Raw genomic sequence first — 57,671 nt, 5'->3', positions numbered from 1 at the left:
TGCGTTTATCGCCCGTAACACTGTGCTGATGCCGTCTTATGTCAACATCGGTGCATACGTTGATGAAGGTACGATGGTTGATACCTGGGCCACAGTCGGTTCCTGTGCGCAGATTGGTAAAAACGTGCACCTGTCTGGCGGTGTAGGCATCGGTGGTGTGCTGGAGCCGCTGCAGGCTAACCCGACCATCATTGAAGATAACTGCTTCATCGGCGCGCGTTCTGAAGTCGTTGAAGGCGTAATTGTCGAAGAAGGTTCCGTTATTTCCATGGGCGTATACATCGGTCAGAGCACCCGTATTTACGACCGTGAAACGGGTGAAATCCACTATGGTCGCGTTCCGGCAGGTTCTGTAGTTGTTTCTGGCAACCTGCCGTCGAAAGATGGTAAATACAGCCTTTACTGTGCTGTTATTGTTAAGAAAGTTGACGCGAAAACCCGCGGTAAAGTCGGCATCAACGAACTGCTGCGTACCATCGATTAAGAGTATGTACACGGGCAGCATGATGCTGCCCGTTTTCTTTGCAGGGAAAGATGATGATTTCACGCCGACGTTTTTTACAGGCTGCCACCGCAACGTTAGCCGCAGGCTCAGGTTTCGGCTATATACATTACCTGGAACCCGGCTGGCTTGAATTAACCCATCAGCACATCGCCTTTTTTAAAGATAAAGCCGCACCGTTCAAAATTCTTTTTCTTGCCGATCTCCATTACTCCCGCTTTGTTCCACTCACCCTGATATCAGAAGCCATTGCCCTTGGAGTGGCGCAAAATCCCGATTTGATATTGCTGGGCGGCGACTACGTACTATTTGATATGCCGCTGAATTTTTCGGCGTTTGGTGGCGTACTATCTCCCCTTGCCGAATGTGCGCCGACATTTGCCTGTTACGGCAACCACGATCGCCCCGTCGGTACGCAAAAGAATCGCTTAATTAGCGAAGCGCTGAAATCAGCGGGTATCAAGGTGTTGTTTAACGAGGCAACGGTTCTCTCCACACAGAATCGACAATTTGAACTGGTTGGCACTGGGGATTTATGGGCTGGGCAATGTAACCCTCCCGGCGTAAACGACGCTAATCTGCCACGGCTGGTGCTGGCACATAATCCCGACAGCAAAGAAATCATGCGTGATGCCCCCTGGGATCTGATGCTGTGCGGTCATACTCATGGCGGGCAGCTACGCGTGCCATTGGTTGGCGAATCTTTTGCACCAGTCGAAGATAAACGCTACGTCACCGGGTTAAATGCGTTTGGTGAACGAAAAATCTATACGACCCGCGGCGTGGGAAGTTTGTATGGGCTGCGGCTTAACTGCCGTCCGGAAGTGACGATACTGGAACTGGTGTAGAACGTAAAATCTATCGCCAGAATAAAGCAGGTAATTTTTTAATTTTTACGCCATGATAGAAGTCTGGAAAAAGGCTTTCTGCGATCACAGTCGAGCCGGGCGGGCCAGGCCAAATGCTAAGATAAGCACAATTTACTGACTCATTTTGAGGTAACGCTATGTACGACAATCTGAAAAGTCTGGGTATTACCAATCCTGAAGAAATTGATCGTTACAGCCTCCGGCAGGAAGCCAACAACGATATTCTGAAAATCTATTTCCAGAAAGATAAAGGTGAGTTTTTTGCCAAGAGCGTGAAGTTTAAATATCCACGTCAGCGCAAAACGGTGGTTGCAGATGGTGTGGGTCAGGGCTATAAAGAAGTTCAGGAGATCAGCCCGAATCTGCGTTATATCATTGATGAGCTTGATCAAATCTGCCAACGCGATCGTAGCGAAGTGGATCTTAAACGTAAAATTCTCGATGACTTGCGTCACCTGGAGTCAGTGGTGACCAATAAGATCAGCGAAATTGAGGCGGATCTGGAAAAGCTGACACGCAAATAATAGTAACTGATGTCATTCTGCGAGCCGGGTAAAGTATCACCCGGCTTTAATTTTGTTATGAACCTACCGCTCTTCATCCAGTTGCAACGCCACATACAGCAACAGCCTGTCATCAAAATTACCCAAATCCAGCCCGGTCAATTCAGAGATACGGTTGAGACGATACTCCAGCGTATTACGATGGATAAACAACGCCTTTGACGTTGCCAGCGGCTGCACATTATGGCGAAACCACGCCGCCAGCGTACGCCGTAGCAAACCGTTATTATCCATCGCTTTGAGCCGTGCCAGAGGACGAGCCAGTTCGTTGGCTTGCCAGTCACCGCGCAAACTATCAAGTAAAACAGGCAACATCAGATCCTGATAAAAATAGCAGCGATTTTCTGGCATTCGCTGCTTACCGACGACCATCGTCGTTTTCGCCGTGCGATAAGAACGGGCAATACTGCCATGACCGGTAAAATAGTTACCCAGCGAAACGCGGAAACGTAACTGACCATACTCTTTCATGCGGGTAATGAGTTGTTCAACTCGCTTACGATGATCTTCCGCATCCCAGCGCCCAAACTGATTCAACGCCGGTTTTAGCACCACCATTTCAGTCAGCGAAACAATCGCAACCAGATTATTACGTTCCGGCATAGTCAGCGCGTTTTGCAGTTGCTGTAATTCCGCCATCGCGCTATCGACGCCAAGCTGACCGCTGTCGACCTCGACAATGGCTACTACGCGGGGTTGATTGAGATCGATGCCCAACCTCTGCGCCCATTCGGTTAATGCTGGCGTACTCTCCTCAGCCTGAATCAGATGCATCACCAGCTCTTCACGCAGTCGGCTATCCTGCGCCAGCAGGTGCATCAACCGTGACTGTTCCAGCATCATTTCTGCCGTCATACAGACCAGCTCGCCATATTTACGCAAATGCTCCGGTTCACCGGTCAGTCCGATCACGCCGACAATTTCGCCCTCAAGCCGTAACGGTAGATTGATCCCCTGTCGCACACCATGCAGATGGCGCGCCACGGCATCATCAATATCGACTACTCGCCCCTGCGAAAGTACCAGCAATGCACCTTCGTGCAATTCACCAATACGCTCACGATCGCCGCTGCCGATAATTCGCCCGCGAGCATCCATTACGTTGATATTGGTATCGATAATGCGCATAGTGCGCGCCACGATATCCTGCGCCATTTTGGTATCAAGATGCCAGCCAGCCATAAGCCCTCCGTTGAGCACGGTTTAGCATAAGGAAGTACGCAACGCACAGCATTGTGCAAATGCACAAAGGACAATGCAGAAATATGGAGTTGTGGAGGGAGTCACAAATTGAAAAGAGAACCCCTTCCCGTTTGCAGGAAGGGGTTGAGGGAGATTACTGCATTAACAGGTAGATGGTGCTGTCGCCGCGCTGAATGTTCAGTGCCAGAACAGACGGTTTGCTGTCGAGAACTTTACGCAGTTCAGCAATATTTTTCACTGCCTGCTGGTTCGCGCCAATAATCACATCACCTTTTTTCAGGCCGATCTGTGCAGCCGGAGTGCCCGTTTTCACGTTGTTCACTACCACGCCCTGATCTTTGCCTTTGTTGCTCATCTCTGCGCCTTCAATACCGTTGAAGATGGAGCTGGAATCAACCTGATTCTGGCTGCTCTGCTGCAGTTCCAGGTTCACGTTAACCTGCTTACCATCGCGCAGTAAGCCCAGGGTCAGTTTGCTACCCACCGGCATGGTGCCAACCTGGGCACGCAGCGCGGCAAAGCTGCTGATCGGTTTACCGTTCAGTGAGGTGATCACATCACCCGCTTTAATGCCAGCTTTCGCAGCGGAAGAGTTCGGCAGAACCTGACTTACGAAAGCACCGCGCTGGGCGTCAACTTTCATTGCTTTCGCCAGTTCAGAGTTCAGCTCGGTTCCCATAATACCCAGCTCGCCGCGTTTCACCTGGCCGAATTCCACCATCTGCGAGGTCAGGTTTTTCACCATGTTACTCGGGATAGCAAAACCGATACCGATGTTACCGCCGTCCGGCGCGAGGATCGCGGTGTTAATGCCGATCAGTTCGCCGTTCAGGTTAACCAGCGCGCCACCGGAGTTACCGCGGTTGATTGCGGCATCGGTCTGGATGAAGTTTTCGTAGTTTTCGGCGTTCAGGCCGCTACGTCCCAGTGCAGAGACGATACCGGAAGTTACCGTCTCGCCCAGACCGAACGGGTTGCCGATTGCTACGGTGTAATCACCTACACGCAGCGCATCGGAATCCGCCATCTTAATTGCAGTCAGGTTTTTCGGATTCTGGATCTGGATCAGCGCGATATCAGAGCGCGGATCTTTGCCAACCATCTTCGCGTCGAACTTACGGCCATCGCTCAGTTGAACTTTAATGACCGTCGCGTTATCAACAACGTGGTTGTTGGTAACAACATAGCCTTTATCGGCATCAATGATGACACCGGAACCCAGCGCCATGAATTTTTGTTGCTGACCGCCGCCGTTACCGCCCTGGCCACCCTGGCAGAACGGAGAACTCTGGAACGGAGAACCATCCTGGCAGAACGGAGAATCATCACCGAAGAACTGCTGGAAATTACGCGGCATACGCGGCGTATTAACAGTTGTGCTACCTTCTACGTTAATGCTGACCACTGAAGGCATCACCTTTTCGAGCATCGGTGCAAGGCTTGGCATCTGCTGGGCTGTCGTTGCTGAAGAAGTCTCAGCCGCCGTTGCAGAGAGCGGAGATAACGCCAAACCTAAACTCAGAGCCAGTGCACTCAGTGCTAATGTGGTTTTTTTCATGTATTTCAGTCTCGATTAACAGATAACGCAAAATTGCTGTGTTCTTCAGATTCGTTTTATAGCGCGAAGTTCCGAACTAAAGTTTCTGCAAAAAGTAAAAATTTATTGTCCGTCTTTACAAAAGCCTGGTTATTGTTCTACAGCCATCAGACGCCGGTATTCATCCCACGCATAGAGGTCTGTCATACCGCTGATATAATCCTGTAGCAGGCGGCAGCGATAATAATATTCCCATAGAGGAAATTCAGGAGAATCTGATGATAATTTACTGACGGCCTCGACATAGGCCAGCCGATGGCGCGTGGAGAGCTTGTGGAATAAGCGCGATTCAATCGGAAAGCGTTTCACCCGTTCTTTTTCTACCAGTTCAGTAAAGTCTGATAACGACAGACTTAATAAAGGACGATAAATCTCTAATAACCCACTAATCACCCGGTAGCCCTGTAATTCAAGCTGCTCGACATCTGGATGGCTAAATACATGTTTTACGGCGACATTTTTATATAACTTCAGAAGATCGCTACATTCACTGGCATCTTCCAACAGCGCATGATTAAACGTTCCGGCAAAAATCGTCGGTAAATTATCAATAAATCGTTGTGCCGCATAAGGCACCAATTTATTGAGAGTATTAACCCGTAAATACATAAAAAACTGATCTTCCGTGCTGCGACTTAAGCTATTTGAGCGTGATTTTTCCCAGGCATTTTCTACTACCTGTGCAAACAGCGAACCTTTCTCATGCTGACCCCATGCCTCGTGGAGATGATGATAAAGCTGTTCAACGGTAAATATTCTTTTCTCAACCGCATCTTCAAGATCAGCCACACAATAAGAGATATCGTCGGCAGCTTCCATAATCCACGTTAATGGAAAACGACTGTAAAGAGCCAAATTAAGTTCTTTACGCAAACGGGAAATATAGACTTCTTCGGAAAGATAATAGCCCGGCTTTTTCATTAAATAGTTATGCGTCTCAGGCGTATCACCACGCCACCACGCCGGACGGGTATATTTTAAAATACCGCCAACCTGCGACCAGGTGAGATTCATCCGCATCAATGTATGCACCAGGCGAATCCCCTGCGCATTGCCTTCAAAATGACATAAATCCTGACGAATTTTGCGCCGCAATTCATTGAGCGGTTCCTCTCCTTCCCTTAATCGCAACGTTGCCACACGACAGCGATCATCGGTCAGCGGCTGACTTTCGGCATCCCCCGGGTACAAACGCTGGCGAAACCAGTCATTAATCGCCGCTTCGCCAAAATGACCAAACGGCGGGTTACCGATATCGTGCATCAGGCATGACATCTCGACAATGCTTTCAAAGGGGCCGGTCAGCTCGTCCAGACCATACTCCTCCAACAATTTAAGCTCTTTCAGACGACTTAATATCTCTTTGGCGATATAGCGCCCTACCTGCTGCACTTCCATAGAGTGGGTAAGACGCGTGCGCACGGCGGCATTACGCTCAAGTGGGAAGACCTGGGTCTTTTGTTGCAGACGACGAATTGCCGGGGAGTTGATAATACGTCCCCGATCGCTTTCAAAGATCCGCAGGATCTCATGCTCGGTTTTAATACCCTGCGGTGAACGATAACGACGATGCCAGTTTATTTTTTTTCGGAAATCAATCTGTGTCATGTCCTCTCCCGCGTGAGAAATACGCTTCCCCTTAAGCGCATGATAAACTATGCCCTCAAATCGGGCTTATCGCGAGTAAATCTATGAAAATCGGCATCATTGGTGCAATGGAAGAAGAAGTTACGCTGCTGCGTGACAAAATCGAAAACCGTCAAACTCTCCGCCTGGGTGGCTGTGAAATCTACACGGGTCAACTGAACGGAACCGAGGTTGCGCTTCTGAAATCGGGTATCGGTAAAGTCGCTGCGGCGCTGGGTGCGACTCTACTGCTGGAGCACTGCAAGCCAGATGTGATTATTAACACCGGTTCTGCGGGGGGGCTGGCATCAACGCTGAAAGTAGGCGATATCGTTGTCTCTGACGAAACACGTTATCACGACGCCGACGTGACGGCATTTGGCTACGAATACGGTCAGCTACCTGGCTGCCCGGCAGGCTTCAAAGCTGATGATAAATTGATCGCGGCTGCCGAGTCCTGCATTGCCGAACTGAATCTTAACGCCGTGCGCGGTCTGATTGTCAGTGGTGACGCTTTCATCAACGGCTCCGTTGCTCTGGCGAAAATCCGTCACAACTTCCCGCAAGCCATTGCGGTAGAGATGGAAGCGACGGCTATCGCTCATGTCTGCCACAATTTTAACGTACCGTTTGTGGTGGTACGCGCCATCTCTGACGTGGCCGATCAGCAGTCTCATCTCAGCTTCGACGAATTTCTGGCCGTTGCAGCCAAACAGTCCAGCCTGATGGTTGAGTCACTGGTGCAGAAACTGACTCATGGCTAAGTCACTGTTCAGGGCGCTGGTCGCCCTGTCTTTTCTCGCGCCGCTGTGGCTCAACGCCGCGCCGCGCGTTATCACTCTTTCTCCCGCCAACACTGAACTTGCCTTTGCCGCCGGGATCACCCCGGTAGGGGTCAGCAGTTATTCCGACTATCCACCAGAAGCCCGGAAGATTGAGCAGGTTTCCACCTGGCAGGGGATGAATCTGGAGCGCATCGTGGCGCTGAAGCCCGATCTGGTGATTGCCTGGCGCGGGGGCAATGCCGAGCGGCAGGTTGACCAACTGATTTCGCTGGGAATAAAAGTGATGTGGGTCGATGCGACAAGCATTGAACAAATTGCTGATGCGCTACGCCAACTGGCACCCTGGAGCCCGCAGCCAGACAAAGCCGGGCAAGCCGCGCAAACCTTACTGGAACAGTATGCGCAACTGAAAGCGCAATATGCTGATAAACCTAAAAAACGTGTTTTCTTACAATTCGGCATTAATCCGCCGTTCACCAGCGGAAAAGAGTCGATTCAGAACCAGGTGCTGGAAGTTTGCGGCGGAGAAAACATCTTTAAAGACAGCCGGGTTCCCTGGCCGCAGGTTAGCCGCGAACAGGTATTAGCACGCGCCCCACAGGCTATTGTCATCACGGGCGGAGCGGATAAAATTCCTAAAATAAAGCAATACTGGGGCGAACAGCTCAAAATTCCCGTTATTCCTCTCACGAGCGACTGGTTTGAACGCGCAAGCCCACGTATTATCCTCGCTGCACAACAACTCTGTAATGCGCTTTCACAGGTGGATTAGCGCCTGATATTTTCAGGTGCTCAGTGGGGATTGAGAAATGCTCGTCTATTGGCTGGATATAGTCGGCACAGCGGTATTTGCCATCTCCGGCGTTTTGCTGGCCGGAAAATTGCGTATGGACCCTTTTGGCGTCCTGGTTCTGGGCGTGGTTACCGCAGTAGGTGGCGGGACAATTCGCGACATGGCGCTGGATCACGGTCCGGTATTTTGGGTGAAAGATCCCACAGACCTGGTCGTCGCGATGGTGACCAGTATGTTGACTATCGTTCTGGTACGCCAGCCAAGACGCTTACCAAAATGGATGCTGCCTGTGCTTGACGCGGTTGGCCTGGCGGTGTTTGTTGGTATTGGTGTCAACAAAGCCTTTAATGCGGAAGCAGGCCCACTGATTGCCGTTTGTATGGGTGTGATCACCGGCGTTGGCGGCGGGATCATCCGGGATGTACTGGCGCGTGAAATCCCGATGATATTACGCACAGAAATCTACGCGACGGCCTGCATTATCGGCGGTATTGTCCACGCTACAGCCCATTACACGTTCTCCGTACCGCTGGAAACAGCCAGTATGATGGGGATGGTTGTAACGCTATTGATTAGGCTGGCAGCTATCCGTTGGCATCTTAAACTACCGACGTTTGCACTGGATGATAATGGACGTTGAAGAGAAGATATGCCGGATAGGTTATCCGGCATATTAAAAGCAGATTAGATGCTGAAGGAAGAACCGCAACCGCAGGTGCTTTTCGCGTTCGGGTTGGTCACGATGAAACGTGAACCTTCCAGACCTTCGGTATAGTCAACGGAACCGCCGACCAGGTATTGCAGACTCATCGGGTCAACCACCAGGCCTACGCCCTGTTTTTCGATAGTCATATCGCCTTCGTTCACCTGATCATCAAAGGTGAAACCATACTGGAAGCCGCTGCAACCGCCACCAGTGATATACACGCGTAACTTCAGATTCGGGTTATCTTCATCAGCGATCAGGCTTTTAACTTTGTTGGCTGCTGCGTCGGTAAATTCCAGCGGCAGTGCTACGTCATCACTCATATTTTGCTCCAAACGACATCGGCAATTGGGCAAATTCTAACCCAATAATAAGCGCCATTATCTAATACCCTGGTATTTCGTTCAAGTATTCTCGCTGGCAGCCGCGGCCTTGCTTCGCGCCAGTTGTTCCGCTTCCTGTTTTGCCAGCGTGCGGGCAAGAATCGCTGAGTATAGCGGTTTTCCGCCGGTAAATTGTGCTAATAGTGTTGCGCCAAGACCAGTAATAATCATTGGCAAAATGAGCTGATAGTTATCTGTCATCTCAAGTACCAATATTATCCCGGTTAGCGGCGCACGAACGGATGCCGCCAGTAACGCGCCCATTCCAGCAATAGCAAATGTCCCTGCTTCAAGGTGATATTGCGGAAACAGTTCCGTAGCGACCATGCCAAATGCCGTTCCCAAAACCGTACCAAGCGCCAGCATCGGGGCGAAAATACCGCCCGGTGCACCAGAAGAAAAGCAGAGCAGTGTGGTGATCACCCGCGCAACAAAAATAAAAATCAGCATTCCCATGCTGAAATTCCCTGCTGTCGCGATAGGAATCAGGTTAAAACCGCCGCCCGAAGTTTCTGGCGCAACGAAACCAAGCAAGCCACACAGGCCGCCAATCGCACCGCCCATCAGCACCCATTTCGTGATATTGCCGCCGTGCACACGGTGCAACAAATCCTGCATCCCCAGCACCCATTTATTAAAAATAGGGCCGAAGATACCAAAAATAATACCGAGGATCAGATAAAGCCAGAGCGTATTGAGCGGCGCATCAGAGAGTTTACCTACGTCAATTAACGCGACTTCGTGATTAAATATCCGGTACATAATGGTCGACATAATGACGCCAATAAATACCGCTTTAATCGAAATTAGCGTATAGCGGAATTGCGGACGCATCTCTTCGATAATAAAAAGAATGCCCGCGAGCGGCGCGTTAAAGGCCGCCGCCAGCCCCGCCGCCGCACCGGTTGCCAGCAACGTGTGACGAGCTTCATCACCTTTCATGCGGAAAATATCAAGCACCATGCGGCCAATGTTACCGCCGATCTGTACGGTTGGCCCTTCGCGTCCCAGCACCATGCCACCGCCCAGCGTTCCCAGACCACCAAAGAACTTCACCGGCAATACACGCCACCAGCGGACGGGACGTTGATCTTCCAGCGCGCCTTCAATTTCCGGAATACCCGAACCACCTGCTTCCGGCGCGTATTTGCGCACCAAAAAATAACCGAACATCGCCAGCACCGCCGAACAGAGAAAAGCGACGGTCAACAAAAGTGGGTAATTATCGGCAGTATGTACCAGCGCGCCCATACGTTGGTTCTGCAACCAGGCGACGCCTTTGTCAAAAGCTACTGCCGCCAGCCCGACAAGGGTGCCGACGACCGCAGCCATAAACAAAATGGCTAATGGCGTTTTGTCGCGCTCAAGAAGTTGACGAATCAGTTGTCTACGTCGCAGACGCGCAGCCTGCGGTATTTCAGAAGAGGGTGTATCAGTTTTCATCCAATGATCACTTATTGGTCATACAAATAAGATGACGGCATTCTACTCGCTCGTTCGATGAAAATCCTTTGCAAAGCGTAATGTTTCAAATGCGCAAAACTTTTATACTCTTAGAAATCCGGGTTGCCGCAGTACAAGCAACCTGATGCTTGACGAGTATTTAACTTGTTATGAATAACATAGAATAGCAGCCATTCACTTTTTCTACGAATCAGGAACCCTCCATGAGTAAGTCTGAAAATCTTTACAGCGCAGCGCGCGAGCTGATCCCTGGCGGTGTGAACTCCCCTGTTCGCGCTTTTACCGGCGTGGGCGGCACTCCACTGTTTATCGAAAAAGCGGACGGCGCTTATCTGTACGATGTTGATGGCAAAGCGTATATCGATTATGTCGGTTCCTGGGGGCCGATGGTGCTGGGCCATAACCACCCGGCGATCCGTAACGCAGTAATTGAAGCCGCCGGGCGCGGTCTGAGCTTTGGTGCGCCGACCGAAATGGAAGTAAAAATGGCGGAACTGGTGACCGAACTGGTGCCGACGATGGATATGGTGCGTATGGTGAACTCCGGCACCGAAGCGACGATGAGCGCTATCCGCCTCGCCCGTGGTTTTACCGGCCGCGATAAAATCATTAAATTCGAAGGTTGTTACCACGGCCACGCCGACTGTCTGTTAGTGAAAGCAGGATCTGGCGCACTGACGCTGGGTCAACCGAACTCTCCGGGCGTTCCGGCGGATTTCGCCAAACATACCTTAACCTGTACCTATAACGATCTGGCGTCTGTGCGCGCCGCGTTTGAGCAGTACCCGGAAGAAATTGCCTGTATTATCGTTGAACCGGTAGCCGGTAACATGAACTGCGTTCCGCCGTTGCCGGAGTTTCTGCCGGGTCTGCGCGCGCTGTGTGACGAGTTTGGCGCGTTGCTAATCATTGATGAAGTAATGACCGGCTTCCGCGTGGCGCTGGCGGGCGCACAGGATTATTACGGTGTCGTGCCGGATCTCACCTGTCTGGGCAAAATCATTGGCGGCGGGATGCCTGTTGGTGCCTTCGGCGGCCGTCGTGATGTGATGGATGCGCTGGCCCCGACCGGCCCGGTGTATCAGGCGGGTACACTTTCCGGTAACCCAATTGCGATGGCAGCCGGTTTCGCCTGTCTGAATGAAGTCGCGCAGCCGGGTGTTCACGAGACACTGGATGAGCTGACAACACGTCTGGCGGAAGGCTTGTTGGAAGCGGCAGAAGAAGCGGGGATTCCTCTGGTTGTGAACCACGTTGGCGGCATGTTCGGTATTTTCTTTACCGATGCCGGGTCAGTGACGTGTTATCAGGACGTAATGGCCTGTGACGTGGAACGCTTTAAGCGTTTCTTCCATATGATGCTGGACGAAGGTGTTTACCTGGCACCGTCAGCGTTTGAAGCGGGCTTTATGTCCGTGGCGCACAGCATGGAAGATATCAATAACACCATCGATGCCGCACGTCGGGTGTTTGCTAAGTTGTGATGATTTTGCCTCGCCCACCGGGCGAGGCATTTTATTAACGGCTCTGCTTTCTCAGCAAATAAATAAAATACGGCGCGCCGATAAACGTCGACAATAATCCCGCCGGGATCTGGAACGGAAACAACACCATCCGCCCGCACCAGTCCGCAAACACCAGCAGCAAACCACCCACCAGCGCCGAAATCACAATGTGCGGCATCGTCCGTCGAAAGCCCATCATCCGTGCAATATGTGGTGCCATCAGACCAACAAAACTCAATGGCCCAATGGTCATTGTCGCGGTCGCCGTCAGACAGGCCGCCAGCATCAGCAACGCAACTCGCGTCGGCGTCAGCGCCATCCCCACGGCTCGTGCGGTATCACCACCCAGCGGTAAAATGGTCAGCCAGCGACGGCACAGCGGCGTAATTGCCAGCAAAATCACCATCACAATTCCGGTGCGCCAGACCTGCGCATCGGTGGCATTGTAGGTCGAACCGGAAATCCAGGTCAGCACTTGCGCCATACGTGGATCGCCGCTCGCCTGCAACATCATCAGCAGCATAGTGAACGCGGTGCTTAATGCCATCCCCGCCAGCAGCATCCGATGTGGTGAAAATCCACCGCGCCCGGCGGCGATCATAATGATCAACAGCGTCACCGCCGCACCGAGACTTCCCGCGGGCAGCAACCAGCCAAAGGCGTTGCCCGGCACCAGAAACAGCATCAGCACTACGCCAAACGCCGCACCAGAGCTGATCCCCAGCACTTCGGGGCTTGCCATCGGGTTTCCGGTCAGCCGCTGAATAATACAGCCAGCCACTGCCAGCATCACGCCTGCAAACAGTGCCGCCATAATTCGCGGCCAGCGCCAGGGCATTAAATCCTCAAGCAGTACCCCACTCGCCCACGTCCAGCCTTGCGAATCACGACCAAACGACAGCGCCACCACTACGGCAATCAGCAGCAGCACACCACCAGCGAGGGCAAACGCCAGCACATGTTGGCGTTCAATCGCGACCCGATCGTTAACCTTCATATCCGGCGCGCTAATGCTGCGTAAACGTGGCAGCAGCCATAGCAGCAGCGGCGCACCAATCAGTGCAGTGACCGATCCGGTGGAAACTTCCATCCATACGCGGGTTAGCCAGAGAATTATCTGATCGGAAAGCCAGAGAATGAGTGCCCCAATCAGTGACGCCAGCATCAGCCGCGGCAGCAGACGACGCGCGCCCAGCATTTTCGCCAGCAGCGGCGCGAACAAACCGATAAAGCCGATAATCCCGACCGCGTTCACCAGCAAGGCGCTGATAACAATCGCCAGAGACAGCGCAGCCAGACGCGCCAGCGACAGTGCCAGCCCCAGATTGCGCGCCACGCCATCATCAAGCCCCATCAGGGTTAACGGGCGCAGTAGTAGCAATGTCAGCATCACGCCGCCCAGTAACTGCGGCCATAAACGTTCAACGCCGCCCCAGTCGGTTTGCGTCAGCGTACCGGTGCTCCACAGGAACATGCTTTGCAACTGGTCATGATGAAAAATGACCAGTAACTGGTTGATTGCCCCGCAATAAAGGCTCACGACCAGACCCGCGAGGATCAACGTCACTGGCGAAAGGCGTTTACCCCACGCGACGCCAAAGACGATTAAGCCAACCACACAAGCCCCCGCCAGCGCGGCGAACTGACTTGCCGCCACACCAGGAATCGCCCACAGCGTGGTGACGGTAATCCCCAGTTGCGCGCCCGTTGCGACGCCAAGCGTGGTCGGTTCCGCCAGCGGGTTACGTAGCACTTGCTGAAACAGCACGCCAACCAGCCCCAGACCCGCGCCAACCAGCAGCGAAATAGCCAGACGCGGCAGCAAGCTGTAGTGAAAAATCATCTGCTCAATGACGTCAATATCCGGCGACCAGATTGCCTGAGTCCACTGGCTACGCGGCAGCGCATGCGAGAAGTTCATCCAGGTGAGCACCACAGCGGCAATCACCAGCAACGCCAACAATAACGCCGGAAAAAGCGCAATTCGTTTACTCACGCCTGGCCTCCAATGGCGTTATCCAGAATGCGCACAAAGTGCATTGCCGAAAGCGTCGCGCCATAGAACCAAACTGCGGGTACGCGTTGAAAACGCCCTGCACGGACAAACGGCATGGCCTGCCACAGCGGTGTCGCCATTAACGCGTCCATGTCCTTACTGTTATCGTGATCAAAACACAGCACATCAACATCTTTATACGCCGCCAGACGATCAATACTGACCGCGGTACTGCCCCAGAAGTTGGTTTCCCCTTGCCATGCATTCACAATACCGTACTCATCGAGAATTTCCTGGAACAAGCTGTTTGGACCGAAGACCAGCATATGGCGCGGATCGAGAAGCGACGTCAGCAATAACGGGCGCGCTCCACGCTTTACAAAGCGGGGTTTCATACTGCGGATAAATTTTTCATATTGCGCTAAATGCTTTTCTGCCGCGCTTTGCAGGTTGAGCAAATTCGCCATTTCCGTCAGTGATTTACGCGCCATCATCAGTGGCTGTTTGCCGTCGCTGAAGTTAAATCCGCGCCCCGGTGCAATGCGTGCCAGCATTTCTGGCGAAGGGCCATATCCTGCCGACCAGACCATAAACGACGGTTTCATTTCGGTCAGTAGTTCGAGGTTAGGTTCTGTACGCAAACCAACGTCAATCACCGATTCCGGTAATGGCGGTTCGCTGACCCACAGTCGATAGTTAATGGTGTCCGCCACACCGTAAGGCATGATGCCGAGCGCCAGTAGCAGTTCCACCGGCAACCACTCCAGCGCCACAATACGATGCGGATCAATCGCCGCCGCGCGAGCGGTATTCATCTGCCATAACAACGGAGAAAGCGCCATCGCCGTTAACAGTCGACGACGCGAAAGAAGAGGTAAGCCGCTCATCAATAAACAAAACTCACAGGTGCGGCACCCGCCGGATGCGGCAAAATACCCATCGGGATGCCATAAATCATTTCGAGGGTTTCGCCGCGCATAATTTCCGCAGGCGTTCCCTGAGCAATCATTTCACCGCCGCGCAGGGCGACCAGATAATCACAGTAACGCGCCGCCATATTGATATCGTGCAGCACAGCAATCACCGTCAGGCCGCGTTCCTGGCTTAAACGATGCACCAGCGCCAACACGTCAACCTGATGAGCGATATCCAACGCCGAGGTCGGTTCATCCAGCAGCAGGCATCGGCTATCCTGCGCCACCAGCATGGCGATCCACGCTCGCTGACGTTCACCGCCAGAAAGGCTATCCACCAGCCGATGCGCCAGTGGTTTTAAGCCGACAAGAGCGATGGCTTCTTCGACCTTTTCGCGATCTGCCACGCCAAATCGCCCCAACGCGCCGTGCCACGGATAGCGACCAATCGCCACCAGTTCGCGCACGGTCATCCCTTCAGCCGGAGGAATCTGCTGCGGCAAATAAGCGACTTTGCGGGCAAAGGCTTTACTGCTCCAGCTTTCCAACGGCTGGGCATCAAGAAGAATTTCGCCTTCCGACGGCGGCTGATGACGTCCCAGCATTTTGAGCAGTGTGGATTTACCAGAACCGTTGTGACCAATCAGGCCGGTCACTTTCCCGGCAGGAAAGGTTAACGACAGCGGATGCAAAAGCGTGCGCCCCGGCACACGAAAGGAAATATTACGCAGTGCAAAAGTGGTATCGGAATGATTCGTGTATTCCTGCATAACAGCCAACTTGTGAAGCGGGCACGGAAATCCGTGCCCAAAGCGAAAATTAGAAACGGAAGGTTGCGGTTGCAACGACCTGACGTTCTGCGCCCCAGAAGCAGCCATAGGTGTTAAAGCAACTGGCGACGTATTCACGATCGAACAGGTTGTTAACATGCAGCGCCACGTTGGAGCCAGCCATACCAACTCGCGCCAGATCATAACGCACTAACGCATCAACTACCGTATAACTTCCCACTTTAAAGGAGTTAGCCGGATCACCGTAGCTGGAGCCAGTATAACGACCGCCAGTACCCAGCGTCAGGCCAGAAAGCGGGCCGTCAAAGAAGGTATAGTCAGCCCACAGAGAAGCCATGTGTTTTGGCACCTGCGCAGGCGTATTACCTTTGTAGGTAGTATCGGTGGTGTATTCCGCATCGGTGTAGGTATAAGAACCGACCACGTTAACACTTGCCGACAGCGCCGCTTTTGCTTCGATTTCTACGCCACGCGCGCGGATCTCACCACCTTCAACCGAGAAGAATGAACCCTCAGGATCTGCCATCAGGTTGTTAGTTTTGGTGAGATTATACAGTGCACCCGTCACCACGATTGGGCGATCTTCCGGTACGTATTTCACGCCGACTTCGTACTGCTTACCTTTAGACGGTGCGAAAATATTACCATCCTTCCCGACCTGAGAAGAAGGTTCAAACGATTCGCTATAGCTGAAGTACGGTGTTACGCCGTTATCAAACAGATAGTTAACACCACCACGCCAGGTGAACTGTTTGTCATCACGTTTGTCAGTCGTTCCCGCTACACGGTTAAGCGATTCTTGATCTGCCCAGTCATAACGACCGCCCAGAGTGACCAGTACTTTATCCCACTGCGCCTGATCCTGAACGTAAATGCCTGTTTGCTTCTGCTTATTCAGGATGCGGTACGGGCCGGAGTTATCCGGGTCTTTGGCATTGAAATCGAAATCGGTATTCACCGGATTATACAGATTCAACAGCGGCACAGAGTCGTCGTAACCAAACCAGGCGTTGATGTCATTACGCATACGCATAAAGTCGACGCCAGTCAGCAGAGTATGGTCGATATCGCCAGTGGCGAATTTGCTTTGTAACTGGGTATCAACAGAGAAGTTTTGCAGTTTCTCATCATCAACAACGTATTTCCGCGCCAGGTAGTGACCTTTATCCGCAGGTGCTATAGCTGCACACTGCTGGCTGTAAGCATTCGCCGGATCGGAGCAGACACCGTAGCCATAAACGCTGTTTTGCGAGGTTTTGTTTTCAGCAAAACGCAGGTTCTGACGCACCGTAAAGGTGTCGTTAAATTCGTGGTCGAAGCTGTAGCCCACCATCTTCTCGTTACGAGAATAGGTATTGTTCTTCGCACCTTCGTTAAAGTCGGTCGGCAGACGCTTACCGTTCGGCAGCGGCTCAACGGTTCCCTCTTTCGGCAACCAGCCGTAATAGCCCGTTTCCGGCTCGTTCTGGAAGTAAGAAAGGAAGGTGAAATTGGTTTTATCGTCCGGACGCCAGGTGAACGCAGGAGCAATAGCATAACGCTGCTCTTCTGCGCCCTTCTGCTGGGCATTAGCAGAACGCGCAAGACCGGTCAGACGATAAGAATAAACGCCGTCATCATCCAGCGCATCGCTGAAATCAAAACCAGTCTGGAACAGGCTGTCAGTACCGGCTTTAAACTGAACTTCTTTCAGCGGTTCGGTAGTCGGGCGCTTGCTGACCATATTCAACAAGCCACCTGGGCTGCTTTTCCCGTAAAGCACGGAAACCGGACCACGCATGATTTCAGCGCGCTCAAGCATATACGGATCGATAACCGCATCGTTATAGAAGTTACCCTGCATCTTCAGGCCGTTCAGATAGTTATTCTGACTTTGGCCTTCTGCAGCAAAACCACGGATGATCAGGTGGTCATAAGTGTTGGACGCACCACGCGTACCGACCGAAACTCCTGGCGTATAGCTAAGCGCTTCTTTTACGGACTTTGGCTGGTGTAGCGCCATCTCTTCGGCTGTGACCACAGAAATAGACTGCGGTACTTTTTGAATCGGCGTATCTGTTTTAGTACCGGTGGCTGACTGTCGCGCCGCAATAGTGGCTGCCGGCCCCCATGCGCTTTCTTGCGGCGCAGGTGCAGCGGTAACGGTGATAGTCTCTTCTTTCGGTTCAACCGCTGCCTGTGCATAAACAGACATGCCGCTAACCGCTGTGGCTACTACGACTGCGATTTTACGCAGCGAGTGTTTTGGCTGAGCAGTTTTGTAACGCGCCATTGGTATATCTCTGATGTAAAGTGAAAGTGAATGATAACGTAAACGAGAATGATTATTATAAAGATGAAATAATATTCGAAACGGCGAGACGATGGCAAGCAGTACCCATCAGAGAAGCAACCAAAGGGTCAATAAACAATCAGATGAAAAGAAAGGGTTAATGCTTTTGGAAGGATGTTATTTTACCGGATGGCGGCACGCCATCCGGTAGGTCACAGTTAAATGTTAATTACTACCAAACATTTCCTTAATCCAGCCCGCCACGCCGTCGCTGTCTTTCTGCTCTTGTTGAGCAGGTTGCTGCTGCTGCGGCTGAGAAGACTGATCAAACGGATTGCCTGACGGCTGCTGCATCTCACTCTGTTGGCACAGCGATTGCGGATCGCTGGTCCAGACCGGCAAGATACGCATTCCACCGCTGCAAACAAAGTTGCCGTCGTAGTCGACGCCCATATCCACGATATCTTCCGGCGGTACAAGATTCAGCGGCGTTGGCGTCTGGTTAGCCAGATAACGCTGGTAAATCGACATCGCCCCGCTGGCACCGTACAACTTAGTCGGCTGGTTGTTATCGCGGCCAACCCAGGTGATGGTCACCGTGCTGCCGTCAATGCCCGCAAACCAGGTATCAACGTTGTTGTTGGTAGTCCCGGTTTTGCCCGCCAGGTGCAGATTCGGGTATTTCGCTCCCAATTGGCGACCAGTACCACGTTGCACCACTTGCTGCATGGTCCATAGCGTCAGATACGCCGCTTGTGCCGGAACTGCGCGTTCCGCCTGCGGGAAGCTCTGATAGAGCACTTTACCGTCTTCGGCAATGACTGAACGCAATGCAGAAAGCGGCGCACGGTTACCACCGCTGGCGATAGTCTGGAATGCCTGCGCCACTTCGATTGGCGTTAAGTTCAGCGCCCCAAGCAACATTGCCGGAACCGGATTCAACTGATCTTTCGGCACGCCCAGTTTAATCCAGGTGTCCGTTACCGCAGGTAACCCTAACGCCATCCCCAGATTCACCGTTGGCACGTTCATCGAACGGGTCAGCGCATCTACCAACATTACTCTGCCGCTCTCGCTATAACGGCGGTCATCGTTCTGTGGTGACCAGACCTGACCGTTAGGCTGACGCAGCGCGATTGGCGCATCGGCAATCCACGTATTCAGGCGATAGATTTTCGGCTGGCTTAAGGCCGTCAGATAGGTCGCTGGTTTTGCCAGTGATCCAATCGAACGACGCGCCTGCATCGCACGGTTGTAACCCGCAAACTGCGGTTCGGAGCCACCGACCATCGCGCGAACTTCACCGCTAAAGCGGTCAACAACCACAATCGCCGTTTCCAGATCGCTCAACTTACGCTGTTTCTTCAGTGCCGGAATGCCTTCCACGGCGGCTTTTTCTGCCGCGTCCTGAGCCACCGAGTCAAAAGTAGTGAAGATCTTCACGCCAGAGAGATCTTTCACTTTATCGCCCAGTTTCGCCTGCAACTCCTGGCGCACCAGTTGCATAAAGGCAGGCTGCGGAGAGATCACCCCACCGCGCGGCTGTACGCCCAGCGGACGTGCGCTCAACATGTCGTAGAGTTCTTGATCAATAATCTGCTGCTGTTGCAGCAGACGCAGTACCAGGTTACGTCGCTCAAGCGCCAGTTTCGGGTTGCGCCACGGGTTATAGATAGACGCACCTTTCACCATACCGACTAACAGCGCCTGCTGATCAAGGCTCAACTCTTCTACCGGACGACCAAAGTAGTACAGGCTTGCCAGCGGGAAACCACGGATTTCGTTGTCACCGCTCTGACCGAGATATACCTCGTTCATATACAGCTCAAGAATGCGGTCTTTGCTGTAACGCGCATCCATGATTAACGCCATATAGGCTTCGTTCGCTTTACGCCAGTAAGAACGTTCGCTAGAGAGGAACAGGTTCTTCACTAACTGTTGAGTCAGCGTACTCGCCCCCTGCACCGTGCGCCCGGCGGTCAGGTTCGCCAGCACCGCACGTCCAATGGAGTAGAGACTGATACCATCATGCTCGTAGAAATGACGGTCTTCTGTCGCCAGCAAAGTATCTACCAGCAAATCCGGGAAGCCACTACGCGGCACAAACAGACGCTGTTCGCCGTTTGGTGAGGAGATCATGGTGATCAGACGCGGATCAAGACGGAAGAAACCGAACTGACGGTTGTTCTCCATATTGACAATAGTCGCCAGATGATCGCCCTCAAAAGTCAGACGCGCACGCACCTGTCCTTCTTTACTATCCGGGAAATCAAACGGACGGCGGATCATCTCAATGCTGTTGGCCTGCACGGTAAATTCGCCAGGACGGGTCATCTTCGACACCTGACGATATTGCGTGGCCTCCAGCAATTTCACCATCTCGTTCTTGCTGATGGTCATGTCTGGCTCAAGGTTTACCATCCGACCATAAACTGCCGCTGGCAATTGCCACACCTTGCCATCGATACGGCTGCGAATTTTTTGATCGAGATAAACACCGTAAACGGCGATTAACACCGCAAATACGATCCCCAGTTTCAGTAGCAGCCATAGCCAGCCGCGTTTACCACGAGGCTTACGCCCTTTGCCCTTACCTTTGCGTGGCATCGGTTCTTCATCCTCATAGTCATCATAATCGTCGTCATCTTCGTAGCGACGACGGCTTACCTTTTGTTTGACAGGACGCGTCGGTTTCCCTTTGCGTCCAATTGGCTCGCGGTCATTCCCGGCCATACATTTTCTCCGCAATATTCAGGCGCAAAAGCCCGATTTTGTATTCTTCTGTGACAAGACAGAAGAAGATATCTCTCAAAGTACTTTTCGCCCTCCCCCTATGGGAGAGAACCGGGGCGAAGGGACTGCCCGTGCCCGTTTACCAACCTCACGAATACTTTTTCGTCCGTCGCGTCGGTGCGGTATTCGCCGGGTCGTCCGGCCAGACGTGTTTGGGATAACGCCCTTTCATCTCTTTTTGCACCTCGCGATACGCTCCCTGCCAGAAGGCACTTAAATCACGCGTGATTTGCAGCGGCCTCTGGGCGGGTGAAAGCAATTCCAGCACCAGCGGCACGCGCCCCTGAGCGATAGTCGGATTAGTGGCTTCGCCAAACATCTCTTGCATTCTCACCGCCAGCGCGGGTGGGTTATCTTCATGATAACGAATGGCGATCCGGCTTCCCGTCGGCACAGTGTAATGCGCAGGCAATTCACTATCCAGACGTTGCTGCATTCCCCAATCAAGTAATCCGCGCAGCGCCTGATAAACATCAAGAGATTTCAGGCCACGCAGCGAATGTACGCCGGCCATATGTGGCAGCAGCCACGTTTCCAGCGACGCCAGCAAGCTCGCCTCATCCATTGCTGGCCAGTCATATTCCGGTAACCACTTTGCAGCACACAGCAAACGCAAGCGTAGCTGCTCCGCTTCCGGCGTCCAGTTAAGAACGTTTAGACCTTTATCGCGAATACCGTTGAGCATTGCATGATGTAATTCATCTTCCGACGGTTTCGCCAGCGGCTGTACTTTTACTGTGAGCTGACCAATCTGCAACCGACGCCAGGCCTTCAGCGTGCCTTGTGCATCGTCCCATTCAACGGTGTCAGATTGCTGTAATAGCTGTGAGCAGCGTTGCACTAACTCATCAATATCGACCGGTAGCGCCAGTAGAATTCGCGCATCCGGCGAGGCGCTGCCCTGCAATAATAAAGGAGCGATCAACCACTCGTGGCGGCTTAAGGCATCATCCGCGTCCAGCATTGCTCCCATACCGTTCGCCAGTTGATAACGACCATCCTGGCCACGGCGACGAGCAATACGATCGGCAAAGGCCTGGGCAAGCAGCGGCGCAATAAACGCACTGTCGGCCTCGCCACCACGGACGTTTAAGCGCTTTAACAGTTGCTGACTACGCTGTTGCCAGGCCGGTTGATTGCGGGAAAACGCCACTTCCAGGTCGCTATTCCCCATGCGGGGCGGCTCTTCGAGAATGGCGGCAATTTTTGCGGCGGTAGCGGCTTCATCATCACTCTTCGCGCTCACCAGCATAGCGGCTAACCGTGGATCATTACCCAGCGTCGCCATTTTTTGCCCTTTCGCGCTAAGTCGTTCGCCATCCAGCGCGCCAAGCATCTGTAACAGGCGTTTCGCAGCCTGTAGATTCACCGTTGGTGGTTGATCCAACCAGTTCATCTGCGCCGGATCGCTGCATCCCCATTGCAGTAATTCCATCAGCAAACCGGAGAGATCGCTTTGTAAGATTTCCGGTTCACTTTGTGCAGCGGCGCGTTCCGCCTGCTCTTTGGCGATCAAATGCAGGCAAATGCCCGGCTCCAGTCGCCCGGCGCGCCCGGCACGCTGCGTCATCGACGCCTGACTAACTCGCTGGGTAATCAACCGTGTAAGACCCGTTCGCGGATCAAAGCGCGCCATCCTTTCCTGGGCGCAATCCACCACCAGGCGAATACCTTCGATAGTTAAACTGGTTTCAGCAATATTGGTTGCCAGCACCACTTTGCGCATCCCTTGTGGTGCCGGGAGGATCGCTTTTCGCTGATCGTTCAACGACAATGCGCCATACAGTGGACAAAGCAACACATCACTGCCTACACGCGAAGCCAGTTGTTCCTGCACACGCTGAATTTCCCCGACGCCAGGTAAAAACAGCAGCAGAGATCCTGCTTCCTGGCGTAGCAATTCGGCGGTGGCGACAGCAACGGCTTCGTCAAAACGTTGATGTGTAGGCAGCGGCAAATAGCGGCGCTCCACCGGATACGAACGCCCTGCGGAAACAACAACGGGGGCTTCCGGCAACATTTGCTGTAAGCGCTCGTTATCCAGCGTGGCTGACATAATCAGCAGCTTCAGGTCATCGCGCAGCCCTTGTTGCACATCGAGTAACAACGCCAGCGCCAGATCCGCCTGCAGACTGCGTTCATGAAACTCATCAAGGATCACCAGACCGACGCCGCTTAGTTCCGGGTCGCGTTGGATCATGCGCGTCAACACCCCTTCAGTAACGACTTCCAAACGGGTATTCGGCCCGACGCAATTTTGCGCACGCATCCGGTAGCCAACGGTATCGCCGGGCTTTTCGTTAAGCAGCTCCGCCAGCCGTTGCGCGACGTTACGCGCCGCCAGACGCCGCGGCTCCAGCAGGATGATTTTCCCGCGAATACCAGGATGCGCCAGCAGTTGCAGCGGCAGCCAGGTCGATTTCCCGGCTCCGGTCGGCGCGCTTAATAACACCTGCGGTGCACAATCGAGGGCGGCAAGTAATTCAGGTAAGACGGCAGCAACGGGCAACGACGACACAAAACGCTCCTGAGGGTTAACATTCTTCGCGGCGCATTGTAGCATCGCGGTAATTCATAACCGAGTGCCTGACATGTCTGAACCGCAACGGCTGTTCTTTGCCATCGACTTACCTGCAGAAATCCGCGGACAGATTATCCACTGGCGCGCCGCACAGTTTCCACCAGAAGCGGGGCGTCCGGTTGCCGCTGAGAACTTGCATCTGACGCTGGCGTTTTTAGGCGAAGTGAGCGCAGAGAAAGAGAAGGCGCTCTCACTTTTGGCCGGACGGATTCGTCAACCCGGTTTCACACTAACGCTTGATGACGCCGGTCAGTGGCTACGTTCTCGCGTGGTGTGGCTTGGTATGCGCCAGCCGCCGCGCGGATTAATCCAACTGGCGAATATGCTTCGTTCACAAGCAGCGCGCAGTGGTTGTTTTCAAAGCAATCGACCGTTTCATCCGCATATCACCTTATTGCGCGATGCCAGCGAGGCGGTGACAATCCCGCCGCCTGGCTTTAACTGGTCGTATGCGGTGACGGAGTTCACCCTTTACGCTTCCTCGTTTGCCCGAGGACGCACACGCTACACGCCGCTAAAACGCTGGACACTGACGCAATAACAAGGGTTTTATCGCAATGGAATTTTCACCCCCTCTACAACGCGCCACGCTGGTTCAACGTTATAAACGTTTTTTAGCCGATGTGATCACACCAGATGGCCAGGAATTAACGCTACACTGCCCGAATACTGGCGCGATGACCGGTTGTGCAACACCTGGAGATACCGTCTGGTATTCAACTTCCGACAACACAAAACGGAAATATCCGCACACCTGGGAACTGACCCAAAGCCAAAACGGTGCATTTATTTGCGTCAATACACTTTGGGCAAACAGATTGACGAAAGAGGCTATCCTTAATGGGAATATTTCGGAGCTGTCAGGCTATAGCTCGCTGAAAAGCGAAGTAAAATACGGTGCCGAACGCAGCCGTGTTGACTTCATGTTACAGGCGAGGTTTCGACCTGACTGCTATATTGAAGTGAAATCGGTTACGTTAGCGGAAAACGAACAGGGATACTTTCCCGATGCAGTGACTGAACGAGGTCAGAAACATCTTCGGGAGTTGATGAGCGTAGCGGCTGAAGGCCAGCGTGCAGTGATTTTTTTCGCCGTGCTACATTCAGCCATTACACGGTTTTCACCCGCGCGCCACATCGATGAGAAATACGCGCAACTATTGTCAGAGGCTCAACAGAGGGGGGTAGAAATTCTGGCTTATAAGGCGGAACTTTCTGCTGAAGGTATGGCTCTTAAAAAATCACTGCCCGTTACTCTGTAGTTGAATAAGTAACTGGTTAATTTACATTCTGGTCGCGTGCGCAAATACGCTTTTCCTCACACAGTTGTCAAGTGTTACGTTTAGATAATTGCTATCCGGAAAAGCATCTGCTATTTATAGCGGCCTCATTTTTCCCCCGAACATGGGGATCGATAGTGCGTGTTAAGGAGAAGCAACATGCAAGAAGGGCAAAACCGTAAAACATCGTCCCTGAGTATTCTCGCCATCGCTGGGGTGGAGCCATATCAGGAGAAGCCGGGCGAAGAGTATATGAACGAAGCCCAGCTGGCGCACTTCCGTCGTATTCTGGAAGCATGGCGTAATCAACTCAGGGATGAAGTCGATCGCACCGTTACACATATGCAGGATGAAGCCGCCAACTTCCCGGATCCGGTAGACCGTGCCGCCCAGGAAGAAGAGTTCAGCCTCGAACTGCGTAACCGCGATCGCGAGCGTAAGCTGATCAAAAAGATCGAGAAGACGCTGAAAAAAGTGGAAGACGAAGATTTCGGCTACTGCGAATCCTGCGGTGTTGAAATTGGTATTCGTCGTCTGGAAGCGCGCCCAACAGCCGATCTGTGCATCGACTGCAAAACGCTGGCTGAAATTCGCGAAAAACAGATGGCTGGCTAATTAAAGCTGTTCCATCACGTTTACCACAGGCGGGAAATGCTCCCGCCTTATTTTTTGTTCAAAGAGATGACAGACACACACTATATTGGACGCTTTGCCCCCTCACCTTCCGGCGAGCTTCATTTTGGTTCTCTGATCGCTGCGCTTGGCAGCTATCTGCAAGCACACGCCCGGCAAGGTCGCTGGCTGGTACGCATTGAAGATATCGACCCACCCCGTGAAGTTCCCGGTGCCGCAGAGACTATCCTGCGCCAACTGGAACATTACGGCCTGCACTGGGACGGCGATGTTCTCTGGCAATCCCAACGTCACGACGCCTATCGTGAAGCCCTCGCCTGGTTACGTGAGCAAGGACTAAGTTATTACTGCACCTGTACGCGCGCACGTATTCACAGTATTGGCGGTATCTACGACGGTCATTGCCGTGAATTGCATCATGGCCCGGACAACGCGGCTGTACGTATTCGGCAGGTGCATCCGGTTATGCAGTTCACTGACCAACTGCGCGGCATTATCCACGCCGACGAAAAACTGGCGCAGGAAGATTTTATTATTCATCGCCGTGATGGTTTGTTTGCCTATAACCTGGCTGTGGTGGTTGATGATCACTTCCAGGGCGTGACTGAAATTGTCCGTGGCGCAGATTTGATTGAACCCACAGTGCGGCAAATCTCGCTGTACCAGCTTTTTGACTGGCAAGCGCCAGATTACATTCATTTGCCGCTGGCGCTTAACGCACAAGGCGCTAAACTTTCCAAGCAGAATCATGCGCCTGCGTTACCAAAAGGCGACCCGCGCCCGGTACTAATCGCGGCACTTCAATTTCTTGGTCAGCAGGCAGAAACACATTGGCAGGATTTCAGCGTCGAGCAAATCCTTCAGTCAGCCGTCAAAAACTGGACGCTGACCGCCGTACCTGAGTCGGCAATTGTAAATTCAACATTCTCAAATGCGTCATGCTGAGCTATGATTAGCCGCTATTTTTTTGTCCTGAATGATGTTTGACACTACCGAGGTGTATTATTTTTACCCGAGTCGCTAATTTTTGCCGCAAGGTGCTAAGCCGCGAGGAGAGCGAGGCTGAACAGGCAGTCGCCCGTCCACAGGTGACGGTGATCCCGCGTGAACAGCATGCTATTTCCCGCAAAGATATCAGTGAAAATGCCCTGAAGGTAATGTACAGGCTCAATAAAGCGGGATACGAAGCCTGGCTGGTTGGCGGCGGCGTGCGCGACCTGTTACTTGGCAAAAAGCCGAAAGATTTCGACGTGACCACTAACGCCACGCCTGAGCAGGTGCGCAAACTATTCCGTAACTGCCGTCTGGTGGGTCGCCGTTTCCGTCTTGCTCACGTGATGTTTGGTCCGGAAATTATCGAAGTCGCAACCTTCCGTGGGCACCACGAAGGCAACGTCAGCGACCGCACGACCTCCCAGCGTGGGCAAAACGGCATGTTGCTGCGCGACAACATATTCGGTTCCATCGAAGAAGACGCCCAGCGCCGCGATTTCACCATCAACAGCCTGTATTACAGCGTCGCGGATTTTACCGTCCGTGATTACGTTGGCGGCATGAAAGATCTGAAAGACGGCGTGATTCGCCTGATTGGTAACCCGGAAACGCGCTACCGTGAAGATCCGGTACGTATGCTGCGCGCGGTACGTTTTGCCGCCAAGTTGGGTATGCGTATCAGCCCGGAAACCGCAGAACCGATCCCACGCCTGGCTACCCTGCTGAACGATATCCCACCGGCACGCCTGTTTGAAGAATCACTCAAACTTCTACAAGCAGGCTACGGTTACGAAACCTATAAATTGCTGTGTGAATATCATCTGTTCCAGCCGCTGTTCCCGACCATTACCCGTTACTTCACGGAAAATGGCGACAGCCCAATGGAGCGGATGATTGAGCAGGTACTGAAAAATACTGATACGCGTATCCATAATGATATGCGCGTTAACCCGGCGTTCCTGTTTGCCGCCATGTTCTGGTATCCACTGCTGGAGACGGCACAAAAAATCGCGCAAGAGAGCGGCCTTACCTATCACGATGCTTTCGCGCTGGCGATGAACGATGTGCTGGACGAAGCCTGCCGTTCACTGGCGATCCCGAAACGTCTGACTACGCTAACTCGCGATATCTGGCAGTTGCAGTTGCGCATGTCCCGTCGTCAGGGCAAACGTGCATGGAAACTGCTGGAGCATCCGAAGTTCCGCGCCGCTTACGACCTGCTGGCACTGCGTGCAGAAGTGGAACGCAACGCTGAGCTGCAACGTCTGGCGAAATGGTGGGGTGAATTCCAGGTTTCTGCGCCACCAGATCAAAAAGGGATGCTCACCGAGCTGGATGAAGAACCAGCACAGCGCCGTCGTACTCGTCGTCCGCGCAAACGCGCACCGCGTCGCGAGGGCACCACATGACAGTGGCATATATTGCCATAGGCAGCAATCTGGCCTCTCCGCTGGAGCAGGTCAATGCTGCCGTGAAAGCACTCGGTGAAATTCCTGAAAGCCGCATTCTTGCCGTTTCTTCGTTTTACCGTACCCCTCCGCTGGGGCCACAAGATCAGCCGGATTACTTAAACGCCGCCGTGGCGCTGGAAACAACTCTCGCACCTGAAGAGTTACTCAATCACACACAGCGTATTGAATTGCAGCAAGGCCGCGTTCGTAAGGCCGAACGCTGGGGGCCGCGCACGTTAGATCTCGACATCATGCTGTTTGGTAATGAATCCATTAATACCGAACGACTAACCGTTCCGCATTACGATATGAAGAATCGCGGTTTTATGTTGTGGCCGCTGTTTGAAATTGCGCCGGAGCTGGTGTTTCCTGATGGGGAGACATTACAAGTTATACTTACAAAATTAAATACAGTACAACCTGAAATCTGGTAATTACCCTTGTAATGCATTTCTTAATGAAGATAACCGCAAGGTATGCTAATTGGTATACTTACGGTCATAAGAAATTATATTTATCTTACACATCCCTATCCCTTTCAAACATTATTTATTCTTAATTTACAAATTAGAAATAATTAATTAATATCTTTTTATATATTATTTCTTAGAACAAACCACGCCACTTCCTTTTATTTAGCACACAAAAACGACAAAACAATACACAACGCAAATATATTCAATTCATTTATAATTACATGCTATTACATTTTTCCCTTTCGTTCAGTATTATCCCCCCGCAATATTTTAACTTTTTTGTAAGGATACATGTAATGAAAAAAACTCTTCTCGCAGCAGCTATGATTTTTGCTTCTGGATCTGCAATGGCTGCTGATGGTGGTCAAATCGACTTTAACGGCCTTGTGCAGTCTGGCACTTGTAAAGTCGGTGTTGCTGATGGTGGCAAACAGAGCATCACAAGTGATGGCGTAGTAACACTCAAAACCGCAAATGTTACTGATGCATTTCCTGAAGTTAGCGACACTTCAGTGGGTTTCCTGCCAAAAGAATTTAAGATTTCTGTGGACTGTGCTCCAGCCAGTGGTGGCGAAGCTTCTTTAACCATGAGTTCCATTAGCTTTGCAAATACCAGCGGTACTCTGAACAACAATATGAACGTCACTGTTAACGGTCTTGCGCCGGCAGAAAACGTGAATATTGCTGTCCATAACATGACAAACAAAGATGGTGCTCCTGAGACTAAACAGGTCCATATGAATGACGCCTCTAATGTACAGTTATTAACATTAGATGCACAAGGTGATGGTCAATACCTGTTTAACGCGTCTTATGTTAAAGCACCGAACAGCTCAGCTGTTACTGCTGGTCACGTTACCACTAACGCAATGTACACCATCATTTATAAATAATTGTGTAATAAGCATAAGGTTTGCCAGCAGGCAAACCTTATTTTCCTGTTTCCATATAATTACACTATAGCAAGGAGTGCTTATGTTTCCCTTTGTTAAAAAAACAGTGAGTGCATTATTTATCAGTGCACTTTTAACCAGCGCTCCGGTGTTCGCTGATATTGTCATTTCCGGTACACGTATTATTTATGATGCCAATAAAAAAGATGTCAGCGTGCGTCTGGAAAATAAAGGTAATCGCCCGCTATTAGTACAGAACTGGCTTGATACCGGTGACGATAGTGCCGATCCCAGTCAGATAAAAGTACCTTTTGCTTCTACGCCCCCCGTTTCGCGTATCGAGCCAAAACGCGGGCAAACAATAAAAATTGCTTATACCAGCGCAACGCCATTGCCCAGCGATCGCGAAAGTGTGTTCTGGTTTAACGTGCTGGAAGTCCCGCCAAAAATCAGCAACAACGCCAGTGACAACAACAACATGCTGCAACTGGCATTTCGCACACGCATCAAACTTTTTTATCGCCCGAGTGGCTTGCAAGGTCAACCCTTTGAAGCACCAACCAAAATCAAATGGCAGGTGACCTCACAGCAAGGGAAAGCCTTTCTCCAGGCAAATAACCCTACTGCTTATTACGTCTCATTTAACCAGATTTCCCTGGATGCCAACGGCAAAAAATACAGCGTCGAAGCATCCATGGTCGCACCGTTTAACCAGGCGGAATTTGCGGTTAAAGGTCTGAGCAACAGTGTCAGTACCGGAAAAATAACTTATCAGGCGATCAGCGACTTCGGCGGCATGATCGACGGCTCCGCATCTTTATAACTTTCATGACATCAGCGGGAATAAGGCCTTGATTATGGCGAACAGTGTCACCAACATCCCTAAAAAAACGCTACTTGCGGTCTGCTGTGCGCTTATATATAGCAACTATGTGTTGGCGGAAGAAGCCGTAGAGTATGACAGCTCTTTTCTGATGGGAAGCGGCGCGGCAACCATTGATGTCTCCCGCTATACTGAAGGCAACCCGACACCGCCGGGAATTTATAACGTCAGCGTTTTTGTTAACGACAAAGCGGTCAGCAACCTTACCGTGCCATTTATTGATGTCGGCACCCAAAGCGCCGCAGCCTGTTTAACGGCGAAAAACCTGGTGCAATTACATATCCGTCAGCCGGATAACAGCGTGGTGCTGATCAAGCGCGATAGCGAAGATGGCGACTGCCTGGATATAGCCAAATCGTTCGATCAGGCTCAGGTCAGGTTTGATGGCGGCGAACAGCGGCTGGATGTCACTGTACCCCAGGCTTTTGTGTTAAAAGGTTATCAAGGTTATGTCGATCCCTCGCTGTGGGAATCCGGAATTAACGCCGGAATGCTTTCTTACTCGATCAACGCCTATCACAACGAATATTCAGGCGACAGTAATGACAGCGTCTACGCTTCATTTAATTCTGGTATTAACCTCGGGGCATGGCATTTACGCGCCCGTGGCAACTATTCGTGGGATAAAAACGGCGTAAACAATTTTGATTTTCAGAACCGCTATCTGCAGCGCGATCTTCCCACGCTACGCTCCCAGTTGATTGTCGGTGAAGCATATACTACTGGCGAAACATTCGACTCAGTTAACGTTCGTGGCGCACGACTCTATAGCGACAGTCGTATGCTGCCCTCTTCGCTGTCCAGCTACGCCCCCGTCATCCGTGGCGTTGCCAATACTAACGCCAAAGTCACCATTACCCAGGGCGGGTACAAGATTTACGAAGCGACGGTACCACCAGGCGCCTTCACGATTGATGACATTAACCCCTCCGGCTTCGGTTCTGAACTGTTAGTGACTATTGAAGAAGCTGATGGTAGCAAACGCACCTTTACCCAGCCATTCTCCTCTGTCGTTCAGATGCAACGTCCAGGCGTTGGTCGTTGGGATGTTTCGGCCGGACAGGTGATTGACGATGACCTGCATCATGAGCCTAACCTCGCCCAGTTTTCGTACTACTACGGCTTCAACAACTTTTTTACCGGGTATACCGGTATTCAGGTAACCGATAACAATTATGCCGCCGGATTATTAGGGGTGGGCATCAACACGTCGGTCGGCGCGTTCGCCGTTGATGTGACGCACTCACGTACAGAAATTCCGTCTGATAAGACGTATCAGGGGCAGAGCTATCGGGTAACCTGGAACAAACTTATCGAATCGACAGATACATCAATCAACCTGGCAGCCTATCGCTATTCAACTCAGGATTATCTCGGACTGCATGATGCACTGACACTGATCGACGACGCAAACCACGCCCGCGATGGTGAAAAGTACAATACGATGAGCAGCTACGAGCGCATGAAAAATCAATTTACTGTCAGCCTGAACCAGCCGCTCAAAATGGCCGATTCCGACTGGGGCTCGCTGTATATGTCTACCACCTGGACCGATTATTGGGCCGGAAGCAATAGCCGTACTGATTATAACTTCGGCTACAGTAAGGGCGTATCGTGGGGCAGCTTCAGTATGAACTTCCAGAGAACCTGGAATGAAGACGGTGAAAAAGATGACTCCGTTTACCTGAGCGTCAGTATTCCCCTGGAAAATCTGCTCGGCGGATATCGCCCCAAATCAGGGTTCCGCACACTGACATCTCAGGTCAATAGTGACCTGAACGGCAACCATCAGTTCAACACAAACCTCTCCGGAGGCAGTGAAGATAACGCTCTCTCTTATAGTGTAAACACTTCCTACTCAATGGCGAAAGAGTCAAAAGATATCACCTCGCTCGGCGGGTACATGAGCTATGACTCCCAGTATGGCGGCTTCTCCGCTTCTGCCTCAGCAGACACCGATAATAGCCGACAATATTCACTCAGCGCTGAAGGCGGTTTTGTATTACACAGCGGTGGCCTGACGTTCACGAATGACAGCTTCAGTGATGCCGACACCATGGTGCTGGTAAATGCGCCGGGTGCGAAAGGCGCTCGCCTGAATAATAGCAATAGCACTGTTGACCGCTGGGGTTATGGCATCGCCAGTTCGTTAAGCCCTTACCGTGAAAACCGGGTAGATCTGGATATCGATTCCATAGAGAACAACGTTGAGCTGAAGAGCACCAGCGCCATGACGGTACCGCGCAGCGGCTCTATCGTGATGGCGAAATTTGATACCGATCAGCGCCGCGCGGCAGTGCTCACCATTGCCAGCGACGCTGGCAAGCCGATTCCTTTTGCTGCTGAGGTTTTCGAAAACGACGCCATGATTGGCAACATGGGTCAGGGAGGCCAGGCCTATGTGCGCGGCATTCAGGATCAGGGTGTGCTCACCATTCGCTGGTATGAAAACAGCCAGCCCGTTGAGTGCCATGCCAGTTACCGTTTCCCGGACGCCCCCGAGACGTCACAACCAGGATCGACGCTGTTTTTAAATAACCTCACTTGCCGGATGGCAAAAAACTAAGATGGAGCATCCATGAAAAGGATACTGATAACAATTCCTCTGCTCAGCTTCTGCCTGCCCCAGGCCGTGCAAGCGGAAAATATTGATGTTGATTTTATTGCGACGGTCACAGAAACCACCTGCACAATGAAAATTGCGAAAGATTCTGTCGATATTACAAACAACGGTAACGATCAATACAGCCTGACTATTCCTGACGTTGGGCTGGATAAACTGGTTAATTTTAACGCCGCCGCAGAAACCACTTTTAAGCTCGTCGCATCAGGATGCAGTGCGGGTATGGGGACAATTACGACGAGAATTAGCGGAACATCTACTTCCGGTAACCTGATTAAAAACGAAGCAACTGGCGCGCAAGTGGCCAATAACATCGGTATGGGAATTAAGCGCAAAAGTACTACCGGTGAAAACTATCTGGCAGTCGATGGCACAACCGGCTTTAACTGGACCACGGATGAAATAACCAATGGTTTACCGATGACCGTTGCCCTGCGTGAAACAACCGCAGGCCAGGGACAGATTGGTAATTTTACCGCCAAAGCTACGTTTAGTTTCACCTACCAATAAGAAGGACGGCCACCATGAAAATGAATGTGATTACGAAAATGGTTTTAGCCGCAGCGTCGATTGCGGCAAGCGTCGCGCCATCTGCAATGGCAGGCACACCTTCTGTTGGGCTGACCGTGAATAGTCTGATTACGACAGGGACCTGTACCACCACAATGGATACTGGCAGTAGCGGTAGCACCAAAACGGTTGATTTCGCGAGTGTTTCAACTGCTGAAGTGTTCGCGAAAACCAAAATAAAAACATTTGATCTGCAGTTTAGCGGTTGTGCGGGTATTCCCGGAAGAAAGGCATTATTAACGCTGGCACCAAGAGGGGCTGGTTGTGCGGGCCCCAATTCGGATCTGGCCGCATTTTCTAATGCCTCAACACAAACGCCGAAAGCTGCGAAAACGGCAGTTGAGGTCTGGACAAAGGCCGTACCAGAAGGCACTGGGAGTACTCAGTTTAATTGTAAAACCCCAAATACGATCGAGGTTGATCTCTCTTCTGTTACCGCCCAAACGCCGCTGACCTATCCGCTCAGCGCCCGGTTAGTCCCGGTCGGAACAGTGAAAACCGATCTCACCGCCGGTGATTTTTATTCACCGACCACCCTGACCATTTCGTATCAATAACTAAAGAGGCGATTATTGTGCTCTTTCCATATCGCATTTTTTCACTGACGGCTGGGCTGGTAACAACCCTAACGTTAAACCAGTGTTATGCCGGTCAGGACCTGGATCTTATCGCGTCGGTGACCAACACAACCTGCCAGACACAGGTCAGCGATGGTGGGACAGTCAATCTTGGTACCGTTGATTTGAATTATTTCCCTGCCAATGTTACCGCTGAAACGGAATATGGTGGCGGGAAAACATTTACGATTGAGGTTACTGGCTGCAGTACTGATGCAGTAAGCACAACGCCTACGCAGTTAAAAATGAACTTCATTCCCCAAAGCGGCCATCTCGCCAATGGGAATTTACAGGTTTTTGCGAATGACGATGAACAACTATCAACCGGCGCAAAAAACGTCGGCATCGTCATTTTTTCGACCCAGTCAGGAGCTCAGCCTTACAACATTTTGGCTCAGGATGGCACTTCACGGGCGATTTTTTCCATCACTTCGGACGATCTTATCTCTTCGACCTGGACGTTCTATTCCAGAATGCAACGCGTGGCTAATTCGCTTGCCCCACAACCGGGTGTAGTCAGAAGTCGTGTCCTGGTCGATGTTTATTACGAATAAATTCAAGGACGAGATACACAATGAATAAAATAATACAGTGGCTACCCCGTTTATTGGCATTATTGCTGGCAGGCTGTATTTTTTCGGCATCAGCTTATACGTTGGTTGTTGGCAATGATGTCAAAGGTAGCTCCAACCAGTATAAGTCTACCGGCCCTAATGCCGATTTTAATGTCTCCCACACTAATAGCTTCGGTAAGACAGTAGCTGTCCACAAAGAAACGGGTCTGAGGGAAGTTGCAGTCTACGACTGGACAGGGCTCATAAGCCCAGGAATGGTCTATTGCTATAAAGACGATCCGACTTATCATGCCATTCAGGTTTTTCATAACTATATTTCCGCAGGGGTCAGCGGCGATGGTCATACGCTCTGGAAAACCAACATAAATGGGCTCTATTTCGTTATCGAACTTACGACGTTATCAAGTGCCGGAGTATCCACCTCGGTATTGCCAATCTGGATTGATCAGCCCACTAACACCGGCAAAGATACCCAGTTAAGATATGACAGCGGGGGCTCGGGTTGTGATTACAATTCTGTCTACTACCGCTTAGGCGGCCTGAATATGGGATTCAAAATCCATCTCTATGCCGATCAAAATTTTGCCCCTACCGCCCAAGAGGCAACTAATTTCCAACTCAGTAAGAACGGTGGACACGGTGCGGTAGACTTCTACTTCCATAATAGCGACACGCCTAATCAAAGCCACTCGAAAAAAATCAACATCACCATCCCCGCTACCGGAATGGTCCTTGCCTGGCCAACCTGTTCAGCCTCGACGGTTGCAGGCGTCGGCGGCACATCGGTAACCAACGGCAATGATGTGCAATTAGGAAACCATCTGCCCAAAGCCATTAAAAATGGCCTGGCACCTGCCAAATTCAATATTAATATGACTAGTTGTACCTATGTCCATAATATTGAAGTGAAACTAACCTCAGCCCAAATAGGCACCAATAATAAACAGTTGTTAGCCAACCAGGAGACATCTAACGCGGCATCCGGCGTGGGGGTATTAATTGAAGGGTTGCAATCAAGCTCAAGTGCACAGATGGTTATTGCGCCGAATAATACCACCTCTGTTTATAAAGATATTATGAACGACCCTTACAGTGGGAGTGATATAGGTAAACAGTCCACCAAATCACTCCAGTTTCAGGCTACCCTCAAACAGGATGGTTCAGCGGATATCAGACCCGGCAAATTCCGTGCCACAGGAACCTTCCAGATAACCTACCCTTAATTCACATAAGCCACATCGTCAGGCAACTGGCGATGTGGCTCACTAAAACGATTGCCCCCCTTTATACGGCTGATAGAATGCCAGCATATCTGGCATTTATTTATCAGGAAACGTTATGAAACCAACTACGATTTCCCTGCTGCAAAAATGCAAACAGGAAAAGAAACGCTTCGCGACCATTACCGCTTACGATTACAGTTTCGCTAAATTGTTTGCCGAAGAAGGGCTTAACGTCATGCTGGTAGGCGACTCGCTGGGAATGACCGTCCTGGGTCACGACTCCACCCTGCCGGTAACCGTTGCCGATATCGCCTACCACACTGCTGCCGTACGTCGTGGCGCACCAAATTGCCTGCTGCTGGCTGACCTGCCATTTATGGCCTATGCCACCCCGGAACAAGCCTTTGAAAACGCCGCGACTGTCATGCGTGCCGGAGCCAATATGGTCAAAATTGAAGGCGGTGCATGGCTGGTAGAAACGGTACAAATGCTGACAGAACGTGCCGTGCCGGTATGTGGTCACTTAGGCTTAACGCCACAGTCCGTGAATATTTTTGGTGGCTACAAAGTGCAGGGGCGTGGTGATGAGGCTGGCGACCAATTACTCAGCGATGCGTTAGCACTAGAAGCCGCAGGTGCGCAATTGCTGGTACTGGAGTGTGTACCCGTTGAGCTGGCAAAACGCATTACCGAGGCACTGGCGATCCCCGTCATTGGCATTGGTGCGGGTAACGTCACTGACGGACAGATCCTCGTGATGCACGACGCATTCGGCATTACCGGTGGTCACATTCCTAAATTCGCCAAAAATTTCCTCGCTGAAACGGGCGACATCCGTGCTGCGGTGCGGCAGTATATGGCTGAAGTGGAGTCCGGCGTCTATCCGGGCGAAGAACACAGTTTCCATTAAGGAGTGACGTTGTGTTAATTATCGAAACCCTGCCGCTGCTGCGTCAGCAAATTCGCCGCCTGCGTATGGAAGGCAAGCGCGTGGCACTGGTGCCCACTATGGGTAACCTGCATGATGGCCATATGAAACTGGTCGACGAAGCCAAAGCCCGCGCCGATGTGGTGGTGGTTAGCATTTTCGTTAACCCAATGCAGTTCGACCGCCCGGAAGATCTGGCGCGCTACCCGCGCACCTTGCAGGAAGATTGCGAGAAGTTAAACAAGCGTAAAGTGGATTTGGTCTTTGCGCCATCGGTAAAAGAGATCTACCCGAACGGTACAGAAACCCACACCTATGTTGATGTTCCCGGCCTTTCCACTATGCTGGAAGGCGCCAGCCGCCCGGGACATTTCCGTGGCGTGTCGACCATCGTCAGCAAGCTGTTCAACCTGGTCCAGCCAGACATCGCCTGCTTCGGAGAAAAGGATTTTCAGCAACTGGCGCTGATCCGCAAAATGGTCGCTGATATGGGCTTTGATATTGAGATTGTCGGCGTGCCGATTATGCGCGCGAAAGACGGCCTTGCGCTCAGCTCCCGTAACGGTTATCTGACGGCAGAACAACGCAAAATTGCACCAGGTCTGTACAAAGTTTTAAGTTCGATTGCTGACAAATTGCAGGCTGGAGAGCGGGATCTCGATGAAATTATCGCCATTGCTGGGCAAGAGTTGAATGAAAAAGGCTTCCGCGCCGATGATATTCAGATTCGCGATGCCGACACGTTGCTGGAAGTCACTGAAAAAAGCAAACGGGCAGTGATTCTGATTGCCGCCTGGCTTGGCGATGCTCGCCTGATCGACAATAAAATGGTCGAACTGGCGTAATACTTAACTGGCGCTACGGCTGATAGCGCCAATTATTAATTGCCACGTAATCTGTCATAACACAGGTAACTTAGTTAAGGTTAATTAGCTTATCAATCTCTGTAAGTGGTAAATTTGCCAACTCTGCAACATCCTCACGAAGCATTCCTTTACTCAGAAGACGCTGGGCGAATTCCTGTCTTACCTTCTGGAGTCCCTCTTTATATCCCTTCTGAAATCCCTTCTCTTCAAACCACTGCGCCAACGTCTGCCTGGTTTCTCTCCGTGTCTTTATGTCCATAGGTTCCCTTAATTATCTGGTCAGTTAATAATAATCATTATCTGGCTATAACTGATAATGCCGGCAACTTAGTTAATTAGCTTATCAAGCTCAGCAAGAGATAAATTCGTCATCTCTGCAACGTCTTCTCGAGACATCCCTTTACTCAGAAAACGCTGGGCGAATTCTTGCCTTTCCTCCTGTCTTCCCTGCTGAATCCCCTTCTCAATTCCCTTCTCAATTCCCTTCTCAATTCCCCTCTCAATTCCCCTCTCAATACCCTTCTCAATACCCTTCTCTTCAAACCACTGCGCCAGCGTCATCATAGACTCCCCTCCCGTTTCCCTGTCTCTCACCACACCGTAAAACAAATCCGCTTGTTCAGTATGACCGCGTTGCAGCATATAGTTTTGCATGGCAACTAACTGACTTCCGCTAGTGTACCCTTCGTCAATCAGCGTGACCAGTTGCTCCAGCAATAACATTAAGTCGCGCTGGCGAATATGTTTTTGCAGCAGTTCGAGAATCGCAATCCGCCGATGTTTCATGATTTCATCATCTGGCGTGATGGTGATATCCACCAGCGGGAAAGGGTTGTTATAGACACGTCGCGCCAGCTCCGGTGAGTAAAACATATCAAACCAGCACATCGAGAGTGGGTAAGGCGTGGCCTCGCCCTGATAAAACAGAATCGGCACCACCAGCGGCAGCTTATCGTGGTCCGCTTCCAGATGTCGGTGCATGGCGGCAATAGAGTAGCGCATCATGCGAAAGGCCATTTTTTTGTCCGGCTTGCTTTGATGTTCAATCACAACATGCAGATAGCCGGGATTACCCAGCATTTGCACAGAATAGAGTACGTCAGTGCTATGCCCTTTCAGGCTTTCTTCGATAAAACTCCCCGACTCAAGATGCAGCGTGTCGAGATCACACAGCTCGCGTAATTCCGCTGGCAAATGTATCTCCAGGAAATCGCGGGCCGTTTCCGCATGCATTAAAAATTGTTTAAAAACCGCGTCATGCGGAGTGGTACTTGGTGCGTCCATCTTCCCTGTCTTCCATGTTGGCTTGCGTGAAGGCAGTATCCAGTCAATGTATACCGTCGTCAGCCGTCTCTTTATTGTTTACCGAGCAGCGTTCAGAGAAATTTCAATCGGTTACAGGAGTTGCATAGCGGGCTTCGGCGCGGCACGCAAACTCCCGCTGTAAATGGCCTCAGATGAGTAGACACTAAACAAAAATCGGGCAATACTGCGTGAGAATTTTCTCAAGGCAGGCATCGCCTGCTTCGTTAACGACAGGGTAGAAAGGTAGAAGTTATGATTCGCACGATGCTGCAGGGCAAACTCCACCGCGTGAAAGTGACTCATGCGGACCTGCACTATGAAGGTTCTTGCGCCATTGACCAGGATTTTCTTGACGCAGCAGGTATTCTCGAAAACGAAGCCATCGATATCTGGAATGTCACCAACGGCAAGCGTTTCTCCACCTACGCTATCGCGGCAGAACGCGGTTCGAGAATTATTTCTGTCAACGGTGCGGCGGCCCACTGCGCCAGCGTCGGTGATATTGTGATCATCGCCAGCTTCGTCACCATGCCGGATGAAGAAGCCCGTACCTGGCGGCCAAACGTCGCCTACTTTGAAGGCGACAACGAAATGAAACGTACCGCAAAAGCCATTCCGGTACAGGTTGCCTGAGTATTACCCCTGCGGCTGGTTACTCACCAGCCGCGACATTGTCTCCAGCGAATCCGTTCTTAAGATATAAAGCCGTTTTAACAACAATGGATTATCCCCCGGTTTAACTTTACCTTTCATGGTGGTCACCGCCAGATGAAACCCGGCTTCATTTGCCGCTTTAACCGCTTTATCATTAAATCCGCCAAACGGGTAAGAAAGATACAATACATGCGGATTAAATTGCGTCAGCGCCCGGCGTGAGCGTTCGAAATCAAACAGAATATTGTGCTCACTACGGCTGAGTAATATTGGTCGTCGATAACCATCAACCCGATGTAAAAAATGGGTATGTGACTGGAAATCAAAAACATCGCTGACATCACGTAGTTCAGAAATACTCATAAACTGTAATGACTGCGGATTCCATTTTTGTGGGTGACGTTTAATACGCGAGGTAATAATAAATGCCGTCGCCTTCATACCATATTGTTTCAGAACAGGATACGCATAGCGACTTACCGATTTTAAGCCATCATCAAAAGTCAGCACAACCGCGCGAGCTGGAAGATTTATCGAATTATGCAAATATCCTTCCAGTTGATACAAGGTTAACGTGGTATATCCCCTGTCGCGCAACCAGGTCATCTGGTTATTGAATGCACGTACCGACGTTGTGGTCGAAGTATGGCGAAAACGGGTATTCTCTTCATCGCGTAAAATATGATGGTAGGTCAATACAGGAATACCATTATCCTGCTGCGCATCTAACGCACTGATATAGGCCAGACGTTCGCCAATACGAATTTGATACCAGGTTTGATTCAGGCGATCTTTCAATTTATTAATAATGGGATAACGCAAATTATCGGCCAGCACGCCAAATGGTGCGCTGCCAGCATCAGGCGCGTTATATATCGGTGTATCTTTCCAGGTAATAAGATTTTGGTTGCTCAGTGGCTTATGCAAATCCCCCAGGCCATCTTCAACTTTTTGCCGCCCTTGTACCGGTTCCAGATGACCTTTATCAATATATCCCGTACCAAAACCAAAGTTGAATTCATAATAATCGGCTGCGGTTGGCATGACCGAAATAATCTGCCCGGCGCGAATGTTACCAACAGTTACCGTTTTGTCGCCAATTTTACCCCAGATAGCCGCATCCTGAGTGGTTTGCATATAACGCATGGGAAGCGCTGCGCCGGCACCAGATGAAACCAGCAGCAGTAGAAAAATAAACTTTTTAATCATGAGGAAACAACCAGGCGAGAAACAACGCCGTTAGTGTAGCAAAATCGGAATGCGATTTAATACTCGAACCAATTGTGCTTGAGCACAAAGGGGGGATTTTTTTGTTGCTGATGCCAGAGACTACTGACTTCAGGAGCCCCCAGTTCGACAATGCGATTGCGGAACTCTGCACTCGACATTGTTTCACGACAAGCAATCATCTGTTCAATTAACGGTAGCGTGATACCAGAAATCACTTCGCAACAGGAATGTTTGTGGCTTAATAAAGACGCAACGCGATAAGGCGCTGCGCCCGCGATATCCGTGAAAAAGATCACGCCATCGCCGGAATCCGTCCCATGCAGGGCATCACATAACATTCGGCTAAGCATATTGGCACTAAGACCACGCCAAAAATTCACTGCCCGGCACTGGATAAGTGCGCCATATTTTTTTTCCAGCGCATCCAGTATCTCTTGCGCCCGATCGTCGTGACAGGTAATGACCCAACCTAACATCGCTTTCCTCCTTAGCCGAAAATCAGTCTACCCTGACCATTGTTGATAAAGGGTGATAACCGTCAAAACTCCCCTCCCCCGCATCCGGAGGAGAGGAGATCAACTTAGCTACGCAAGCCGCGTCCGCGCTGAATCAGCGACCAGCAGATCAGATAAAACGCAATAATAAAGACAACCAGCACACCAAAGGTAGTAACCAACGGCACATCATTAATGCCGAGGAAGCCGTAGCGGAAACCACTGATCATATAGACTATCGGGTTCAGGTGCGACAGCCCCTGCCAGAACGGCGGCAGTAAAGTCAGGGAGTAAAATACCCCGCCCAAATAAGTGAGTGGCGTTAACACAAAGGTCGGCACCAGGCTGATGTCATCAAACGTTTTGGCAAACACACCGTTCAGCAGTCCGGCAAGAGAGAACAACACCGCCGTGAGCACCAGCGTTAAAGCAACAAATACCCACGAATGCACCTGAAACGGCACAAAGAATAGCGAAATAGCCGTCACCAGCATGCCAACAAGCAGTCCGCGCGCCACGCCACCGCCGACATATCCGGCAATGATGACGTGTGTTGGCACCGGCGCTACCAGCAATTCTTCAATATTACGCTGGAACTTGGCACCAAAAAATGATGATGCAACGTTAGCGTAGGCATTGGTGATCACCGACATCATGATCAGCCCCGGCACGATAAACTGCATATAACTAAAGCCATGCATATCGCCAATGCGCGAACCAATCAGGTTACCAAAGATAATAAAATAAAGGGTCATGGTGATGACCGGCGGCACCAGCGTTTGTATCCAGATACGCATAAAGCGATGGATCTCTTTCGCCCAGATGCTTTTTAGCGCCACCCAGTAAAGATGCATCATGCGCGATCTCCTTGTTTTTCATTAACCAGTGAAACAAACAGCTCTTCCAGACGGTTGGCTTTGTTACGCATACTTAATACCTGCACGCCCTGCTCACTTAGCTGCGTGAATACGCTGTTAATCCCCTGCTCGCGCAACACTTCAACTTCAAGCGTAGCGGTATCCACCAGCCGATACTGGTAGCCATCGAGCTTCGGTAATGGACTTTTCGGCGCAAGGTCGAGAATAAAGGTTTCCGATTTCAGCTTCGCCAATAGCGCCTTCATCGAAGTGTTCTCCACCAGTTCTCCATGCTGAATAATGCCGATATTGCGACACAGCATTTCTGCTTCTTCCAGGTAGTGCGTGGTGAGAATGATCGTGGTGCCTTTGTCGTTTAAATCCTTCAAAAATCCCCACATTGAGCGGCGAAGTTCGATATCCACGCCTGCCGTTGGTTCATCCAGAATCAGCAGTTTAGGTTCATGCATTAACGCACGGGCGATCATTAAACGGCGTTTCATCCCACCAGATAACATACGCGCACGTTCGTTGCGTTTTCCCCACAAATCAAGCTGCTTAAGATACTTTTCGCTGCGGATATACGCTTCTTTGCGCTCTACACCGTAGTACCCCGCCTGATTCACCACAATTTGCTGCACGGTTTCAAACGGGTTGAAGTTAAATTCCTGCGGCACCAGTCCTAACTGGCGTTTGGCGTTCACGACATCTTTTTCAAGATCGTAGCCAAATACGCTGACCCGCCCGGAGGTTTTATTCACCAGCGAGCTAATAATACCGATGGTGGTCGATTTCCCGGCTCCGTTCGGCCCCAGAAGCGCATAAAAATCGCCGGCTTCGACCTGTAAATCTATTCCACGAAGCGCCTGAACGCCGCCTGGATAGGTTTTTTTAAGCTGTTGAAGTTCCAGTGCAATGGTCATAAATTTTTACTTACCTTACGTTCTTACACTTTATCTGTGGTTTAAATCGTCCCGGAGTTGCCCTATATTAGCCAAACGTAATTATTTGGTTACAGGTCGTTAACCTCCATGAAAGACATAGATACACTCATCAGCAATAATGCACTATGGTCAAAAATGCTGGTGGAAGAGGATCCCGGGTTTTTTGAGAAACTGGCACAAGCGCAAAAACCGCGCTTTCTATGGATTGGATGTTCCGACAGTCGCGTTCCTGCAGAACGTTTAACCGGTCTTGAGCCGGGCGAACTCTTTGTTCACCGTAATGTTGCCAACCTGGTCATTCACACCGATCTCAACTGCCTCTCCGTGGTGCAGTATGCAGTGGATGTTCTCGAAGTTGAACACATTATTATCTGTGGCCACTATGGTTGCGGTGGTGTGCAAGCCGCGGTTGAAAACCCGGAACTGGGGCTGATCAACAACTGGCTGCTGCACATCCGCGATATCTGGTTCAAACATAGCTCATTGCTTGGCGAAATGCCGCCAGAGCGCCGTCTGGATACCCTGTGCGAACTGAACGTAATGGAACAGGTATATAACCTGGGCCACTCCACCATTATGCAGTCAGCATGGAAACGCGGGCAGAAAGTGACCATCCACGGCTGGGCTTACGGCATTCACGACGGCTTGCTGCGCGATCTGGATGTTACAGCCACCAACCGCGAAACCCTGGAGCAACGTTATCGCCACGGGATTTCCAACCTCAAGCTAAAGCACATCAACCACAAATAAATTCGCCATGCCGGATGCAACACATCCGGCACATCCGCACTTACTCGTCCAGCAGCACCACTTTGCCGATATACGGCAGATGACGGTAACGCTGTGCGTAATCGATGCCGTAGCCAACCACAAACTCATCCGGAATAGAGAAACCGATAAATTCTACCGGTACGTTCACTTCACGGCGAGACGGTTTATCCAGCAGCGTACAAATCGCCAACGATTTCGGTTCGCGCAGGCTTAAGATTTCACGCACTTTCGACAGTGTATTACCCGAGTCGATGATATCTTCAACAATCAGCACATCCTTGCCGCGGATATCTTCATCCAGATCTTTGAGGATTTTCACATCACGGGTGGTGGACATGCCGCTACCGTAGCTGGAGGCGGTCATAAAATCGACTTCATGAGATACCTGAACTTCACGGCACAGGTCCGCCATAAACATAAATGAGCCACGCAGCAGGCCTACCAGCACCATATCGCTGCCGCTGTCTTTGTAACGCTCAGTAATCTGACGACCCAGTTCAGCGATACGCGCTTTAATCTCCGCTTCGGGGATCATTACTTCTACAGTATGTTTCATATCTCTAACCATATGATTTAAAAACAAATCACTTCGCACGGGCGGGTTTCAGCGCCGCAACAAAGCGCAAGACACGCAGTATACCAGCAAAACTATTCATTGGCGGAATCTGTTAATAAAGCTCAAATTGTGATGACGATCACACATGTTAAAACCTATAATTAATTGCTACTAAAATATTAATTAATTGAAATGGTGTTTCTTTATGGCAATTAACAATACCGGCTCGCGACGCTTACTCGTGTCGCTAACCGCCCTTTTTGCAGCACTCTGCGGGCTATATCTTCTCATTGGCGGAGGCTGGTTGGTCGCGATTGGCGGCTCCTGGTACTACCCCATCGCTGGTCTGGTGATGCTTGGCGTCGCCTGGATGTTGTGGCGCAGTAAACGCGCAGCACTTTGGCTGTACGCCGCTCTGCTGCTCGGCACCATGATTTGGGGCGTCTGGGAGGTCGGTTTCGATTTCTGGGCACTCACTCCGCGCAGCGATATCCTGGTCTTCTTCGGTATCTGGCTGATCCTGCCGTTTGTCTGGCATCGCCTGGTCATTCCTGCCAGCGGCGCAGTTGCCGCACTGGTGGTCGCACTGTTGATTAGCGGTGGTATCCTCACCTGGGCCGGATTTCACGATCCGCAGGAAATCAACGGCACCTTAAGCGCTGATGCCACACCTGCCGAAGCTATCTCCCCCGTTGCCGATCAGGACTGGCCTGCCTATGGCCGCAATCAGGAAGGTCAACGCTATTCACCACTAAAGCAGATTAACGCCGATAACGTCCACAAGCTGAAAGAAGCCTGGGTGTTCCGCACAGGCGATGTGAAACAGCCGAACGATCCGGGCGAAATCACCAATGAAGTGACGCCGATAAAAGTAGGCGACACGCTTTACCTGTGTACCGCTCACCAGCGTCTGTTTGCGCTCGATGCCGCCAGCGGCAAAGAGAAATGGCATTACGATCCTGAGCTGAAAACCAACGAGTCTTTCCAGCATGTAACCTGCCGTGGCGTCTCTTACCATGAAGCCAAAGCAGAAACTGCTTCGCCGGAAGTGATGGCGGATTGCCCGCGTCGTATCATTCTTCCTGTGAATGATGGTCGCCTGATTGCAATTAACGCTGAAAACGGCAAGCTGTGCGAAACCTTCGCCAATAAAGGCGTGCTCAACCTGCAAAGCAACATGCCGGATACCAAACCGGGTCTGTATGAACCGACGTCGCCGCCGATTATCACCGATAAAACCATCGTGATGGCCGGTTCAGTCACCGATAACTTCTCAACCCGCGAAACGTCTGGCGTAATCCGTGGTTTTGATGTCAACACCGGTGAACTGCTGTGGGCTTTTGATCCGGGCGCGAAAGATCCGAACGCCATCCCATCAGACGAACACACCTTTACCTTTAACTCGCCAAACTCGTGGGCACCTGCGGCCTATGATGCGAAGCTGGATCTGGTGTATCTGCCGATGGGCGTGACCACGCCCGATATCTGGGGCGGTAACCGCACACCGGAACAGGAACGTTATGCCAGCTCGATTCTGGCACTGAATGCCACCACCGGGAAACTGGCGTGGAGTTACCAGACCGTTCACCACGACCTGTGGGATATGGATCTTCCGGCACAACCAACGCTGGCGGATATCACCGTTAACGGTGAAAAAGTGCCGGTCATTTACGCTCCTGCAAAAACTGGCAACATTTTTGTACTCGATCGTCGTAATGGCGAACTGGTCGTTCCGGCTCCGGAAAAACCGGTTCCACAAGGCGCAGCGAAAGGCGATTACGTTACTCCTACCCAACCGTTCTCTGAACTCAGCTTCCGTCCGACGAAAGATTTGAGCGGTGCGGATATGTGGGGTGCCACCATGTTTGACCAACTGGTGTGCCGCGTGATGTTCCACCAAATGCGCTATGAAGGCATTTTCACCCCACCATCAGAACAGGGTACTCTGGTCTTCCCGGGTAACCTGGGAATGTTCGAATGGGGCGGGATTTCCGTTGATCCGAATCGTGAAGTGGCAATTGCCAACCCAATGGCGCTACCGTTTGTGTCGAAACTGATCCCGCGTGGCCCGGGTAACCCGATGGAACAGCCAAAAGATGCCAAAGGCACAGGTACGGAATCCGGCATTCAGCCGCAATATGGCGTGCCGTATGGCGTAACGCTCAACCCGTTCCTTTCGCCGTTTGGTCTGCCGTGTAAACAGCCTGCCTGGGGATACATCTCGGCGCTGGATCTGAAAACCAATGAAGTGGTATGGAAGAAACGTATTGGTACGCCGCAGGACAGTATGCCGTTCCCGATGCCCGTTCCGGTGCCGTTCAATATGGGGATGCCAATGCTCGGCGGGCCAATCTCCACTGCGGGCAACGTGTTGTTTATTGCCGCTACGGCAGATAACTACCTGCGCGCTTACAACATGAGCAACGGTGAAAAACTGTGGCAGGGCCGTTTACCAGCAGGTGGTCAGGCAACGCCGATGACCTATGAAGTGAATGGTAAGCAATATGTGGTGATCTCCGCAGGCGGTCACGGTTCATTTGGTACGAAGATGGGCGACTATATTGTGGCTTATGCGTTACCGGATGATGTGAAGTAACCATAATGCCCGGAGAGATCCGGGCATATTCCCGAAGACGCTGTTTTTACACCGTAAACCCTAACATCATCCCCGTATCTTCATGCTCCAGCAGATGGCAGTGCGCCATATAAGCATGTTCTTTCGGTGCATCGTGATTAAACTTCACCAGCACCTCACTGACATTACCTTCCACCTTCACAGTATCTTTCCAGCCCGCGCGATGCACCGCTGGTGGTTGGCCATTTTCCGACAAGATACGGAACTGGGTGCCGTGAATATGGAACGGATGCAACATCATGTCGCCAACGCCAGAGATAACCCAACGTTCGAACTTCCCTTTCGCCGCCGCAAACATCGGCTTGTTCATATCGAAGGCCTGACCGTTGATTTTATTAGCATGGTGAAAATCGAACTTCCCGCCGTGGTTCATATGATTCATATTGCCGTGGCCCATGTGGCCCATGTGGCCCATGTGGCCCATCATCTGGCTGTGGTTCATTCCGCTCATTGCCTGATCGCCATATTTCTCCATTAACATCTGCATCCCCATCATATCGAGCATCGGATCCATAGAGAGTTGCAGTTTGCGTATCGTTAATCCGTCCAGCGAAGGTAACGCTGGCAGGCTACTCAAGGTATCCGGCAAAGCACCAGAGGCACTAATGGCAATCGGCTGAATACGCATTACCGGGTGCGGCTTGTCAAACGGTGCAATCGCCATTCCCATCTGGCTGACAGGCAGTGTCACCAGATCAAACGGTTTGTTGTCGTTAACCTCCACCAGCACTTCAAAACGCTCGCCCATCAGCACCGGAAGTTCACTCACCTTCACCGGTTCAGGCAACAGGCCACCATCGCTGGCGATCACATACAGCGGGCGATTGTCACTGGTGGCAAAATTGAGCGAGCGGGCGTTACAGCCATTGAGCAAACGCAGCCGCAACCAGCCACGCGGCGCGGCATGTTGCGGGTAAATAGCGCCGTTGGTCAGCAACGTATCGCCAAACCAGCCCACGGCGGCGGTCATCACATCGAGTTGATAATCAATCTGCCCGTCGGCGTTAAATTTTTTATCCTGAACAATCACCGGGACATCATCGATCCCCCACTGTTTTGGCAGCATTAATTTCAGGATCTCATCGTCCTCAATCACCACCAGCCCAGCCAGCCCCATCGCCACCTGACGCCCGGTTTTTCCATGTTGATGCGGGTGGAACCAGCAGGTAGCGGCAGGCTGATCGACATTCAGCGTCACTGTGCGTTTACCGCCAGGCGGAATAATTCCCTGCGGGCCGCCGTCCACTTCCCCCGGCACTTCCAGACCGTGCCAGTGCAACGTCGTCTCTTCCGTCAGTTGGTTATAGATATCAACCGTCACGGCTTTTCCACGCTGTAACTTCACCGCAGGCCCCAATAAATTGCCGTTATAGCCCCAGGTGGTCGCCGTTTTTCCAGCAAAGGTGGACTGGCCTGTGCCAATGGTCAACTGAATGCGATTACGGGCATCGGTAGCGAGCAAATCAGGGATCGGTAATGTTGGGCGTTCAGCAGCAAAAACCGCGCGGCTCCATAGTGGTAAAGCAGAAGCCACGCCCAACGCGACGGAATATTTTAAGAAATCACGACGTTGCATAGATATTTCCTTATTCTCAAGCAGGCGAAACAAAATCAAACGTTGAGCATAGTCCTTCCCCTTACGGGAAGGTCAAGCCACAGACACAACTTAATCCACAATAATGGTCGTCGCCTCGCTCGCAGTGTGCTAACGTTTATCTTCTTTAAGCCCCTGGTAGAAGCAATGAAGACGTTTTTCAGAACAGTATTATTCGGCAGCCTGATGGCTGTATGCGCAAACAGTTACGCGCTCAGCGAGTCTGAAGCCGAAGATATGGCCGATTTAACGGCAGTTTTTGTTTTTCTGAAGAACGATTGCGGTTACCAGAACTTGCCTAACGGGCAGATTCGTCGCGCACTGGTCTTTTTTGCCCAGCAAAACCAGTGGGATCTCAGCAACTACGACAACTTCGACATGAAAGCCCTCGGTGAAGATAGCTACCGCGATCTGAGCGGTATCGGCATTCCCGTCGCTAAAAAGTGTAAAGCCCTGGCCCGCGATTCCTTAAGCCTGCTTGCCTACGTAAAATAATTCCTGATACCTTTTTGTAGAAACATTGACCGTGCATCCGCGGTCAATGTTAGCTATTATGTTGCGCCCTTTTTTTACGGGTGTTAACAAAGGAGGTATCAACCCATGGCCGAAAAAAAACTGTGGCATGAAACGCTACACGACCAGTTTGGGCAGTACTTTGCTGTAGATAACGTTCTGTATCATGAAAAGACCGATCACCAGGATCTGATCATTTTTGAGAACGCCGCATTTGGTCGCGTAATGGCGCTGGATGGCGTAGTACAGACCACCGAGCGCGACGAATTTATCTATCATGAGATGATGACCCACGTTCCGCTGCTGGCTCACGGTCACGCTAAACACGTGTTAATCATTGGCGGCGGCGACGGCGCGATGTTACGTGAAGTAAGCCGACATAAAAACGTTGAGTCAATCACGATGGTGGAAATCGACGCGGGCGTAGTGTCTTTCTGCCGTCAGTATCTGCCTAACCATAACGCCGGTAGCTACGACGATCCCCGTTTTAAACTGGTGATCGACGATGGCGTCAATTTCGTGAATCAAACCAGCCAGACCTTTGATGTCATCATCTCCGACTGCACCGATCCCATCGGTCCCGGCGAAAGCCTGTTCACCTCAGCATTTTATGAAGGCTGCAAACGCTGCCTGAATCCTGGCGGTATTTTTGTCGCGCAAAACGGCGTCTGCTTTTTACAGCAGGAAGAAGCCATCGACAGCCATCGCAAACTCAGCCATTACTTCAGCGATGTTGGCTTTTATCAGGCGGCAATCCCGACCTATTACGGCGGCATCATGACCTTTGCATGGGCGACAGATAACGACGCCTTACGCCATCTCTCTACCGAAATTATTCAGGCACGTTTTCTCGCCTCTGGCCTGAAATGCCGTTATTACAACCCGGCAATCCACACGGCAGCGTTTGCCTTACCCCAGTATCTGCAAGACGCACTGGCTTCACAGGCGTCCTAAGGAGAAGATAAGAAATTGAAAAAACTGAAACTGCATGGCTTTAATAATCTGACCAAAAGTCTGAGTTTTTGTATTTACGATATCTGCTACGCCAAAACCGCCGAAGAGCGCGACGGTTATATCGCTTATATCGATGAACTCTATAATGCCAACCGTCTGACCGAAATCCTGTCAGAAACTTGTTCCATTATCGGGGCCAATATTCTTAACATCGCCCGCCAGGATTACGAACCACAAGGTGCCAGCGTCACTATTCTGGTGAGCGAAGAACCTGTCGACCCGAAACTTATCGACAAAACGGAACACCCCGGTCCGCTGCCAGAAGCCGTGGTTGCGCATCTCGATAAAAGTCATATTTGCGTACATACCTACCCGGAAAGCCATCCTGAAGGCGGTTTATGTACTTTCCGCGCCGACATAGAAGTCTCTACCTGCGGCGTGATTTCCCCGCTGAAGGCGTTGAATTACCTGATCCACCAGCTTGAATCCGATATCGTGACCATTGATTATCGCGTGCGCGGTTTTACCCGCGATATTAACGGTATGAAGCACTTTATCGACCATGAGATTAATTCGATTCAGAACTTTATGTCTGAAGATATAAAGGCGCTGTATGACATGGTGGATGTAAACGTCTATCAGGAAAATATCTTCCATACCAAGATGTTGCTTAAAGAGTTCGACCTTAAGCACTACATGTTCCACACCAAACCGGAAGATTTAACCGACAGCGAGCGCAAAGAGATTACCGCTGCGCTATGGAAAGAAATGCGCGAAATTTATTACGGGCGTAATATGCCTGCCGTTTAACGGCTCTGGCGGAGCACGAAGGCTCCGCCAGATTTACCTACTTCTGCTGTACGAAATTGCGGTACGCCGCCACCACCTGAAGAAAATCCTCAACGCCGCACAGCGACAGGCTTTCTTCGTCGTAGTAGTTCATCCCTTCTTCCATTTCGTCACCCGCAAATTCCAGTTGATTGGCGCGGATCATCACCTCCTCGCCATCCATCCACAGGGTGTATTCGTGCCCTGCCCGCTGCCAGGAACGTTCGCTACCTTTTAATGTGCGCGCGGCTTGTTCCACTTCATCAAGCAAGGCCAGGTTTTCTTTCACCTCTTCATTAAACCAGTGCCCGACCACTTCATGCCCCATGGACATGCGCACCTTTACCACTCCGGTAATATCGCGCAGAAATTCGTAATCCATAGTGTGTTCCTCTGCTCCCGGCAATGCGCCGAAATCGCATTGCGCCATTGATGTAATTATCGCAGCCTTACCAGAGAAAAACAGCGGAACGACGATGGTTTAGAGATAAAAATAGTGAAAAAAGCGTTCCAACCACCATGGCCAGAATTTTTGTCATTTTCGACAGACATCTTCTTACCAGGGAAGAAGACAATCCAGTGCTACTCTGCGCACAAAACATAGATTAATAAAGAGGGTGAATTGTTTTATAATCAAAAATCCACCAGTCATCCGTAATCTTGCCATTATCATAAAGTTGAAGATCGCTACTTCCCTCTGCGTCGGTGGTTGTTATCACATCAGCATTTCGCTTCCAGTGTGATATAGGAGATTCAGTGCTCATGGTTAAAAGGTTTTCTTTCATCGGCTCACACTGTGCGCATCCCCTGACATTACCGTCCTCATAAAAACCCACTAATCCACCATTTGCGACAAACAAATATTGTAATTTTGCTGTCGCGGCAAAAGCGTTGCCGCATAGTAGAAAAAAGATAATTATAATAAACGCTTTTTTCATTCACTTTATCTCCATTAAGTGAAAAACTTCACCCTGTAATAACCAGCAGAAAACCAAATAAGATAAACACTATCATTAAGGAAAAGAGTGCGGGTTCTGAGAATTAACGTTATTGAGTTGCCCGTCAGATATTCCGGCAAAAAAAAGCCACTCCCCAAAAGAAGTGGCTCAGATTGCTGACAAAGTGCGCTTTGTTCTTGCCGGATGCGGCGTAAACGCCTTATCCGGCCTACAAAATAGTGCAAATTCAATAAATTGCAGAAACGTTGTAGGCCTGATAAGCGCAGCGCATCAGGCAATGTTGCGTTTATCATCAGTCTTAGCCACTTTCCAAAAGAAGTGGCTTTTCACAACAGGCTACTACCTTAAACCGCAGTCTGGAAAATCACCCCATCCGCTTTTTCGGTGTACTGAGAAAGCTGGTTGAAGTTCAGATAACGGTAAGTATCAACGGCTGTTTTATCTACCTGCGCAACGTAGGTCTGGTACTCTTCCGGCGTTGGCAGTTTGCCAAGAAGCGCTGCAACGGCTGCCAGTTCCGCAGAAGCCAGGAAGACGTTCGCGCCAGTACCCAGACGGTTCGGGAAGTTACGGGTAGAGGTGGAAACCACCGTCGCGCCGTCCGCCACACGCGCCTGGTTACCCATGCACAGTGAACAGCCCGGGATCTCGATACGCGCGCCGCTCTTACCGAAGACGCTGTAGTAGCCTTCTTCTGTCAGTTGCGCGGCGTCCATCCGGGTTGGCGGTGCTACCCACAGTCGGGTCGGCAACTGGCCTTTATGCGCATCCAGCAGTTTACCTGCTGCACGGAAGTGACCGATGTTGGTCATGCAAGAACCGATAAACACTTCGTCGATCTTCTCGCCCTGAACCGCTGACAGCGGACGTGCGTCGTCCGGATCGTTCGGTGCACAGAGGATTGGCTCTTTGATATCTGCCAGATCGATGTCGATCACTGCCGCGTATTCGGCATCAGCATCGGCTTCCAGCAGCTCAGGATCCGCCAACCATTTTTCCATGCCCTGAATACGACGTTCCAGGGTACGACGATCGCCGTAACCTTCCGCGATCATCCACTTCAGCAGGACAATGTTGGAGTTCAGGTATTCGATGATCGGCTCTTTGTTCAGCTTGATGGTACAGCCCGCAGCGGAACGTTCAGCGGAAGCATCGGTCAACTCAAATGCCTGCTCAACTTTCAGATCCGGCAGGCCTTCAATTTCCAGAATGCGACCAGAGAAGATGTTTTTCTTACCTTTCTTCTCAACGGTCAGCAGACCTTGCTTGATTGCGTACAGCGGGATCGCGTGTACCAGATCGCGCAGGGTGATGCCCGGCTGCATTTTGCCTTTGAAGCGCACCAGAACGGATTCCGGCATATCCAGCGGCATGACGCCAGTCGCCGCAGCAAACGCGACCAGACCAGAACCTGCCGGGAAGGAGATACCGATCGGGAAACGGGTATGGGAGTCACCACCGGTGCCCACGGTATCCGGCAGCAGCATACGGTTCAACCAGGAGTGGATTACGCCATCACCTGGGCGCAGCGACACACCGCCACGGTTCATAATGAAGTCAGGCAGCGTATGGTGCGTGTTAACGTCAACCGGCTTCGGATACGCCGCTGTATGACAGAAAGACTGCATCACCAGGTCAGCCGAGAAGCCCAGGCACGCCAGGTCTTTCAGTTCATCACGGGTCATTGGGCCGGTAGTGTCCTGAGAGCCGACAGACGTCATTTTCGGTTCGCAGTAAGCGCCCGGACGAATGCCTTTCACGCCACAGGCGCGCCCCACCATTTTCTGTGCCAGCGAGAAGCCACGATCGCTTTCAGCGACATCTTTCGCCTGACGGAACACATCGCTCTGCGGCAGACCGAGCGCTTCACGCGCTTTGGTGGTCAGACCGCGACCGATAATCAGCGGAATACGACCGCCCGCCCGCACTTCATCAATCAGTACGTCGGTTTTTAGTTCAAAGGTCGCCAGCAGTTCACCGGTTTCGTGGTTACGCACTTCACCTTTGTACGGGTAAACGTCAATCACGTCGCCCATATTCAGGTTGGAAACGTCCACTTCAATTGGCAGTGCACCGGCATCTTCCATCGTGTTAAAGAAGATTGGCGCAATTTTGCCGCCGAGACACAGACCGCCACCGCGTTTGTTCGGCACATGTGGAATATCGTCGCCCATAAACCACAGTACAGAGTTAGTGGCGGATTTACGCGAAGACCCCGTACCCACAACGTCACCCACATAAGCCAGCGGGAAACCTTTCTGTTGCAGGGCTTCGATCTGCTTGATCGGGCCAACAACACCGGGTTGATCTGGCTCGATCCCTTCGCGGGCGTTTTTCAGCATCGCCAGCGCGTGCAGCGGGATATCCGGGCGTGACCACGCATCCGGTGCCGGAGAGAGGTCATCAGTGTTGGTTTCGCCGGTGACCTTAAAGACGGTAACGGTCAGTTTTTCAGCCAGTGCCGGGCGATTCAGGAACCATTCAGCATCCGCCCAGGACTGCATAACCTGCTTCGCGTATTTGTTACCTGCTTTGGCTTTCTCTTCTACGTCATAGAAGTTATCGAACATCAGCAGCGTGTGGGACAGTGCTTTAGCAGCGATCGGTGCCAGTTTGGCATCGTCCAGCGCGTCGATCAGCGGATGAATGTTGTAACCACCCTGCATGGTGCCCAGCAGTTCAATGGCTTTTTCCGGAGTCAGCAGCGGAGATTTGGCTTCACCTTTTGCGACGGCGGCCAGGAAGCCTGCTTTTACATAGGCTGCTTCATCGACGCCAGGGGGAACACGGTTGGTTAACAGATCTAACAGGAATTCTTCTTCGCCCGCGGGCGGGTTTTTCAGCAGCTCTACGAGCGCGGCCATTTGGTTTGCATCCAGGGGTTTGGGCGCAATCCCCTCAGCGGCACGCTCAGCTACGTGCTTACGGTATTCTTCTAGCACGACGGTTCTCCTCGCTCTCATTGTCATAGTGCGGCAGGCGATTCTCTTCACGCTCCTGTGAGACAGCAGTTTGTAGGGTAAATGCCCAGTACCGCAACGGGCAGAATAGCAGGATTTTGACGATGTGTTAATCTGTTTACAAAAAAGCAACATAAAAAAGTGGCTGAATCGTTAAGGATAGTCTAGAGATTGTTTCCCTCCGAAAAACCTGTTAATTCGCATTGTGATAATCACTCTTCTCAACAAATCCCAACATTAGTCAAAATTTAAACTACCGCCTCTTTATACTCGTGCCTACAGCACCTGCGGGTGGCAGTTCGTCGACCATTGCGATTTCCTTGAGATCAGGACTATGAAAATTACTTTGCCGTTTAAACCCCATGTGCTGGCGCTAATTTGCAGCGCCGGGCTATGTGCCGCTTCCGGTACGTTGTATGTGAAAAGTCGCACGGTGGAAGCCCCCGTAGTAGCGCAATCAACACAACAGCCTGCGCCTGACGTCGCTGCGGTTACGCTTCCTGCAACAGTTTCCATGCCCCCGGTAACGCCTGCCGTCGTCAAATCTGCCTTCAGTACTGCGCAAATCGATCAATGGCTCGCACCTGTCGCGCTGTACCCCGATGCACTGCTTTCGCAAATGCTGATGGCATCGACCTATCCGGCAAATGTCGCCCAGGCCGTGCAGTGGTCGCACGATAACCCGCTCAAACAAGGCGATGCGGCTATTCAGGCAGTATCCGGTCAGCCGTGGGATGCCAGCGTCAAATCACTGGTGGCTTTTCCGCAATTGATGGCGTTGATGGGTGAAAACCCGCAGTGGGTACAAAATCTTGGCGATGCGTTTCTGGCGCAGCCGCAGGATGTGATGGACTCGGTACAACGTTTGCGGCAACTGGCGCAACAAACCGGGTCACTGAAGTCATCAACTGAACAGAAAGTTATTACGACCACGAAGCAAGCCGTACCGCTAAAACAGACTGTCACGGCTCCTGTCACACAATACAATACCGTTTCAACATCCAGCCCCGTCGTCGCAGAACCTGCGCCGACCGTAATAACCATTGAGCCAGCCAATCCGGATGTAGTTTATATTCCCAACTACAACCCAACCGTGGTTTACGGGAACTGGGCCAATACCGCGTATCCGCCGGTTTACCTGCCGCCACCAGCCGGAGAACCGTTTGTTGACAGCTTCGTGCGCGGATTCGGCTACAGCATGGGCGTTGCCACCACATACGCGTTATTCAGCAGCATCGACTGGGATGACGACGATCATGACCACCATCACCACGACAACGATGATTATCATCACCACGACGGTGGTCATCGTGACGGCAACGGCTGGCAACACAACGGCGACAACATCAACATCGACGTCAACAATTTCAACCGTATCACCGGTGAGCATCTTACGGATAAGAATATGGCATGGCGGCACAATCCGAATTACCGCGATGGTGTGCCTTATCATGATCAGGATATGACTAAGCGATTTCATCAAACCGATGTCAAAAGCGGTATGAGCGCCACACAACTACCCGCACCGTCGCGCGACAACCAGCGCCAGGCGGCTGCAAGTCAGTTTCAGCAACGAACACATGCTGCACCAGTCACTACGCGCGACACCCAACGTCAGGCTGCGGCACAGCGGTTTAATGAGGCGGAACACGATGGGAGTTATGACGACTTCCGCGAGTTCAGCCGTCACCAGCTACTGACCCGGCAGCAAAAGGACACCGCTCGCCAGCGTTATCAATCGGCCTCTCCTGAGCAGCGCCAGGCAGTCCGCGAGAAAATGCAAACCAGCCCGCAGAATCAGCAGCGAAGAGAGACGGCACGTCAGCATATTCAGTCCACTACTCCCGAACAGCGCCAGGTATTTAAAGAAAAAGTACAGCAGCGCCCGCAGAACCAACAACAGCGTGATAACGCCCGCCAGCGTATTCAATCGGCATCACCAGAACAGCGGCAGGTCGCACGCGCGAGAATTCAGAAGAGTCACCCGCAGCGTTTAAACGACAATAACCGTCCGGCCAGACTGAATAACGAACAACGGTCAGCGGTACGCGAACGGTTGTCTGAGCGTGGAGCAAGGAGACTGGAAAGGTAAATTGCAGGCATAAAAAAAGCGGCGCTGTTAGCCGCTTAAGACTGATGACAAACATCGAATTGCCCGATGCGCAAGCTTATCGGGCCTACACGGAACCTGCAATATATTGAATTTGCATGATTTTGTAGGCCGAATAAGGCGTTTACGCCGCATCCGGCGTAAACAACCAGCACTTTGCCAACAATCTGAAGCGTCAGAATAGCCGCTTCTTAATTTACCGGATGCCCCGGCACAAGAAAAATTACTTCTTCTTCGCTTTCGGGTTCGGCAGGTCGGTAATGCTACCTTCGAACACTTCTGCCGCCAGGCCCACAGACTCGTGCAGAGTCGGGTGCGCGTGGATGGTCAGCGCGATGTCTTCAGCGTCGCAACCCATTTCGATTGCCAGACCGATTTCACCCAACAGCTCGCCGCCGTTAGTACCGACAATCGCACCACCGATCACACGATGAGACTCTTTGTCGAAAATCAGCTTGGTCATACCGTCCGCGCAGTCAGAAGCGATCGCACGACCAGAAGCAGCCCACGGGAAGGTGGCAGTTTCGTAGCTGATGCCTTTCTCTTTCGCTTCTTTCTCGGTCAAACCCACCCATGCAACTTCTGGTTCGGTATAGGCAATAGACGGAATAACTTTCGGATCGAAGTAGTGTTTTTTACCGGCGATAACTTCAGCGGCAACGTGACCTTCGTGAACACCTTTGTGTGCCAGCATCGGCTGACCGACGATATCACCGATAGCAAAGATGTGTGGTACGTTGGTACGCAGTTGTTTGTCAACGCGGATGAAGCCACGGTCGTCCACTTCCACGCCTGCTTTGCCTGCGTCGAGGTTTTTACCGTTCGGCACACGACCAATAGCCACCAGCACGGCGTCGTAACGCTGTGGTTCAGCCGGTGCTTTTTTGCCTTCCATCGTCACGTAGATACCGTCTTCTTTTGCTTCAACGGCAGTGACTTTGGTTTCCAGCATC

General features: G+C 51.5%; 53 protein-coding genes and 1 pseudogene (2 of these 54 running past the window's edge). 29 read left to right on the top strand and 25 right to left on the bottom strand.

Annotation, left to right across the window (positions count from 1 at the left end):
- The 3 genes from dapD to A1WG_RS08450 all read left to right on the top strand — a co-directional run.
- On the top strand, positions 1 to 484 hold the 3' portion of the coding sequence (gene dapD, locus A1WG_RS08440; RefSeq protein ID WP_001186657.1) for a 2,3,4,5-tetrahydropyridine-2,6-dicarboxylate N-succinyltransferase. Its footprint begins 341 nt before the window's first position; the window shows 484 of its 825 coding nt (coding positions 342-825); its start codon lies off the left edge, out of view; the stop codon is at positions 482 to 484.
- A gap of 53 nt (positions 485 to 537) precedes the next feature.
- The gene (yaeI, locus tag A1WG_RS08445) at positions 538 to 1,350 is read left to right on the top strand and encodes a phosphodiesterase YaeI (protein WP_024191943.1); all 813 of its coding nucleotides are present in this window, start codon (positions 538 to 540) and stop codon (positions 1,348 to 1,350) included.
- Positions 1,351 to 1,508: 158 nt separating this feature from the next.
- Positions 1,509 to 1,895, top strand: a complete 387-nt coding sequence (locus A1WG_RS08450; RefSeq protein ID WP_000272188.1) for a DUF3461 family protein — start codon at positions 1,509 to 1,511, stop codon at positions 1,893 to 1,895.
- Between the two features lie 63 nt (positions 1,896 to 1,958).
- Here A1WG_RS08450 and cdaR read toward each other — a convergent pair whose 3' ends face one another.
- The 3 genes from cdaR to dgt all read right to left on the bottom strand — a co-directional run bounded on the left by cdaR (position 1,959) and on the right by dgt (position 6,342).
- Positions 1,959 to 3,116: a DNA-binding transcriptional regulator CdaR gene (gene cdaR / locus A1WG_RS08455; protein ID WP_000929415.1), complete on the bottom strand. Its 1,158-nt coding sequence runs from the start codon at positions 3,114 to 3,116 to the stop codon at positions 1,959 to 1,961.
- Positions 3,117 to 3,270: 154 nt separating this feature from the next.
- Positions 3,271 to 4,695, bottom strand: coding sequence for a serine endoprotease DegP (degP, locus tag A1WG_RS08460; RefSeq protein ID WP_001517772.1), 1,425 nt, complete (start codon positions 4,693 to 4,695; stop codon positions 3,271 to 3,273).
- Positions 4,696 to 4,824: 129 nt separating this feature from the next.
- Entirely contained in the window at positions 4,825 to 6,342 is a 1,518-nt protein-coding gene (dgt, locus tag A1WG_RS08465; RefSeq protein ID WP_001517771.1) for a dGTPase, read from the bottom strand.
- 83 nt (positions 6,343 to 6,425) lie between these two features.
- Between dgt and mtnN the strand changes: the two genes are divergently transcribed.
- From mtnN to A1WG_RS08480, 3 genes are read left to right on the top strand one after another with little or no spacing between them, the layout of a single operon-like run.
- Positions 6,426 to 7,124, top strand: a complete 699-nt coding sequence (gene mtnN, locus A1WG_RS08470; RefSeq protein WP_000689856.1) for a 5'-methylthioadenosine/S-adenosylhomocysteine nucleosidase — start codon at positions 6,426 to 6,428, stop codon at positions 7,122 to 7,124.
- Entirely contained in the window at positions 7,117 to 7,917 is an 801-nt protein-coding gene (gene btuF, locus A1WG_RS08475; RefSeq protein ID WP_001129924.1) for a vitamin B12 ABC transporter substrate-binding protein BtuF, read from the top strand. The genes mtnN and btuF overlap by 8 nt, the downstream gene beginning before the upstream one ends.
- A 37-nt stretch (positions 7,918 to 7,954) precedes the next feature.
- Positions 7,955 to 8,578 carry a TRIC cation channel family protein gene (locus tag A1WG_RS08480; protein ID WP_000964219.1) on the top strand — a complete coding sequence of 208 codons (624 nt, stop codon included), beginning with the start codon at positions 7,955 to 7,957 and terminating at the stop codon, positions 8,576 to 8,578.
- A 44-nt stretch (positions 8,579 to 8,622) separates the two neighbouring features.
- Here A1WG_RS08480 and erpA read toward each other — a convergent pair whose 3' ends face one another.
- The 4 genes from erpA to A1WG_RS24985 are packed head-to-tail and all read right to left on the bottom strand — an operon-like array spanning position 8,623 to position 10,529.
- On the bottom strand, positions 8,623 to 8,967 hold the full coding sequence (gene erpA, locus A1WG_RS08485; RefSeq protein WP_001295564.1) for an iron-sulfur cluster insertion protein ErpA: 345 nt from the start codon (positions 8,965 to 8,967) through the stop codon (positions 8,623 to 8,625).
- Positions 8,960 to 9,025, bottom strand: a complete 66-nt coding sequence (gene yadW / locus A1WG_RS24595) for a small protein YadW (RefSeq protein ID WP_122983118.1) — start codon at positions 9,023 to 9,025, stop codon at positions 8,960 to 8,962. Before yadW ends, erpA begins: the two co-directional genes overlap by 8 nt.
- A gap of 23 nt (positions 9,026 to 9,048) precedes the next feature.
- Positions 9,049 to 10,470, bottom strand: a complete 1,422-nt coding sequence (clcA, locus tag A1WG_RS08490; protein WP_000845418.1) for a H(+)/Cl(-) exchange transporter ClcA — start codon at positions 10,468 to 10,470, stop codon at positions 9,049 to 9,051.
- 11 nt (positions 10,471 to 10,481) lie between these two features.
- On the bottom strand, positions 10,482 to 10,529 hold the full coding sequence (locus A1WG_RS24985; protein ID WP_214678600.1) for a hypothetical protein: 48 nt from the start codon (positions 10,527 to 10,529) through the stop codon (positions 10,482 to 10,484).
- A gap of 165 nt (positions 10,530 to 10,694) precedes the next feature.
- On the opposite strand from A1WG_RS24985, the gene hemL reads away from it, so the two are divergent.
- A complete protein-coding gene (hemL, locus tag A1WG_RS08495; protein WP_000045318.1) occupies positions 10,695 to 11,975 on the top strand; it encodes a glutamate-1-semialdehyde 2,1-aminomutase in 1,281 nt (426 codons plus the stop codon).
- A 34-nt stretch (positions 11,976 to 12,009) separates the two neighbouring features.
- Here hemL and fhuB read toward each other — a convergent pair whose 3' ends face one another.
- The 6 genes from fhuB to hrpB all read right to left on the bottom strand — a co-directional run bounded on the left by fhuB (position 12,010) and on the right by hrpB (position 23,280).
- Positions 12,010 to 13,992, bottom strand: coding sequence for a Fe(3+)-hydroxamate ABC transporter permease FhuB (gene fhuB, locus A1WG_RS08500; RefSeq protein WP_001517770.1), 1,983 nt, complete (start codon positions 13,990 to 13,992; stop codon positions 12,010 to 12,012).
- Entirely contained in the window at positions 13,989 to 14,879 is an 891-nt protein-coding gene (gene fhuD / locus A1WG_RS08505) for a Fe(3+)-hydroxamate ABC transporter substrate-binding protein FhuD (protein WP_001517769.1), read from the bottom strand. The genes fhuB and fhuD overlap by 4 nt, the downstream gene beginning before the upstream one ends.
- Positions 14,879 to 15,676 carry a Fe3+-hydroxamate ABC transporter ATP-binding protein FhuC gene (fhuC, locus tag A1WG_RS08510; RefSeq protein ID WP_001158928.1) on the bottom strand — a complete coding sequence of 266 codons (798 nt, stop codon included), beginning with the start codon at positions 15,674 to 15,676 and terminating at the stop codon, positions 14,879 to 14,881. Before fhuC ends, fhuD begins: the two co-directional genes overlap by 1 nt.
- A gap of 49 nt (positions 15,677 to 15,725) precedes the next feature.
- Positions 15,726 to 17,969 carry a ferrichrome porin FhuA gene (gene fhuA, locus A1WG_RS08515; protein ID WP_000135211.1) on the bottom strand — a complete coding sequence of 748 codons (2,244 nt, stop codon included), beginning with the start codon at positions 17,967 to 17,969 and terminating at the stop codon, positions 15,726 to 15,728.
- Positions 17,970 to 18,194: 225 nt separating this feature from the next.
- The gene (gene mrcB, locus A1WG_RS08520; RefSeq protein WP_001517768.1) at positions 18,195 to 20,702 is read right to left on the bottom strand and encodes a bifunctional glycosyl transferase/transpeptidase; all 2,508 of its coding nucleotides are present in this window, start codon (positions 20,700 to 20,702) and stop codon (positions 18,195 to 18,197) included.
- 148 nt (positions 20,703 to 20,850) lie between these two features.
- Complete coding sequence (gene hrpB, locus A1WG_RS08525) at positions 20,851 to 23,280, bottom strand: ATP-dependent helicase HrpB (RefSeq protein ID WP_001517767.1); 2,430 nt, start codon at positions 23,278 to 23,280, stop codon at positions 20,851 to 20,853.
- Positions 23,281 to 23,353: 73 nt separating this feature from the next.
- Here hrpB and thpR point away from each other — a divergent pair, with 73 nt between their 5' ends.
- The 15 genes from thpR (at position 23,354) to panC (ending at position 37,333) form a co-directional block, all read left to right on the top strand.
- Positions 23,354 to 23,884, top strand: coding sequence for an RNA 2',3'-cyclic phosphodiesterase (thpR, locus tag A1WG_RS08530; protein WP_016242576.1), 531 nt, complete (start codon positions 23,354 to 23,356; stop codon positions 23,882 to 23,884).
- Positions 23,885 to 23,900: 16 nt separating this feature from the next.
- A complete protein-coding gene (gene sfsA / locus A1WG_RS08535) occupies positions 23,901 to 24,605 on the top strand; it encodes a DNA/RNA nuclease SfsA (RefSeq protein WP_000396058.1) in 705 nt (234 codons plus the stop codon).
- A gap of 177 nt (positions 24,606 to 24,782) precedes the next feature.
- Complete coding sequence (dksA, locus tag A1WG_RS08540; RefSeq protein WP_001155227.1) at positions 24,783 to 25,238, top strand: RNA polymerase-binding protein DksA; 456 nt, start codon at positions 24,783 to 24,785, stop codon at positions 25,236 to 25,238.
- Between the two features lie 66 nt (positions 25,239 to 25,304).
- Complete coding sequence (gene gluQRS, locus A1WG_RS08545; RefSeq protein ID WP_032141541.1) at positions 25,305 to 26,201, top strand: tRNA glutamyl-Q(34) synthetase GluQRS; 897 nt, start codon at positions 25,305 to 25,307, stop codon at positions 26,199 to 26,201.
- A gap of 59 nt (positions 26,202 to 26,260) precedes the next feature.
- Positions 26,261 to 27,658 (top strand): polynucleotide adenylyltransferase PcnB, encoded by a 1,398-nt coding sequence (pcnB, locus tag A1WG_RS08550; RefSeq protein WP_206196644.1) that lies wholly within the window; start codon positions 26,261 to 26,263, stop codon positions 27,656 to 27,658.
- The gene (gene folK, locus A1WG_RS08555) at positions 27,655 to 28,134 is read left to right on the top strand and encodes a 2-amino-4-hydroxy-6-hydroxymethyldihydropteridine diphosphokinase (protein WP_001517765.1); all 480 of its coding nucleotides are present in this window, start codon (positions 27,655 to 27,657) and stop codon (positions 28,132 to 28,134) included. Before pcnB ends, folK begins: the two co-directional genes overlap by 4 nt.
- 338 nt (positions 28,135 to 28,472) lie before the next feature.
- A complete protein-coding gene (locus A1WG_RS08560) occupies positions 28,473 to 29,069 on the top strand; it encodes a fimbrial protein (RefSeq protein ID WP_001517764.1) in 597 nt (198 codons plus the stop codon).
- Positions 29,070 to 29,151: 82 nt separating this feature from the next.
- Positions 29,152 to 29,892 carry a fimbrial chaperone gene (locus A1WG_RS08565; protein WP_001517763.1) on the top strand — a complete coding sequence of 247 codons (741 nt, stop codon included), beginning with the start codon at positions 29,152 to 29,154 and terminating at the stop codon, positions 29,890 to 29,892.
- Between the two features lie 34 nt (positions 29,893 to 29,926).
- Positions 29,927 to 32,518 (top strand): outer membrane usher protein, encoded by a 2,592-nt coding sequence (locus tag A1WG_RS08570; protein WP_001517762.1) that lies wholly within the window; start codon positions 29,927 to 29,929, stop codon positions 32,516 to 32,518.
- A 12-nt stretch (positions 32,519 to 32,530) separates the two neighbouring features.
- Positions 32,531 to 33,085 carry a fimbrial protein gene (locus A1WG_RS08575; protein ID WP_001517761.1) on the top strand — a complete coding sequence of 185 codons (555 nt, stop codon included), beginning with the start codon at positions 32,531 to 32,533 and terminating at the stop codon, positions 33,083 to 33,085.
- A gap of 14 nt (positions 33,086 to 33,099) precedes the next feature.
- Positions 33,100 to 33,702, top strand: a complete 603-nt coding sequence (locus tag A1WG_RS08580) for a fimbrial protein (protein WP_001517760.1) — start codon at positions 33,100 to 33,102, stop codon at positions 33,700 to 33,702.
- A 17-nt stretch (positions 33,703 to 33,719) separates the two neighbouring features.
- Positions 33,720 to 34,316 carry a fimbrial-like protein gene (locus A1WG_RS08585; protein ID WP_001517759.1) on the top strand — a complete coding sequence of 199 codons (597 nt, stop codon included), beginning with the start codon at positions 33,720 to 33,722 and terminating at the stop codon, positions 34,314 to 34,316.
- Positions 34,317 to 34,336: 20 nt separating this feature from the next.
- Positions 34,337 to 35,560 carry a fimbrial protein gene (locus tag A1WG_RS08590; protein WP_001517758.1) on the top strand — a complete coding sequence of 408 codons (1,224 nt, stop codon included), beginning with the start codon at positions 34,337 to 34,339 and terminating at the stop codon, positions 35,558 to 35,560.
- 115 nt (positions 35,561 to 35,675) lie between these two features.
- Positions 35,676 to 36,470 (top strand): 3-methyl-2-oxobutanoate hydroxymethyltransferase, encoded by a 795-nt coding sequence (gene panB, locus A1WG_RS08595; protein ID WP_001517757.1) that lies wholly within the window; start codon positions 35,676 to 35,678, stop codon positions 36,468 to 36,470.
- Positions 36,471 to 36,481: 11 nt separating this feature from the next.
- Positions 36,482 to 37,333 (top strand): pantoate--beta-alanine ligase, encoded by an 852-nt coding sequence (panC, locus tag A1WG_RS08600; RefSeq protein WP_000905373.1) that lies wholly within the window; start codon positions 36,482 to 36,484, stop codon positions 37,331 to 37,333.
- A 70-nt stretch (positions 37,334 to 37,403) separates the two neighbouring features.
- Here panC and A1WG_RS08605 read toward each other — a convergent pair.
- A pseudogene (locus tag A1WG_RS08605) lies at positions 37,404 to 37,586 on the bottom strand (hypothetical protein); the annotation flags it as partial.
- A 95-nt stretch (positions 37,587 to 37,681) separates the two neighbouring features.
- Positions 37,682 to 38,638, bottom strand: a complete 957-nt coding sequence (locus A1WG_RS08610; RefSeq protein ID WP_001517755.1) for an Rpn family recombination-promoting nuclease/putative transposase — start codon at positions 38,636 to 38,638, stop codon at positions 37,682 to 37,684.
- Between the two features lie 273 nt (positions 38,639 to 38,911).
- Between A1WG_RS08610 and panD the strand changes: the two genes are divergently transcribed.
- On the top strand, positions 38,912 to 39,292 hold the full coding sequence (gene panD, locus A1WG_RS08615) for an aspartate 1-decarboxylase (RefSeq protein WP_000621515.1): 381 nt from the start codon (positions 38,912 to 38,914) through the stop codon (positions 39,290 to 39,292).
- A gap of 3 nt (positions 39,293 to 39,295) precedes the next feature.
- Here the strand turns inward: panD and A1WG_RS08620 are convergent, their stop codons facing one another.
- From A1WG_RS08620 to A1WG_RS08635, 4 genes are all read right to left on the bottom strand, one after another.
- On the bottom strand, positions 39,296 to 40,522 hold the full coding sequence (locus A1WG_RS08620; protein ID WP_001517754.1) for a polysaccharide deacetylase family protein: 1,227 nt from the start codon (positions 40,520 to 40,522) through the stop codon (positions 39,296 to 39,298).
- Positions 40,523 to 40,578: 56 nt separating this feature from the next.
- A complete protein-coding gene (locus tag A1WG_RS08625) occupies positions 40,579 to 41,019 on the bottom strand; it encodes a PTS sugar transporter subunit IIA (RefSeq protein WP_000901999.1) in 441 nt (146 codons plus the stop codon).
- A 104-nt stretch (positions 41,020 to 41,123) separates the two neighbouring features.
- A complete protein-coding gene (locus tag A1WG_RS08630) occupies positions 41,124 to 41,894 on the bottom strand; it encodes an ABC transporter permease (protein WP_000972195.1) in 771 nt (256 codons plus the stop codon).
- Positions 41,891 to 42,817: an ABC transporter ATP-binding protein gene (locus tag A1WG_RS08635; protein WP_000150640.1), complete on the bottom strand. Its 927-nt coding sequence runs from the start codon at positions 42,815 to 42,817 to the stop codon at positions 41,891 to 41,893. The genes A1WG_RS08630 and A1WG_RS08635 overlap by 4 nt, the downstream gene beginning before the upstream one ends.
- A gap of 108 nt (positions 42,818 to 42,925) precedes the next feature.
- Here A1WG_RS08635 and can point away from each other — a divergent pair, with 108 nt between their 5' ends.
- Positions 42,926 to 43,588, top strand: coding sequence for a carbonate dehydratase (gene can / locus A1WG_RS08640; protein WP_000651596.1), 663 nt, complete (start codon positions 42,926 to 42,928; stop codon positions 43,586 to 43,588).
- Between the two features lie 40 nt (positions 43,589 to 43,628).
- Here the strand turns inward: can and hpt are convergent, their stop codons facing one another.
- Positions 43,629 to 44,165, bottom strand: a complete 537-nt coding sequence (gene hpt, locus A1WG_RS08645; protein WP_000683336.1) for a hypoxanthine phosphoribosyltransferase — start codon at positions 44,163 to 44,165, stop codon at positions 43,629 to 43,631.
- A gap of 205 nt (positions 44,166 to 44,370) precedes the next feature.
- On the opposite strand from hpt, the gene gcd reads away from it, so the two are divergent.
- Complete coding sequence (gene gcd, locus A1WG_RS08650) at positions 44,371 to 46,761, top strand: quinoprotein glucose dehydrogenase (RefSeq protein ID WP_001517753.1); 2,391 nt, start codon at positions 44,371 to 44,373, stop codon at positions 46,759 to 46,761.
- A 46-nt stretch (positions 46,762 to 46,807) separates the two neighbouring features.
- Here gcd and cueO read toward each other — a convergent pair whose 3' ends face one another.
- On the bottom strand, positions 46,808 to 48,376 hold the full coding sequence (cueO, locus tag A1WG_RS08655) for a multicopper oxidase CueO (RefSeq protein ID WP_001517752.1): 1,569 nt from the start codon (positions 48,374 to 48,376) through the stop codon (positions 46,808 to 46,810).
- A gap of 165 nt (positions 48,377 to 48,541) precedes the next feature.
- On the opposite strand from cueO, the gene A1WG_RS08660 reads away from it, so the two are divergent.
- The 3 genes from A1WG_RS08660 to speD all read left to right on the top strand — a co-directional run bounded on the left by A1WG_RS08660 (position 48,542) and on the right by speD (position 50,671).
- The gene (locus A1WG_RS08660) at positions 48,542 to 48,889 is read left to right on the top strand and encodes a YacC family pilotin-like protein (protein WP_000846616.1); all 348 of its coding nucleotides are present in this window, start codon (positions 48,542 to 48,544) and stop codon (positions 48,887 to 48,889) included.
- 105 nt (positions 48,890 to 48,994) lie between these two features.
- A complete protein-coding gene (gene speE, locus A1WG_RS08665; protein ID WP_000818362.1) occupies positions 48,995 to 49,861 on the top strand; it encodes a polyamine aminopropyltransferase in 867 nt (288 codons plus the stop codon).
- A 15-nt stretch (positions 49,862 to 49,876) separates the two neighbouring features.
- The gene (gene speD, locus A1WG_RS08670) at positions 49,877 to 50,671 is read left to right on the top strand and encodes an adenosylmethionine decarboxylase (protein WP_000734282.1); all 795 of its coding nucleotides are present in this window, start codon (positions 49,877 to 49,879) and stop codon (positions 50,669 to 50,671) included.
- 37 nt (positions 50,672 to 50,708) lie between these two features.
- Here speD and yacL read toward each other — a convergent pair whose 3' ends face one another.
- The 3 genes from yacL to acnB form a co-directional block, all read right to left on the bottom strand.
- Positions 50,709 to 51,071 carry a protein YacL gene (gene yacL, locus A1WG_RS08675; RefSeq protein WP_001517750.1) on the bottom strand — a complete coding sequence of 121 codons (363 nt, stop codon included), beginning with the start codon at positions 51,069 to 51,071 and terminating at the stop codon, positions 50,709 to 50,711.
- Positions 51,072 to 51,294: 223 nt separating this feature from the next.
- The gene (locus A1WG_RS08680; RefSeq protein ID WP_000708862.1) at positions 51,295 to 51,627 is read right to left on the bottom strand and encodes a hypothetical protein; all 333 of its coding nucleotides are present in this window, start codon (positions 51,625 to 51,627) and stop codon (positions 51,295 to 51,297) included.
- A 365-nt stretch (positions 51,628 to 51,992) separates the two neighbouring features.
- Positions 51,993 to 54,590 carry a bifunctional aconitate hydratase 2/2-methylisocitrate dehydratase gene (gene acnB / locus A1WG_RS08685; RefSeq protein ID WP_001517749.1) on the bottom strand — a complete coding sequence of 866 codons (2,598 nt, stop codon included), beginning with the start codon at positions 54,588 to 54,590 and terminating at the stop codon, positions 51,993 to 51,995.
- Between the two features lie 352 nt (positions 54,591 to 54,942).
- Between acnB and A1WG_RS08690 the strand changes: the two genes are divergently transcribed.
- The gene (locus A1WG_RS08690; protein WP_001517748.1) at positions 54,943 to 56,700 is read left to right on the top strand and encodes a DUF3300 domain-containing protein; all 1,758 of its coding nucleotides are present in this window, start codon (positions 54,943 to 54,945) and stop codon (positions 56,698 to 56,700) included.
- A 241-nt stretch (positions 56,701 to 56,941) separates the two neighbouring features.
- On the opposite strand, the gene lpdA is transcribed toward A1WG_RS08690, so the two are convergent.
- Positions 56,942 to 57,671: the 3' portion of a dihydrolipoyl dehydrogenase gene (lpdA, locus tag A1WG_RS08695; protein ID WP_000102487.1), read on the bottom strand. Its footprint extends 695 nt past the window's final position; only the last 730 of its 1,425 coding nucleotides appear in the window; its start codon lies beyond the right edge, outside the window; its stop codon occupies positions 56,942 to 56,944.

This window comes from Escherichia sp. KTE96 (assembly GCF_000408525.1).
GTDB lineage: Bacteria > Pseudomonadota > Gammaproteobacteria > Enterobacterales > Enterobacteriaceae > Escherichia > Escherichia marmotae.
The sequence above is the reverse complement of the archived record's forward strand: the minus strand, read 5'-3'. Positions and strand labels throughout refer to the sequence as shown.

Bases quoted from the DNA above. Each gene is read 5' to 3' on its own strand.
- yaeI (WP_024191943.1), top strand. From the start codon at position 538: ATGATTTCACGCCGACGTTTTTTACAGGCTGCCACCGCAACGTTAGCC.
- A1WG_RS08450 (WP_000272188.1), top strand. From the start codon at position 1,509: ATGTACGACAATCTGAAAAGTCTGGGTATTACCAATCCTGAAGAAATT.
- cdaR (WP_000929415.1), bottom strand. From the start codon at position 3,116: ATGGCTGGCTGGCATCTTGATACCAAAATGGCGCAGGATATCGTGGCG.
- degP (WP_001517772.1), bottom strand. From the start codon at position 4,695: ATGAAAAAAACCACATTAGCACTGAGTGCACTGGCTCTGAGTTTAGGT.
- dgt (WP_001517771.1), bottom strand. From the start codon at position 6,342: ATGACACAGATTGATTTCCGAAAAAAAATAAACTGGCATCGTCGTTAT.
- mtnN (WP_000689856.1), top strand. From the start codon at position 6,426: ATGAAAATCGGCATCATTGGTGCAATGGAAGAAGAAGTTACGCTGCTG.
- btuF (WP_001129924.1), top strand. From the start codon at position 7,117: ATGGCTAAGTCACTGTTCAGGGCGCTGGTCGCCCTGTCTTTTCTCGCG.
- A1WG_RS08480 (WP_000964219.1), top strand. From the start codon at position 7,955: ATGCTCGTCTATTGGCTGGATATAGTCGGCACAGCGGTATTTGCCATC.
- erpA (WP_001295564.1), bottom strand. From the start codon at position 8,967: ATGAGTGATGACGTAGCACTGCCGCTGGAATTTACCGACGCAGCAGCC.
- clcA (WP_000845418.1), bottom strand. From the start codon at position 10,470: ATGAAAACTGATACACCCTCTTCTGAAATACCGCAGGCTGCGCGTCTG.
- hemL (WP_000045318.1), top strand. From the start codon at position 10,695: ATGAGTAAGTCTGAAAATCTTTACAGCGCAGCGCGCGAGCTGATCCCT.
- fhuD (WP_001517769.1), bottom strand. From the start codon at position 14,879: ATGAGCGGCTTACCTCTTCTTTCGCGTCGTCGACTGTTAACGGCGATG.
- fhuC (WP_001158928.1), bottom strand. From the start codon at position 15,676: ATGCAGGAATACACGAATCATTCCGATACCACTTTTGCACTGCGTAAT.
- fhuA (WP_000135211.1), bottom strand. From the start codon at position 17,969: ATGGCGCGTTACAAAACTGCTCAGCCAAAACACTCGCTGCGTAAAATC.
- mrcB (WP_001517768.1), bottom strand. From the start codon at position 20,702: ATGGCCGGGAATGACCGCGAGCCAATTGGACGCAAAGGGAAACCGACG.
- thpR (WP_016242576.1), top strand. From the start codon at position 23,354: ATGTCTGAACCGCAACGGCTGTTCTTTGCCATCGACTTACCTGCAGAA.
- sfsA (WP_000396058.1), top strand. From the start codon at position 23,901: ATGGAATTTTCACCCCCTCTACAACGCGCCACGCTGGTTCAACGTTAT.
- dksA (WP_001155227.1), top strand. From the start codon at position 24,783: ATGCAAGAAGGGCAAAACCGTAAAACATCGTCCCTGAGTATTCTCGCC.
- gluQRS (WP_032141541.1), top strand. From the start codon at position 25,305: ATGACAGACACACACTATATTGGACGCTTTGCCCCCTCACCTTCCGGC.
- folK (WP_001517765.1), top strand. From the start codon at position 27,655: ATGACAGTGGCATATATTGCCATAGGCAGCAATCTGGCCTCTCCGCTG.
- A1WG_RS08560 (WP_001517764.1), top strand. From the start codon at position 28,473: ATGAAAAAAACTCTTCTCGCAGCAGCTATGATTTTTGCTTCTGGATCT.
- A1WG_RS08565 (WP_001517763.1), top strand. From the start codon at position 29,152: ATGTTTCCCTTTGTTAAAAAAACAGTGAGTGCATTATTTATCAGTGCA.
- A1WG_RS08570 (WP_001517762.1), top strand. From the start codon at position 29,927: ATGGCGAACAGTGTCACCAACATCCCTAAAAAAACGCTACTTGCGGTC.
- A1WG_RS08575 (WP_001517761.1), top strand. From the start codon at position 32,531: ATGAAAAGGATACTGATAACAATTCCTCTGCTCAGCTTCTGCCTGCCC.
- A1WG_RS08580 (WP_001517760.1), top strand. From the start codon at position 33,100: ATGAAAATGAATGTGATTACGAAAATGGTTTTAGCCGCAGCGTCGATT.
- A1WG_RS08590 (WP_001517758.1), top strand. From the start codon at position 34,337: ATGAATAAAATAATACAGTGGCTACCCCGTTTATTGGCATTATTGCTG.
- panB (WP_001517757.1), top strand. From the start codon at position 35,676: ATGAAACCAACTACGATTTCCCTGCTGCAAAAATGCAAACAGGAAAAG.
- A1WG_RS08610 (WP_001517755.1), bottom strand. From the start codon at position 38,638: ATGGACGCACCAAGTACCACTCCGCATGACGCGGTTTTTAAACAATTT.
- panD (WP_000621515.1), top strand. From the start codon at position 38,912: ATGATTCGCACGATGCTGCAGGGCAAACTCCACCGCGTGAAAGTGACT.
- A1WG_RS08620 (WP_001517754.1), bottom strand. From the start codon at position 40,522: ATGATTAAAAAGTTTATTTTTCTACTGCTGCTGGTTTCATCTGGTGCC.
- A1WG_RS08625 (WP_000901999.1), bottom strand. From the start codon at position 41,019: ATGTTAGGTTGGGTCATTACCTGTCACGACGATCGGGCGCAAGAGATA.
- A1WG_RS08630 (WP_000972195.1), bottom strand. From the start codon at position 41,894: ATGATGCATCTTTACTGGGTGGCGCTAAAAAGCATCTGGGCGAAAGAG.
- A1WG_RS08635 (WP_000150640.1), bottom strand. From the start codon at position 42,817: ATGACCATTGCACTGGAACTTCAACAGCTTAAAAAAACCTATCCAGGC.
- can (WP_000651596.1), top strand. From the start codon at position 42,926: ATGAAAGACATAGATACACTCATCAGCAATAATGCACTATGGTCAAAA.
- hpt (WP_000683336.1), bottom strand. From the start codon at position 44,165: ATGAAACATACTGTAGAAGTAATGATCCCCGAAGCGGAGATTAAAGCG.
- gcd (WP_001517753.1), top strand. From the start codon at position 44,371: ATGGCAATTAACAATACCGGCTCGCGACGCTTACTCGTGTCGCTAACC.
- cueO (WP_001517752.1), bottom strand. From the start codon at position 48,376: ATGCAACGTCGTGATTTCTTAAAATATTCCGTCGCGTTGGGCGTGGCT.
- A1WG_RS08660 (WP_000846616.1), top strand. From the start codon at position 48,542: ATGAAGACGTTTTTCAGAACAGTATTATTCGGCAGCCTGATGGCTGTA.
- speE (WP_000818362.1), top strand. From the start codon at position 48,995: ATGGCCGAAAAAAAACTGTGGCATGAAACGCTACACGACCAGTTTGGG.
- yacL (WP_001517750.1), bottom strand. From the start codon at position 51,071: ATGGATTACGAATTTCTGCGCGATATTACCGGAGTGGTAAAGGTGCGC.
- A1WG_RS08680 (WP_000708862.1), bottom strand. From the start codon at position 51,627: ATGAAAAAAGCGTTTATTATAATTATCTTTTTTCTACTATGCGGCAAC.
- A1WG_RS08690 (WP_001517748.1), top strand. From the start codon at position 54,943: ATGAAAATTACTTTGCCGTTTAAACCCCATGTGCTGGCGCTAATTTGC.